Consider the following 57,671-nt stretch of genomic DNA (forward strand, 5'->3'; position numbering starts at 1 on the left):
CTGCAATTCACATAAATCAGCTCGTCCTGCAAAACGATAGCGAGAAAATCATGATACATGGCAAAGTTTCCAACGATCCTGTCGAGAAACTTTCTATAGATTTTGAACAATGGAATCTTGCCAATCTTGATGTTCTGCTTAAAAACACCGACTTTGACATCAGTGGTTTGATCAACGGCAATGTTGATTTGATGGAATTGTATGAGAACCCAAACATGCTTGCTGATCTTATCATTGATGATTTTCATTTGAACCATGAGCGGCTTGGTGATCTTCATCTCAACACCTCATGGGATCCAGCCACAAAATCGGTATGGGTTGACTCTCAAATAAAGTATACCGGCAATGTTGGAACGATCATTCCATTCAGATTACAGGGCTTTTATTACCCCGAGAGTGAAACAGAGAATCTGGATCTTGAGCTGCAATTGTTTAATCTTAAGCTTGAGATTGTGGAACCTTTCCTGGATGGTATTCTTTCAGATATCAGGGGATTGGCCAGCGGCAATGTGTTGATCAAAGGTCTTTTGAAAACTCCGGATGTTAGTGGTAGTGTTTCTTTAATGCGTACCGAGTTCAAGGTTGATTTTTCCAATGTCTATTATTCCATTGCCGATGTTATCACTATCGAAAAAGACAAGATTTGGGCAGATAATGTCAACATCTTCGATCAATACGGGAATTCAGGAACAGCCAAACTGCTATTCACACATAGCAACTTATCCGACTGGCGGATGGATCTTCAGGTACAGGCCAATAATCTTGCCGGCTTGCAAACTTCGGTTTCGGACAATAGCATGTTTTACGGTGATGCTTTTGCATCAGGTACATTTACAATGGCAGGGCCATTTAATGATCTTAAAACCGATGTCAGGGTGCGTACAGGGCCCGAAACTTATATTGCCATCCCCATCAGCTTCGCCGTGGATGTTGCTGAAAACGACTTCATAGTTTTTACAAATCCAGATACCGATACTGTGGATATTGTCATAGAAGAAAGAGCACCTTCTTCTTTCTCGCTTGGCATGGACGTAGAAATCACACGTGATGCTGAAATTCAGATTTTCCTGCCTTACCAGATGGGGAATATCCGCAGCACGGGTAGCGGTAACATGCAAATGTTCTATAACACTGCCGGCGACTTCACTATGTATGGCGATTACTTGACGAATCAGGGAACATTTCTGTTCACCCTTCAAAAAATGATCAACCGCACTTTTTCACTTTTGCCGGGCGGGATCATCCGCTGGAGTGGCGATCCTTACAATGCAGACATCAATATACAGGCAGTTTATCGCACACGGGTGACGCTTAACAGCCTGCCGAACATCAGCCAGGAAGGGCGTTTTCCGGTTGACTGCATAATAACATTAAAGAATAATTTGATGAACCCGGAAATTTCATTTGGTATTCGCTTGCCCAGTGTGGATGAAGAAATTCAACGCCAGGTCTTTAGCGCTATTGATACTACCAATGAAGTGGTCATGAACAGGCAAATGATCTCACTCCTGGTTCTGAACAGTTTTAACTTTAGCACCGATCAAACCAACCTGGCTTCCACGCTAGGCAGTTCTTCTTTCGAATTACTTTCAAATCAGCTCAACAGTTGGCTCTCTCAGATCAGCAAAGACTTTGATATAGGCGTAAATTATCGCCCCGGCGATCAGCTCTCATCCGAGGAACTGGAACTTGCCCTTTCAACACAGTTATTTGACGATAGGGTTTCTATTGATGGAAATCTTGGTATGATGGGCGATCAGCAATCACAGCAAAATGCCAGCAACATCATTGGAGATATCAATGTGGAAGTGAAAATCACACGAGATGGAAGGTTCAGGGTCAGGGCTTTCAATAAATATAACGATATGGAAATTACAAGACGCGATGCACCCTATACGCAGGGTGTCGGCGCTTTTTACCGACGCGAATTCGATCGTTTTATAGATCTGTTTACACCCCGTAAAAAGATTCTCATTGACAAAGATTCTCCTGCTGCCCGCAATGGAGCCTATCTACCACAAACGCCGGCAAATAATTCTTCTGTTGATTAATCATAGCCGAACGTATAATTGTTATTTTTACCAGACCAATACCTACCTCAATGAAAAAAATTCTACCAGTTTTTGCCTTTGCAGCTTTACTTAGTATGTCGCTAAAGGCACAGGTTACCATCACCAGGAATGATATGCCAGATACCGGAGATACAATTCGTACTAGCTTTACAGCAGCTATCGGGGCTATTAATTACGAACAGGCAGGGGCAAACATTTCCTGGGATTTCAGCGATTTGTTGCCCGGCCTTCAAACCGTGGACACTTTCGTCAGTATCAACACCTTACCGTTTACATATCAAATAGTGTTTAATCCACTAGTTGCCTCAATAGCCTCCCCGGTTTCTGGTTTTGACCTCGTACCTGGAGTTGATCTTACTGATGTTTACCAGTTCTTCCGTGAAACAAATGATTTCTTTGGCAATGCCGGGGTTGCGTTTACCTTTAGTGGAATCCCACTACCACTTAAGTACGATAACCCGGATGTATACTTCAACTTCCCGGTAACATACCTGAGTGCTGACAGTTCTGAATCTTCATTTAACCTGTCATTGCCTGATATTGGTTATCTTGAAACTACCCGCAAACGGGTAAATCATGTTGATGCCTGGGGAACCGTGACAACGCCTTATGGAGAATTCCAGGCAATCAGGGTAAAATCGTTCCTTACCACTTACGATAGTATTTATATTGATTCAATTTCCTTCGGGCAGGGTTTAAACCGTTCATTTATTGAATACAAATGGCTGGCCAATAATATGGGAATCCCTGTTATGCAAATTGATGAAGAAGGGCCGCTGCTTACCGCCCGTTATATTGACTCAGTGCGGCTCATTACCAGTGTTGAGAATCTGGTGTTTCAGGTAAATGTAGCGCGCATTTTTCCGAACCCAACACATGATTACTTTTATGCTGAGTTATCACTGGTTCACAGTGGCATGACCAGTATTGAGGTGTATGATCTGGCGGGAAGACTGCAAGGCAAGCCGTATCAGGAATTTCTCAATGCCGGAAAAAATATCCGGAAAATTTCAGTAAACCATTTGCCACCCGGCGTATATTTTGTCAGAACCAGTAACCCAACCCAAACAAGCATCCGTAAATTGCTTGTCAACTGAGATGGCCCAGAGAAAATTCCAGGTTTATAAATCATCTGCAGGTTCAGGAAAAACCTTCACACTTGTGAGGGAGTTTCTTCAATTGGTGATTGTTAATCCGAACCATTACCGGAACATCCTAGCCATAACCTTTACCAATAAGGCGGCGAACGAAATGAAAAGCCGCATTGTGAACAGTCTCGTTGGTCTCGCCAAACCTCCCGGAGAGTGGACAGAAGCCGCGAAAACAATGGTCGCTAAGATTATGGCTGAAACCGGGTTCACAGAAGAAATTATACACCAGCGGGCTGTGTTGGTCATCAGCAATATCCTGCACAACTATTCTGATTTATCTGCTGCCACCATTGACAGTTTCATGCAGCGGGTGATCCGAACATTCTCCCTCGATCTCAGTTTGCCAATGAATTACGAAGTTGAACTGGACGTTGAACAGCTTCGCATGCGTGCCGTTGACCGTTTGATTGATCAGTCAGGATCAGATAAAGAGTTAACGGATTTGCTGGTTCGCTACCTGGAAACAAAAACCGAAGACGATAAAAGCTGGCGTATTGAAAATGACCTGAATGAAGCCGCTGAAGCATTGTTCCGGGAAGATGGCATGCAACAACGCGATGCGCTGAAAGCAATGGATTACAACGATTACCAGGTTTATTATAATAGGATTAACCACTGGTTAAAAGAGCTTGAAACCAAGGTGGGCAAAATTGGGGTCGAAGCGCTGGAATTGATAAATAATCAGGGAATTGGCATTGAAGATTTCGCTTATGGTAAAAACGGGCCGCCATCTTATTTCCTGAAAATGGCCAACAAACAGGTCTCAGACCTGGCTCAACCAAGTTCGCGAATACTTGCTGCAGTGAATGATGGAGCCTGGACTTCTAAAAAACAACAACCGGACATTAAGCAAAAAATAGAGGAAGTTGCACCCCGGCTGATTGATTTTTATCAGCAATCGAGAGAGTTGATTGATAGTTCGGTGCAGCGCTACACGACTTTGAAATTGTTGCTCAGGCATCTTTATCCGATGGCTGTGTTGGGAAGTATTGAAAGCATCCTGGAAGAAATCAGGAACGAAGACAGGATTTTGCCGATAAGCGAGTTCAACCGTATTATTGCCGCTGTTACACAAACCGAAACCATTCCTTATATATATGAGCGCCTCGGTGAGAAATACCATCACCTTATGATAGATGAGTTCCAGGATACTTCGGTGTTGCAATGGCAAAATCTCTTGCCACTTGTTGAAAATGCGCTTTCAGAGGATTATTTGAACCTCGTGGTTGGTGATGCCAAGCAAGCCATTTACCGTTGGCGTGGTGGAGAGGTAGATCAATTTATTGCTTTGCCGAAACTGCCCCCAAACCAATCAATAATCAATGCATTGCGCGAGCAGACTCTTGTAAACAATTACGAAAATCAAGTACTGCCTGTAAACTGGCGTTCGCACAAGGCCATTGTTGAATTTAACAATCAATTTTTTCAGCATCTTGCCAACCGGCTCGCTCCCCAATACAAATCCGTGTATGATTCGCTCAATCAGCAGTATAATCCGTTAAAATCCGGTGGTTTTGTGCAGGTTGATTTTTTCTACCCTAAAGAGGATTGCGAACAATTGATGCTTGATCGTTTACCAGGCTTAATTGCTGAACTAACCGAGGACAATTTCAGCCTTCGCGATATTACAATTTTATGCCGCACCAATAAGCAAGGCTCCACGGTGGCCAATCATTTACTTTTGAATGGGATCAAGGTTATTTCATCTGAATCTTTGCTGCTTGGTTTTGCTGAAAACGTCCGGTTGGTGGTTTGCATGCTCCGCATCATAGCCAATGCCAGCGATCAGCTTGCTTACCCCGAAGCGCTTGCAATCCTTAGCCAGAAAAACGTTTTTGATGGTTCGACCCTGAATGATTTGATTCCGCAGGTTCATCTTGCTGAAACCGAAGGAAAGCGAACCAAATCGTTCAGCCTTCATGCTTTCGAATCATTATTGCAACAAGGTGGGATTCATTTTTCCCGGAAATTCTTAATGCACCTTCCGCTTTACGATCTGGCTGAAGAACTGATCCGTGTACTCAAACTTTCGGCTCAGGACGATATTTACCTGCAATTTTTCCTGAATGGTTTGCACACAGCGGTTTCGAAAAAATCTATAGCTATCAACGAATTACAAAACTGGTGGGATGAAAAAGGCAAAAGTATTTCTGTGATTTTTCCTGAAAGCCTTGATGCCGTAAAAGTGATGACGATCCATAAGGCAAAGGGTTTGGAATTTCCGGTTGTTATTTTCCCTTTTGCAACTGCTTTGCAAAGGTTCACAGTTGACAATGTTTGGGTTGATCTGAATGATCCTATACTTGAAAAGCTGCAAACTGCAAGGTTGCCGGTCAAAAGCCTGGGTGGCACTTTGTTCGAAAATATCAAAGACGAAGAAAACGACAAATCACTTCTTGATCTTGTGAACCTGATTTACGTAGTATTCACAAGAGCCGAAGAACGCCTGTATATCATGACCACTTTGGTTGACGATAAAAAAACAGAAACCAATTGCCTGCCAGTTTTCCTGTTTGATTTCATCCATAGTTTCGATCCGCAATTTGATTTTTCAAAAGGTGAACCCTGGAAGTACTCACAAAAACTTGAACGAAAGTATATTCCGAAACACAAAGACGAAGAAAATCTGTTTTTTCAGATCACGGGTAAACAACCTTTAAAACACTGGCAACAGAAATTGATAACAAGCAGCAGAGATCGAAGCCAGTGGCTTGATGACGAAACTGAAGTGGCCATCAGCTTTGGAACCCATGTGCACGAATTGCTGGCCGCGGTTCGCAAGAAAGAAGATTTGGATCAGGTACTTGGGAATTTTGTTTTAAATGGCAAAATTCCTTCTGCGGATCATGAAAGGGTTCGGAAAACAATGACAGAAATCATAAATCACCCTAAGCTTGAAAAATTCTTTTCCGGAAGCAGCAAGGTATTGTCCGAACCTGAAATCCTTTTGCCTGGCGGGGAAATTTTCCGGCCTGATCGTGTTTTCATTGACGATCAACTGGTACATGTAATTGAGTTTAAAACAGGGCTGCCCCGGACAATCCATAAAGCACAGCTCCAACAGTATATGGAGTTAATTAAAGGCATTTATGATCAGGTTGTTGTAAAAGGATTATTGGTTTATGCGGGTGAAGCTGATTGCACTGTGGAAGAGATTTAGTCAGGGATTTTAGCATTTCATGTTGCAGCCCGATCTTCCGTTAAGCCTGCAATCGCCCTGGCTTTTCAACCATTTTAATATCCAATGCATTTCGCAGGCTGTTGCCAATAATCATAAAACTTAACACCATAACCATGATGGCGAGACCTGGAAGAATAGCCAGATATGCTTTATCGAGAATAATATACGCATAGTTTTCCTTGATCATCGTTCCCCACGACGGCATGGGAGGTTGTACGCCAATGCCCAGAAAACTCAGCCCGGCTTCAATCAAAATTGCAGATGCGAAGTTAGCTGCAGAAATTACAATCACCGGACCAAGGACATTGGGCAGGATATGTTTTGTGATGATGCGCCAATGTCTGAACCCAAGCGCCCTGGCCGCTTCAACATATTCCTTTTCGCGGATTGAAAGAACCTGACCTCTTACGATCCTTGCTACTTCAACCCACATGGTTAATCCTACCGCAACAAATACCTGCCAAAACCCTTTACCCAACGCAAAAGTGATGGCAATAACCAGCAGCAGTGTGGGAATAGACCAAACTACATTGATCAGCCAAACGACAAAAGTGTCAATCCAGCCTTTGAAATAACCACCAATGGCTCCAATAAAAATTCCGATCACCAACGAAATGATGACCGAAATAAAACCCACTGAAAGGCTTACTCGCGTTCCAATCATTAACTGGCTGATCATATCGCGGCCATAGCGGTCGGAACCCAACAGAAATATGTGTTTTACAAGGTGTCTATCCCGTACAAGATTTTGCAAATCAAGGATTTTATAAGTTTGTTGCTGGCCAGCGGCATCAACAAACCGGATCGAATCATTGGAGATTTCTCCGTTTACAAAATCAGGTGGAAGGGCAAAGGCAACATCGGCGAGATGAAATTGATATTCCCTGGGAACCTCAGTAGGGAAGGGGTCAAATTCCGTAATTATGATTTTATCGTTATCGAAATAATAGTCGTTGAACGGGATCAAAGAATAATCACTTCTTTTTCCGTAAAGCATTGTTTTGAACCAGTGCTGACGTTCCGGAACATCGTTGCGTTTTAGCTTCAGCATATTTACCCTGAACCCTGGTGGCTGGGCTGATATTTCGATGTACTGGTTATTGGCAAATGGCGAACCGTCGGGTGTGATCAAATAACCAAGCACTGCAATCAACACTGCAAGCAAAATGCAACACGTGGCTGCAAAGGTGAGCCTGTTGTGGAACAGGAACTTCCAGCTTAAGCGCTGGGGCGACTGCGACGAAGCAAAGGCTTTTTTTCGGAACATCCGGATGGCTTGGCTTAAGAAAGGCAAAACTAAGAATAATTGTGAATGGTTAAAAAATCTGCAATAAACCTTAGTGTGGAAAAGATTTTATACTATTTTTGCACTCCTTAATACGGTGGTTATAGCTCAGTTGGTTAGAGCACCAGATTGTGGTTCTGGGGGTCGTGGGTTCAAATCCCATTAGCCACCCCACCTTACCCCTGAAATATGGGGTTTTTTTGTGCCCGAAATGTTTATTTGAATGATCTATTCAGTCAAAAATCCGAAATAATCCTCTCATAGATTGGCATTTCCTGATATGATCAGGCATAATTTAAAAACTTATTATTAAGTTGAAATTCAATATATTTCATTACATTTGCAGGAACGATAAATAATGATTATTACATCGCCACCAGGATAATTCACCCTCTTATCAAAATATTCCTGATTGCGATATCTTTCCTGTAGCTAATTAAAAGAACATGAAACAAGAAAAAAACCAATGCAATGGCAGCATTAAAGGTAAAATCTCAATTTACCTTCCTGATAAACGCATGTGGGTTTATGCCGATAGCCAAAAAGAGGCTGATGATTATGTTTTGCGACTCAGAGCAAAAGACACAGCCCTGCAGGCATCAAGGCAGGCAATGAATAAGAAAACATCCTGAGTGCTCAAAAACAGGCAGTTTTTAACTGTATGATCGCTCGTACTTTGGCCAGGTAAATGATATTGCAATGATCATCACTGCAGCTATACTTATACCAAAGATATTAGGATCCAGATCAAAAGGAAGCCTGAAATTAGCTATGGTGAGAAAAAGGGTAGTGCCCCCACCGGCAAGCATAGAAATAAATGCAGCTAGGGATGTAGTGCGTTTCCAAAAGAGGCCGGCAAGCACCGGCACAAACAATCCACTCACCATGAAAGCATAGGAATACAGCATCAGTTCCAGCACATTTTCCATAGCAGAAGCCAGTAGAAGAGCCATTATTCCGATTACAAGGGTGAGTATCTGCGAAAACCGCAAAATGGTCTTATGATCATTTGAGATTTTGAAAAACTTTTGAAGGATATCGGTGAGCAGGTTACCGGAAGCAGCCATCAGGCAACTATCAGCCGTTGACATGATGGCTGAAAAATAAGCCGACATCATCAAACCCATTAGCCCAACTGGCAGAATAGACCTTAAAAACAGTGGCAAGCCCATTTCCGCATCTATATCAGAACCTGGAGCAAAACCAAGCTCTGTAAACATACCATTCTCAAATCCAACCCTGGCAAAGAGTCCCAGCAAAACACCCATAAATGCCATAAGAGGCCATTCCAGTAATCCGGCAAAATACCATGCCCGCTGTGCCGTTTTTGCATCTTTTGTGGCATAGATACGCTGGTAAAGGGTCATTCCTACGAACCATATCGGGATGATAGTAACAGCCCAGTTCACAATGGTTTGCCAGCTTACATTATTGAATTTCAAAAACTCACCTGGCAAAGTGGCCACGATAGCTTCATATCCGCCGATGGCATGATATCCTAGCGGAATGCCTATGCCAATCAGACCTGCCATCAGAATAATCCATTGAATAGTGTCGGTGTAAATAACGGCTTTCATACCACCCATAACAGTGTACAGCACTGCAATAACGCCCATGATAATCAAAGCAGTTTGAAGATCCAATGACTCAAATGTAGCCGAAGCAAGTTTTGCCCCAGCCAGCAATTGAGAACTTGTAAATCCAATATACCCGATGGCCGATACTACGCCTGCGAGAATAGCGACTTCCCTTGAAAAAAGATGTTCAAATATTTGCGGAAAAGTAAGCAGTTTGAAACGCTGTGTAAGTTTTGCAACTCTTGGAATAAGTACCACAGCGCTGAGCCAGGCGCCTATCAAACCCGTAAAAAGCATCCATGAACCTGATAAACCCATAATAAATCCCAATCCACCAAGTCCGATAGAAAACCCACCACCTACATCGGTTGCCACAACCGACAAGCCTACGTGAAAGCTGCTCATTTTTCTCCCACCAACATAATAATCGTCGGTAGTTACATTGCGGCGAAGGAAGTAAAATCCAACACCAAGAACCAGGATCATGTAGACAATAAAAATGAGAAGATCTATCCAATGCATACGCAGGGGTTTAAAAGAAAATGAAATAAATTTTTTGGAAAGAGAAGAATCTGACGTCAAGGTACGGCGTATTGCAAAGATATCTTTTTTTGCGAACCATGCGACTAAGTCAGGTAGCCTTTATTGCTGTTTGCGCAAATACATCCATCCAGATGAGCGCTAGTCAGGCGAACTGATGTTCAGTTGGCATTACTGTATCACAGTATCACATTTCTACTGCATCGCAAAAAAACCTAATTTTGCCAACCTAAGCAATCCAACTACATGACAATTCTTATTCTGAACGGCCCCAACCTTAATCTCACCGGACGCAGGGAGCCTGAAGTTTATGGGGTTCGAACCTTTGATGATTTGCTGGTTTCTTTAAAGCAACTTTACGCCAAGGTTAAGTTTGTGTATTTTCAGAGCAATATTGAAGGCGAACTCATTGATAAACTGCATGAATATGGTTTTTCAGCCAGAGGAATTATTTTGAATGCTGGTGCATACACCCATACTTCTGTTGCTATAGGCGATGCAGTAAAAGCCATTGAATCTCCGGTTATTGAAGTACATCTCAGCAATGTATTTACAAGGGAAGAATTCAGGCATCACTCCTTTATTTCCCCTAATGCAAAAGGATATTTGTGTGGCTTTGGTCTTTATGGCTATTTACTGGCCGCCGAAAGCTTGATAAATGATTTTAGACTTCCTGAAACTATTGAGTAAAATCGGCTTGGTTGAGATCGCTGAAGCGCTTCTTTTTCCTAACATAATGATCCACCACCAGGTTTCTTTTGTAAACTCCCGAAACTTCCGACTGTGTTAACTTGCGGCGCTTGCTTAACTGCGATCTTACATTGAAAATAAAAAACCAGTGAGCTCTCAGCACAGCAAGAAAATCAGCTAATCCTCCAGCAGCAAGAAATTTTAATGCGGCCACCCAATCCAGGGCCCAGCGTGTAATAAATGTCTGAAATATTTTTCCGGAAGGAATATTCTTAAAAATCAGCGTGAGGTTGTTCCTGAAATTCAGGTAGGTTTTCAGCGAAGATTTTTTCGGAAGCGTACCGCCACCAACGTGGTAAACAACAGCATCGGGACAATACATGATTTTATAACCGGCATTTTTCAATCGCCAGCAAAGGTCTATTTCCTCCATATGAGCGAAAAAGTCATTGTCGAAGCCTCCAAAACGATGATACAATTCGGCTCTTACAAACAAACATGCACCTGTTGCCCAGAAAACCTCAGCCTCGTTATCATACTGTCCGCGGTCTTCTTCAATTTCCTGAAATATCCTTCCCCGGCAAAAAGGATAGCCAAAGCGATCAATAAATCCACCTGCAGCGCCGGCATATTCAAAATGAGAACGCTTATAAAAGGCCAGCAGTTTGGGCTGACATGCTGCAATCTGCCTGTCTTTTTCCATCAAATCTATCACAGGCTTGATCCAGTTGGCTGTAACTTCAATATCGGAATTAAGCAACACATAATACTCACTGTTTACCTGAGAAAGTGCATCGTTATAGCCTTTTGCGAACCCACCGTTGGTTTCATTCTGAATTATCCTGATTTCCGGAAAGTTGGCTGTAAGAAATTCTACTGAATCATCGCTTGAAGCATTGTCGGCAATGATAATATCTGCGTAGTTTTTGCTGTGTTCAATAACGCCTGGAAGAAATTTTTCCAGGAATTTCTTCCCATTCCAGTTCAGAATAACTACAGATACTTTAACCATTATGTTGAAGATTTTACAGATTCCGGTTTGGGAGCATATTTCCAGCGGCGGTGCGACCACAACCAGTTGTATGGCCGCTCACGGATCGCTTTTTCGAGTAAACGGACGTATTTAAGTGTTATTTCATATTCTCCGGTTTCTGCCGGGCGTTCGGAGATTAATTGAAATTCAACTTCATAATGCCCGCGCCGGGTCCTGTAAACGTTCGCAAACACCACTGCCTGATCAAGCATTTTTGCAATTTTCTCGAAGCCAGTGAAATAGGGTGTCTGGCGGTTCAGGAAATAAGTTTGAAAGCCTATTTCACTTTTATGTGGTGTTTGATCTGCTGCAAACAGGGTCAAAGTAAGCTTATCTTTATTCCTGATCATATAACGTAGCGTTTGTTTGAAAGGGATAATACTATCGTTTGTATGAAGCCTGCGCAGATCGTTGATGTACTTATCAAAAAATGGATTACTTAGCGGCTTTATCACTGCAAAGCCTGTGTACTCGGGGAAATTGAGCTGTATCCCGGGTCCGAGCCATTCCCAGTTGCCAAGATGGGCAGTAAGCAGGATCACACTTTTCCCTTTCTCCTTGATATTGTGCAAAACTTCAGGGTTCAGAAAAGTGAAACGGCTTTTAATCTGATCGGCTGATAAACCTGGTGTTTTTATAACTTCAATGACAAGATCGGCCAGGTGTTGATAATAGGTTCGTGTGATTGCCGATATTTCCCTTTCGGAATACTCCGGAAAACTTTTTCTCAGGTTGTCCTTGATAATCTGCTTGCGATATGCAACTACATTATTGAGAACAAAGCAGGCAAAACCTGATAATGTATAAAGCAGAAAACCCGGCAGGATAGATACGAGCCAGGCAAATCCCGAAAACAACCAATATAGGATGCGCATAATAATTTCTATAGGCTGGGCAAAAGTACTACATTGAAGTTTATAACACATAGTGTATGGCGAAAGGTTCGAAGGTCAAACAAGAGTAACAATACATTGTTAGTTGTTTAAAAGAATGGAAATTATGATAGCGTTGAAAAGATTCGGTATTCCTGCTTTACTATTTATCCTGGCAGGATTTCTTCAATATTACACTGATTTAGTAGGCTTTATACCTGAAAGCCTTGTAGGAACCCTTAAAAAAGCTGGAGAAGTTTTATGGATTATAAGCATAGCATGGGCAATTATCGTTGGCATTCGCATTGCTAAAAATCATTTACTTAGAAAGTATGATCTTAGTGATGCAGATAACCTTAAAAGCCGGAAACTCTATACACAGTATAATATCCTTGAAAGAATAGTTATATTCATAATTATAATTATTGCTACAGCCATCACGCTTATGTTGTTTGATGGGGTTAAAAATATTGGTATCAGCCTGTTTGCCTCGGCTGGTGTAGCAGGATTGATTATTGGACTTTCAGCGCAGAAAGCACTGGGAACGGTTCTTGCCGGACTGCAGATCGCTCTCACACAACCTATCCGTATTGATGACGTAGTTGTGGTTGAAGGGGAGTGGGGTAGGATCGAGGAAATAAATCTTACTTTCGTTGTGATAAAAATCTGGGACAGCCGTCGCCTGATAGTTCCGTCTACCTACTTTCTTGATAAGCCTTTTCAGAACTGGACCCGAACATCAGCCGATATTCTTGGAACCGTTTTCATTTATACCGATTATACCATTCCTTTTGAACCTCTGCGCAAGGAGCTGACGCGCTTGCTTGAATCCAATCCGCTTTGGGATGAACAGGTAAACGTCCTTCAAATCACTGATGCCAAACAAACTACCGTTGAAATAAGGGCGTTGATGAGCGCTGCCAACTCTCCTGATGCCTGGGATTTGAGGGTGTTTGTGAGGGAAAAACTCATTGAGTTCATACAACGCGAATACCCGCAATGCCTGCCGCGGACAAGGATTGAGATCAAGAATGAAGGCATGAAGGAATCCGGAGCTGTTTTCCCCGACTAAAGATCAAAGTACCAAATTCCAAGCTCCAAATTCCAAGACCCAAGTCCAAAATCAAAATTCCAAAATTTCAAATTTTAAATAACTTTCATTTGTAGATTCGCGAATCTTAAATATTGAATTTTGAATTAATCATTCCATCACTCCAGGCCTCGACAAGCTCAGCCACCGCATTACTGCAACACTGCATCACAAAAACTACGGCTTCCTGCTTCTCAGTTTTTTCAGAAAAGCTAAAACATCAGCCTGATCACTAATTACATATCGGGCATTTGTTTGTATCATTCCTACCTTTACGGTCCAGGCATGTTTTGGCAAGGATTGAAACAATAACTCATCGGCCCAGCCAGCGCCAAGGGCAAGCACAAAGTCATACTCTTTCTTTGATAACCAGTGCATTCCCAGCTCACCTTTGTTGATCCCAGAGTTGCTGACTTCTATTACCTTATGACCCTGCAGCACCTGAACGCCGATATTGTTTGTAATACTTAAAAGATGATCCATGACTTCATTTGATAAAAATCCGGCTTGCTCCACATCAGCTTTGTGGTAGAGCCATGATATGGAGTAGTCTCTCTCTTCAATGCTAGCCCCTGGCAGGCGATCGGTGTACATTTCAAGAATGGGAAGGATTACTTCTTTCCACTCCGGCGATAATGGTTTAAAAAGCTTCCATTTTTTGACATTTGCTTCACGAAGCCAGGTACCATTTTCGGCGCTCAGATTCACTGGGATTTCGCCTAGCCATGCATCCAGGTCTTCTTTTCCTCTGCTACTGATAATTACAACATCGGCATGATCAATGATATTCAGATTATTCAAAATTTTAAGCAAGGCCTGATCCGGTTTTGCGTGGGCTGGATTTTTCTGGTAAGGAGCCAGGGTACCATCATAGTTTACAATGATCAGCCTGTTTTCAGCGTGTTGATAATGTTCAACGATCTTATCAATGTCCTCTGTTTCAAAAATCTTTTTCCTGGAATAATAACTTGATATTTTGCTAACGTCTATCAGGCTGTCTACAAAATCTGTAGCCCATTTTGTAACATCGTAACGTTTAAGACGCTTTTGCATGGTGCGGTTATACCTTATCTGATCTTCTTCGGGGACACTCAAGGCATCAAATATTGCATCAGCAATTTCGTCCACATTATTTGGGTTGATAATAATGCTTTCGCTCAACTCTTTAGCTGCGCCTGTGAATTCGCTTAAAATCAACACTCCTTTTTGATCGTTTAAAGAAGCTACATATTCTTTTGCAACAAGGTTCATCCCATCGCGTAAGGGTGTAATCAGGGAAACATCGCTGCGCCTGTATTGGGCTATCAGTTCTTTATGAGGCAATGAGGTGTACTGATATATGATTGGTGTCCAGTCAGGATTGCCATAGTTCCCGTTAATATTGCCCACCAATTCATCCAGTCGTCTTTTAATCTCCTGGTATGATGTGACCCCAGTACGAGAAGGCACAACTATCATATTTAAGAATACTTTGTTATGCCATTCAGGATGATTTTTTAAAAACAGTTCAAAACCCTGCAAACGGTTCACAATACCTTTGGAATAGTCGAGCCTGTCCACAGAGAGTACTATTTTGGGCTGATCCAGACCAGGCTTTTCTGATATGAAAGGAGAAACATCCATTTTATTGAATTTATTGAACTCAATTCCCATAGGAAAAGTCCCCACTCTCACTACCCTGTCAGGAAGGTTAACTATGCCCATGTGATTTTCCTTACCAAGAATTCGCAGGATCGAACGCAAAAAATACTGTGAATAGTCATGTGTATGGAAGCCAATCAGATCAGAACCCAGAAGGCCTTCAAGCAACTCGCTCCTGCTGTCTTTTGGGAACATACGGAACATCTCGTAGCTTGGAAAAGGGATGTGAAGGAAGAACCCGATAGGATTTGTTACTTTTTCACGCAACATCAAAGGCAACAGCATCAAATGGTAATCATGAACCCAGATGATGTCGCCCGGTTTTACGACCTTCAACACTTCGTTGCAGAATATTTTGTTCAATTGCTTGTATTCCGTCCAGAATTCACTGTCGAAGGTTGCATAATTCGGAAAGTAGTGAAACAATGGCCAGATGGTCTTATTGCAGAACCCCAGGTAAACCTTATCCATTAATTTCTGGGATAGAAAAACCGGGGAGGCTTTATAATCCTTCTGTACTGTTGTTTTTACAAAATCCTCGTCTTTTTTGGCTATGGTCATTCCCGGCCATCCCATCCAGATATAATCATTTATGTCTGTTTCGGATTTGCCAAGGCTGTTCAGATAATCGCTCAGGCCGGAAACCAGTCCGCCGGCACTTTTCTCAAATTCAAACTCCCTGTTCTTTTTTGAAACCGAAACAGGCAATCGGTTGGAAACTATAATCAGGCGCATTGTTTTTGGTTTTTGTTAATATTTTGTTCGACGTTTGGTGTAGTGTTCCAGGTTCTAAGTTCGAGGTTCACAAAGTTCGGCACCTCGGTCATTGAGTTGCTTGTCCCGATCCTTCGGGATCGAAGTGATGGGTCATTAGTTCAAAGTTCAAAGTTCAACGTTCAAAGTGCTAGGTTGCTGGTTACTAGTTGCAGGTTACTGGTTGCTGGTTGCTGGTTACCGGTTACTGATCCCTTCGTCCCTCGTCCTTCGACCCCGTCTCTTGTTTCTTGATTCTTGTTTCTTGTCTCTCCATCACTCCATCAAAATAACTAATCAGCTACTGCAACACAGCATCACTATATCACTATATCACAACATAAACTCCTTCCTGTCACTGGTTCTAAAAAAGTGTTTTTCCCCTTTCACTCCAATGGTTACAGGATTTGCCCAGCCTTTGTCGAACTCAATGGTTAATTTTTCATGGTTCATATTTACTTTAATCCAGTGGCTCCGGTACCGGAGGCTGAAACGGATTGTTTTAATATCTTCAGGTAGCTGTGGATTGAACCAAAGTACATTGTCGCCGATTTCAAGTCCGGAATAACAGCGTTGCATAATATCCAGGGTTCCTGCCATGGCGCCCAGGTGTATGCCTTCGTGGGTGGTGCCACCCTGAACATCTTCAAAATCACTCATCAAAGCCACCTTAAAACTTCTCCACGACTCTTCGCGATGTGAACGCGCATAAACCCATGAATGAATCACCTGACTCAGTGTTGATCCATGTGCGGTTCTTTTCTGATAATATTCAATATTTTTAGGAATAGTTTCTGTATCGAACTTATATCCGAGCCTCTTGAACATTCGTTCTAACTCATCGGCTGAGAAAAGATAGAATAGCATGAGCATATCAGCTTGTTTGCTGGCTTTGTAGTAATTGCATGAATCGCCTTCACTCTCAAGGATGCGATCGAGGCGTAATGCTTTTCCGTATTTTTCGTGGTAGTGATCCCAATCAAGTTCTTTCAAATTTTCATAACCCTCAAACTGCATAATGATTCCATCTTCGTGGAAAGGCATATACATTTTCTCAGTGATGTCTTTCCATCTTTCCAAATCTTTTTCAGTGAATCCCAGTTTGTCTGACAGGTTTATACAGCAGGAAGGATCAAAATTTTCAAGCAATCCAAGGGCATGTTGTAACACCCACACAGCCATTACATTGGTATATGCATTATTGTTTAGACCTGGCTCTTCGGCATCGGGATAGTGGGTGTGATATTCATCAGGTCCCATCACCTTATGGATCTCATAGCGTCCGCGTTCGGAGTTAAAATGAGCGATATCAGACCAGAATAATGCGGATGCCACAATGATTTCAGCGCCATGAGATAGCATGAAATCCATATCACCGGTGCTCTGATAATAATGCCACACATTGTAAGGAATGGCAGCATTGACGTGATACTGCAGATGCGAAACATCTGGCAGCCAGCGTCCCGATTTTGGATTCAGATGAATTTTTTGCGTTTCTTCGCGGCCGTTGCTACTGCTTTGCCAGGGAAACAATGCTCCACGAAGTCCTTCCTGTTTTGCAGCATGGATGGCTTCGGGTAAACGGCGGTAACGATACATGAGCAGCGAGCGCGATAGCTGCGGCATATGCAGGTTGATAAATGGAAGAATGTAAAGTTCGTCCCAGAAAATATGTCCGCGGTAAGCCTCACCATGCCAGCCACGGGCTGGAACACCAATATCATAATCAATGCTGTTTTGCGAAACCGACTGATAAAGGTGGAAAATATGAAGGCGTATAACTAGCTGGTCATTGCTGCCGTTTGATTCGAACTCTATGTCATTGGAGTCCCAGATTTGCTGCCAGGCAATCTGTTGCTGTTCTTCCAGTTCAGAAAATTCACCAACACGTTCAATATTGGTTTTGGCCTCGGTAAGGGGATCGCTGATGGCAAAATCGCGGGAAGTATACATAGCAGCCAGTTTTTCGACAGTCACAGGTGTGCCCTTAATACATTCAAAGCTGAAATCCCCGGCAAGGAATCCTTCTTCCTGGAAAAGCTCAGGTGTTATATCCGGTGATTTGCCATTAATATAAACATTTGTTCTCACAGCTTGTGCCATGCGAATCTGCGACTGCTTTGTCTGGCTCAGCATATAATGGCTGGTTTTATTAAAGCTTCCCTTCTCAAGTACTTGAATGTGGTTCTGATTCAATTGCCGGTATCTTGCTACATTATTATTGATAATGTTACCATCAATTCCGGATCGGACAGTAATCTGACCCGACCAGTTCTGAGGTGTAAGTATCCATTGAATTCCAGCCAGATGGTAATTGTACATGCTCACAATCCTGCGGCTTTTGATAAAGGTGATCCGGCCCTCTTTATCACGAAATTGCATCCTACGCTCCAATAATCCTTGCTTAAGGTGTAATTGGGTTTCGTATTCCAGGATTTCCATTTCTTCAAGTGTGAACCATTTTCCTTCGCCGATTTTAAATGTGAGGTAGAGCCAGTTGGGCCAGTTTGCCAGATCTTCATTTTCAATAATCTTTCCTTCAATTTCGGATTTCATTCGGTTGTAACCACCAGCCAGATAGGTTCCCGGATAATTGTACTCATTATCCTTCGCCATTTCCAGCGCACCCCTCGTTACAAAATAACCATTGCCGAGTGCGCATAAAGCTTCATGCAAAGGGTGTTCTTTTTCATCGAAGCCTTTGTAGATCACTGTCCAGTTGTTATCCATAATTCATTATTTGATTATCTCTTAAGGTTTTTTTTACCACTAAGTCACTAAGTACACTAAGTTTCACAAAGAGATTTGGTTCTTGTTTGGGGTTTTTATTTTGATATTTGACTTTATTTTGAATTTGTTTTTTATGATTTGGATTTTAAATAAATTCAACCAGTAATCCAGGATAAATTGCATGATTATAGCTCATACATCCCAATCAGCTTCTTAAAAAATTCCTTCACCTGAAAAACATTCTTTAGGGCATAAGTAGCAGCGGTTTTCTTTCCATGCCCGCCAACCAGGATTCCGATCCCCTTTTCCTGAAGCGTATTGAAAGCATCTTCATCAGTCATATCATCTCCAATGAATATGGGAATGATATCCTTTTGACCGGATAGCTTTAAGGCTTTCAAAATCCAATCCACGGCTTTACCTTTATGCCAGTCGAGGTCGGGTTTGATCTCAAGGATCTTTTTACCAGCTCCGATTTTAAAACCCTTATGCCTGCTGATCATTGTATTTGCAATTTCATGAACAACAGCCTCATCTTCCTCCCGCGCATTGCGGTAATGAATCCCAATGGCATAGCGCTTACGATCGAGCTGGGTGCCCTGGGTTCTCTCATTCAGCTCTTTTTTAATTTCCTTTTCAATCTCATCAAGCCTTGGGATTATGTTCTTTGAGTCCTCATGTTCCATAAAAAGCCCGTTTGGACCGCTGATGATATAGCCATGGCTGCCGGCATAAACAAGTCCGTTGAGGCCAACGAGGTTTTCCACATCTTCTTTGTTGCGCCCTGTTACGATTGCCACTGTGAATAAGTGGGCAAGTTGCTGCAAGGTTTCCTTCATCTCATTTGAAATAATGGCGTCTTCAGGACGGGGAACTATAGGCGAAAGAGTTCCGTCGTAATCGAGGAAAATGGCTGGTTTTTTTTTGGTCAGAATTTCGAAGACTTCATCATTGCCCGGAAAAATGGGTTTTCCCTGACGGGAGAAATATGCTTCCTGAATTTCCGGATCTGAAAGGTTCAGATCAGAAAAATTATCAATGGTGATATCAGCACCGTTATCAAGCAAAGCTTGTTTGTTGTTAAAACGATTAACACCAACCACGAGTCCAAAATAGCCTTGCTGGCCGGCTTGTACTCCCGAAATAGCATCTTCAAAAACAACAGAATTTTCGGGTCTGACCCCTAGTCTTCGGGCAGCTTCTGTGAAAATATCCGGATTGGGTTTGCCTTTAAGGCCAATTTCTACTGAGACCACTCCGTCAACACGGGTATCGAACAAATCTTCAATCCCGGCCACCTTGATGATATTGCGGCAGTTTTTGCTGGAAGATACAATAGCGGTTTTTATTCCCTGTTTTTTCCAATCCCTGAGTTTAGCAATGGCATCGTGATAAATCTCCACACCTTCCAGCTCAACCAGTTCATTAAACAGCATGTTCTTTAGGTTCCCAAGCGCACAAATGGTTGCAAAACCAGGGTCATCATCGGGGTTTCCAAGCGGGAGCTTGATGCTGCGGGATTCGAGGAAGCTTTGTACGCCAATATAACGGGGTTTGCCGTCAACATAATTCTGATAATCGTCTTCGGTCATTGAGTCCTGCTTTAGGAACTCTTTTTCGCGTTCAGCGAAGAATTTATCAAATGTCTCTTTCCATGCTTTTTTATGGGTTTTGCGGGTTTGGGTGATGACCCCGTCAAGATCAAATATGAGTGCTTCAATCTTGTGAGTGTGCGGCCTTATATTTTCGGATAAATTAGCGTCTTTGTTCGAATTCATAATCTGTATTTTTAATTATCACAACATCAATCCATTATACATGCGATGAATGTGATTCTTGCAAATTTAACGAATTTCAGGGCAACAATCAAGCCGAAGTGACTTGAAGTTACTGAAAGCCATCACTGTTGTTGCAGTGGTAACTACATGTCGAGTATAAATGCTGACTTTAAAAAGTCTACATCATAGATTTGCAACCAAACTCTTAGAAGCGTCAAAAAAAAGTCAGCTTTTCAGCTTGATTCTGTTTCTGATCCTTTGCAGTGCATTTACTGGAATAGCCACAAGTTCAGGTTGATTTTCGGAAAAATGTCTTAATTCCTGGATTGATTTTTCCAGCATAAAAAGATTAATCAGATCGTTTGTATGATTGATGTTTTTCGGGATCAATCCGGAGTTTGCCATAGCATCAATGTAGGATTGAATAAACAAGGAAGATATTTTCTCGTACCAATTGTCCATCATTGGTTGCAAATAATTCTCGTTTACAGGAACAAATTCACGACGTTTGAGATATCCCATATAGATGGATAAATGAAATGAATTGAGCATTGATGCCACGTCCTTTAAGGGACAATGCTTCAGTTTGCGAATACTAAATGCTTCGTTTTTATCTCCTTCAAAATCAGTAACTATAAAGTCTTTTCCGGTAAATAATAACTTATCGAGCTTATAACTTCCATGAATCCTTATTTTACGCGTATTAAGCTTTTCAGCTTCCAGGGTAGTGTGCAAAAATGAAAAGAAATCAGACTGGCTATCAAGAATATCCTGTATTTTGGCTTTATCTCCAACGCCTGGTTCCTTTTGTTTTTCATTGATAACAGAAAATGCCCTTTTAATAAAGGTTCTTAAAGATTGATTTAAAGATTTTTGATACAAAAGCGAAAAGTCTTCGGGTTCGAACCCTTTTACAGCCTTCAGTGAAGCTAGTGCCAGATGCATCTCAGCCGTCCGACGACCCAGCAGGGCGATCATTTCGAGGAAGAAAGGCTCTATAAATTCTTCAACATTTAGCTGTTGAGCGGCTTGCTTGCCGACCTCAAACTTTTGGGTCAGAACCCTGTCAAAGAATGATTCAATAGCTGTTTGGGTCATCTTCCAGGCGTCTCCAACATTGGGAATCAAATCAACAAGTATAGCCAGTGAGGTGTTTTCGAACCCTGGTTTGTTATAATCAAGCCGACCTGCATACAGCGGAATATTATCAAAACCCGAATACCGGCTGAGATTTTTTATAATTTCAACATCGGGATTTTCACCTTGCTGCGGATTGCGATAAATCTTAAAAAAGTATTTGTCGCCAAAGCTAACTGATGTGTTAGTGTGTTTTGAAACAATTACATGGGGTTTTAAATATGTTTCTCCCAGTAGCCGCAACCTGCCGCCTGATGAACCTTCAATCTCGCCAAACACGCCTTTCACTTTGGTGCGCCTTCTGATAATGCCGAAAAGTTCTTCCTGTAAAATATTATCATGTACCCCATCATATAAAATGCCCGCCTCACCATCAATCAGAATATTTTTGATAACCGATTCAGGGTAGCTGGTTCTAATTTCGATAGCTTTGTTATTTAAGGCAATTGAAACTGGCATGAGGAAGATATCTTCACTGGCTTCAATCAAATCCATTTTCACAATAAACAAATATGAATTACACTCCTTATGTGGAAGTGCAATCACAGCAATTATATTGATTTCCCTGAGCTTGCGCACATTTCCTTTGAACCACCGGCTTTTAATTATATAATCATATAAAAGCTCCCTAATGGTTCGCTGCATAGGTGAAGCCATCTTAGCCCATTGATGATTGGTGATTTTTAATGGTTCCTGATCCAATCCCTCAACTTCTGTTTCTTTTTCCTGCCTCCGAAGCAGAAACCAGAAATAGTTTTTAAACTGCATTGAAAACTCCCAGGGTTGATCGGAAATAACCCGGAAATCGTTTCGGCTGAATATTTCCATGGGAACCGAACCGGCATAATCCTGTAGGTCAATTTCCACATGTTGTGAATAACGTGAAAGATTTACCACAATCAATATGGTTTCGTCTTTATATTCCCTTACAAAGGCAAGTACCTTAGGATTGCTGGTATTTATAAATTTTAAACTACCCCGGCCAAATGCTTTGTACTTATTACGTTTGGCAATAACCCTGCGTTGCCACCATAGGAAAGAAGAAGGATTCCGCTCCTGATTTTCAACATTTACTGAGGTGTAATGGTAATTGTTGTCAATGATAACAGGTAAGAATAATTTTTGAGGGTCAGTTGAAGAAAAGCCTGCATTTTTATCGGGGCTCCATTGCATGGGTGTTCTTACACCATCCCTGTCGCCAAGGTAATAATTATCGCCCATGCCTATTTCATCTCCGTAATAAATTATAGGTGTGCCGGGCATTGACAAAAGGAGGAAGTTCAGCAATTCAATAGTTCTGAGATCGCCACCAAAAAGCGGAAAGAGCCGACGGCGGATTCCGACATTCACCCGTTTTCGCGGATCATCAGCAAAAGATTTATACATATAATCTCTTTCCTCGTCTGAAACCATTTCAAGGGTTAACTCATCATGATTGCGTAGAAAGATAGCCCACTGGCAATTGTCAGGTATCTGCGGAGTTTGTTCTATGATGTCAACAATAGGAAAGCGGTCTTCCATGCGCAGGGCCATGTACATCCTTGGCATTAGTGGAAAGTGGAAAGCCATATGGCATTCATCGCCGCTGCCAAAATAATCTGATGCATCGTTGGGCCATTGGTTAGCTTCGGCCAGCAACAATTTATCCTGGTAATTATCGTCAACATACTTGCGCAGTTCTTTCAGGTATTTATGTGTTTCGGGTAGATTTTCACAGTTTGTGCCTTCGGCCTCAAATAGATAAGGTACCGCATCGAGCCGGAATCCATCTACCCCTATTTGAAACCAGAAATCAAGCGCTTTTAATATCTCTTTTTTGACTTTAGGGTTTTCAAAATTAAGATCCGGCTGGTGGGAGTAGAACCTGTGCCAGTAGTAGGCCTTGGCTTCATGATCATAAGTCCAGTTTGAGACCTCAAAATCCTGGAAAATAATACGGGCATCCTGGTACTTTTCAGGCGTATCGCTCCATACGTAAAAGTCGCGGTAAGTGCTTCCCGGTTTTGATTTCCGGGCACGCTGAAACCATTTGTGTTCGGTTGATGTATGATTAAGCACCAGTTCCGTAATGATCCGCAAGCCGCGCCGATGAGCTTCTTTTACAAAACGTTTAAAGTCGGCCAGTGTGCCGTAGGATGGATGAACGCCATTAAAATCAGCAATATCATACCCACCATCTTTTAGTGGTGATGGATAAAACGGAAGCAGCCACAATGTATTCACGCCAAGGTTCTGAACATAATCAAGTTTTTGAATTAAGCCTTTGAAATCACCAATTCCATCACTATTGCTGTCGTAAAAAGATCGCACATGTAACTGGTAAATTACAGCATCTTTATACCATAAAGGATTATTATTTTCTAGCATACCATTGAAGTTGTTTTAAAATACGCTGTGTTAAAACAGCCGGCTTTCCACACACCGGCAATTCTTAAATGCAATATATGCAAATGCAAATATATTTAATAAAAATAACACTGGTTTTCAAGGGCAGGCGAGGAAGCCATAGCCGGATGAAGTTAAAAAATCGTGTTAAGCTCTAAATGCTGATTTACAGGCCGGTGATGTTTGGTTCGAACTAAGAGTGAATGAAACTGAGGTGACAGAACCATAGGAAGCGTTACTACCTGGGTTCATTGTAATAATCCTCAATTTTACTTCCCCAAACGCGGTTTCGAGACCTTGATGTATCTTCATAATCAACGCCCCATCCTTCATTGCGGGAATTGATCTTCGACATCCACCTGGGGTTGCTAAGCTCACCAATCATTTCCGAATGGAGAAGTTCAAAGTTATTAGTTGCAATATCATGGGTGTAAAACACAAAACGCTTGTTGCGTTGACCATTGATAACATAATAATGCCAGATTTCGTAAGGATAGCTTGCCGGTTCATCATAACTGCTGTTAATGGAGTTGGGTGGGCCGTATTGTAAATATACTCTGCCCCTGTCGGTTTCATAACCTCTTTGCACCATTGTTTTAAAGTTGGCATCGGCGCGGCACATTTCTATATAATAATTCTTCCAGGATTCTTCAGGTGATGATTGATCACGTTGCAGCCAGAAGTTATAAAAATACTGCTGCATGTTTCTTAAGTTGCCTGAAGTTGCTAGATTGTAGGCAAATTGACGCTCAGAAAAATCTGATATTGGTGACAGTGCTTTTATAAAATATGCAAGACTGTCAACATCAACTATTTGCTCGGCAAAAGAATTGGTAACATCAACGTGTTCAAAATCCTCTGGCCTTATCTCCAGTTCGGGGTTGCTGCGCTGAAAGAACACACGGTTAGATGCAAGGGTTTCATTGTGCCGATCCTTTACACTTACTACAAGGAAGTAATTCCCGGAAGGAAGTTTAGATATATCAAAACTATTTAGAAAAACATTCACCGGCTTGGCACTCTCCCGCTTGAAACGATTATAATCAGACAGTACCCGTCTGCTTTCAAAAGTTTCAATAGAGCTGACAATCAAAAATTCTTCACCTTCGCCAAGTGCATTGGAAGCATTGTAAACTTCCGAATAAAACGAAATGTTTTTCATGTGAGAAGGATAAAAGAAGTCAACATAAGGATAAATGTTAAAGCCGCTTTTAGTCAGCGGGCCAGGCTCATTGGTCTGTTCAATACGTTCAGCAAGCTGAACCGATGACACAAATAATTCTGCTTGATTAAAATTAATAGCTATTAGCTCAGAATGATTGAGCGGCTCAAGTGCTTTGGTAGGATCAGAAAGGGAAATATCAAGTACATACTCTCCGCTGGGAAGTAAGAACCGTTGCTGGTCAATAAAGCTAAATCCAGTTTCGGTAAGTTCATTGATAACCGGGCTTTTTAATTCATATTTTTTGAAATCCTTAATTTGTTCGTCCTGTTTTAGAACAAGAAGAACCTCAAGGGTAGCCTGGTATTCGTCATTTGCGGTTCCTACAAAGTTAAGGCTGCTGGCATCAACTTGCAGATATGTTTCAATATACGGCCCATCAATAGGCGACAGAAATGTACTATAGGCAAAATACACCCTGGGATTGTCGGCAACCAAAAGCTTGCTGATAATGATGGCCAACAGCAGCAGATTTAATTTTAATGGAGTTTTCATTGTTGCTTGGTTTTACGAACCCAGAATCATCTTTTTTATTGCCATACAGCTTATTAAAATGAAAATGGGTTGGTGGTTATTACCCACAAAAGTACTGATTTTTAAAAAGAAAATCAATTTCTCTTGCCGATGATTTGTTATTTGAACACGAATATTATTGCCGGAGGTTTCGGAATCAACATAATTTTTTAATTTTGCAGCGGAGAGATGGCAGAGCGGTCGATTGCGGCGGTCTTGAAAACCGTTGAGGGTAATACCTCCGGGGGTTCGAATCCCTCTCTCTCCGCAAGTACAAAGGTAAAGGCTGTTTCTAACACGGAAACAGCCTTTGTTTGTTATAATTATTTCCTGATTTTGTGAAGCCTGCAACTCACTTTTCTGTTACAAGGAACCTGGCGGCCTTATACTTTATTAAGATCGCCAAATGGATGAATTTTGTCATGCCTGTTATCGTATTGTTCTATCAATCGAACGACATGAGCATGCAGGATATTTTTACCCTGAAAGCCATTTATTCATTCACCTTAATGTTTTTTGAGATCCCAACGGGTTATCTTGCAGATAAACTTGGCCGGCGCACAAGTATTCTTATTGGATCAGTATTGGGTGTTGCCGGCTTCCTGATTTACAGCTTCTCTTTTGGATTCTTTGAGTTTGTGGTGGCAGAAATTGCCCTTGGCATAAGCCTGAGCCTGGTTTCGGGTGCAGACTCCGCGATGCTTTACGACACACTCAAAGCGGGTAATCAATCTGATAAATACACCCGGATAGAAGGCAAGATTTCATCGGCCGGGAATTTTGCAGAAGCACTTGCCGGAATCATAGGAGGATTGATTGCCGTTGTTTCTTTGCGAACCCCTTTTTACGTTCAAACATTTGTAGCCGCTTTAGCGATTCCAGCGGCACTAATACTTCGGGAACCGGAAGTAGTTTCACAACGATTGCAAACCGGGTTCATGCAGATTCCGAAAATTATTAAAGATTCCCTTCATATCAACAAAAAGTTGAAATGGACAATACTGCTGTCGGCGGCTATTGGTGCCAGCACCCTGACTATGGCCTGGTTCGTTCAGCCGTACTTTATTATGAGTGGGATGGCAGTGGCATGGTTTGGGGTTGGCTGGGCTGTTTTAAACGTTGCTGCCGGCATAGGGGCTTATCATGCCTGGCGGGTTGAACTAAAAGTCGGTTCAAAATCCATGGTTACACTCATGGTGATCATGCTGGCATCAGGTTTTATAGCAATATCTGTTGTTCCATTTATACCTGGCTTTATCATTCTCCTTGTTTTTTATATTTTTCGCGGACTGGCAACACCAACCCTACGTAATTATATCAATCAGCATACAGAATCAGAAGTCAGGGCAACAGTAATGTCGTTGAGAAATTTTATCATCAGGTTGATTTTTGCTATAGTTGGACCTTTTTTTGGTTGGCTTACCGATGTATATAGCCTTCAAACTGCTTTTATGATAGCAGGTATATTTTTCGGCGTGATAAGCAGTATCACGTTGTTTTATTTTCTTAAACACTCCGCTTTCGATGCAGGGAAGTGATTTTATAATTGAGTCAGGAGCAGGAAATATTGCAACTGCTAAAATAGTTCTTACTTTTGCAGTCCTTTTTTATTCGGAGAGATGCCAGAGCGGTCGAATGGGGCGGTCTCGAAAACCGTTGTCCGCGTAGGTGGACCCAGGGTTCGAATCCCTGTCTCTCCGCTAAAAAATTCATTATCAATGTGTTACAGCATTGAATTAAGATTTGGTTCAAGATCAAAATAGAATCTAAAATGCACTTTAAAATCAAAAAACCCTGCATTGTAAGGTGCAGGGTTTTTACTTTATTGAATCCGTCCCGAAATAGTATGTCTTGGGTTATGCTTTTAACAGATCTTCAACCTTGTTCAGCAGTTGTGCCGCATTAACAGGTTTTTGGAAATAGGCAATATCATCGTAGGACATCATTTCTATATCTTCGTCTTCTTCCAGAGGATTTGCTGAGTGGAATATCACGGGAATACTCTGGCGCTGTTCCTTGATAAGCCGGGTTGCCTCAACACCATTTAATTTGGGCATCATATAATCCATTATTACCAGGTCAATATGATCGGTGTTAAGAAAACTTTCAACAGCAGCCTCACCATCCTGAGCCCAGATTACAGTAGCTTTTGTCCTCTCAAAAATGGCTTTGAGTAAAACAAAGTTTATCTTTTGATCTTCAGCAATCAGAATTACCTTATTGCCCCAGTCGTAAGATCTGTATGTTGTATTATCTTGCATAACTGGTGTTTTTTAAGTACATATTCATTTTAGGTTTTCAAAGATTGTGCCACCTGATTAAGGGGCTGTATTTCAATTGATCATAAATTTCTAGGTAAAGCTATTGGTTTCATAATGGGACAAGTTTGTATTTTAAGGACATTTCAATTGCGGGTAAATACCCATGTGTTGCCTTTTGTTAAACCGTCATTAAAATAATATCCGTCATCACTGAAAAGCTTTAATTTCTCTGGGTTTGTTATGCCATTCCTGATGATGTACCCACTCATCAATCCCCGGGCTTTTTTCGCAAAAAACGAAATAACCTTATACTGTCCGTTTTTGAAATCCTTAAAAACCGGGGTTATAATCTGAACCTCTGATTCTTTGCTATCAACTACTTTGGAGTATTCTTCAGAGGCAAGATTCACTAATGTTTTTGCATTGGTTTCGTTAATCACATGCTCAAGATGTGCAGTCACCTTGCTGGTCCAGAATGCATACAGATTTTTCGACTTGCCAACTTTTAACGGCGTGGCCATCTCAATGCGATAGGGCAATATGCGATCGAGCGGACGTAAAACCCCATAAAGGCCTGAAATTATCCTCAGGTGCTTTTGCGCAAATTCCAGCTCGGAGTCTGAAAAGTTTTCAGCCTGCAAGCCCTGGTAAACATCTCCTTTGTAAGAGAGTACAGCCGGTTTCCCTTCAGTACTATGTGCATCTGTGTTCCATACAGAATAGCGGTTCGCATTCAAATCAGCCAATTTTGGACTAACATTCAGAAACCTGGCGAGTTGTTTAGGATTATACCGCCTTAGCTCAGCGGCTACAAGTGAAGCTTCCTCAAGATAGAGTGGTAGAGTTGACGAAACATCATTCCTGATGCGATTGAAATCAAGTGTCTTTGAGGGAGAAAGAATAACGAGCATAGTGGCTAATGGTTGATCTTGAATGTAAAATGATGTCTGGACGGATGTGAATTTCTTTGCTTAAATAACAATGCCTTAGGCATAATGTTTTTTACCATTTCTTAAATCCTTGCGGATACTTCTCATTCAACGGAAATTCCAGGTTTGGATCCCTGAGCTTATAATAACAGCCGTTTTCGGTGAGAATTTGCTCAACAATATCAAGGGCAATCAGGTTTGCCAGGGTTTTCTCAGCCTTGTATTTGCTGAGGTTCGCCATACGACAAAACTTTGACAGGGTCACACTGAAATTTTCATCCAGGTAATGCAGCAGGGTTTTTTCTTTTTCTGTGTAAGCCAGGAAAACACCTTTTATTGCCTTTTTTCTTCGACGTGCCTGCAGGTAGATGCTGTTGGCCAGCAAATTATGATCATCAACCCTGATGTAGACTTTCCAGTTACCATCTTTGTCGGGTGCATAATGAAGTGTTTCAGAATCGGGCAAGATGGTGATTTCCAGCACTTTTCTGCCTTCTACAGTCCATTCATGCGTTTGGAAACTGATGGAAGGCCTGCAGTACAGGTTTGCAGCGGCATCAACCATATAGTATTCTTCTTCTGAACGCACACCAGCAACCACACCATTATCTTTCACGCCTATCAGCAATGTACCGCCTTCGCTGTTTGTAAAGGCAACGAGTGAACGCGCAATCTTACGGGAATCGCTGATTTCAAACTTAAAATCAAGATGTTGGCCTTCGCCGCGTTCAATCAGTTTTTTTATGTAGCTGCTCACTTCAACCCGCTTTTGGTTTTAAACGGGAATAATCAGAATTTGTTTTTAATGGTTGACTACAGAAAAGTCACATTGTCTTTTGCCGTGATTTTTTCACAGTAATGACATTGCAGGCGAAGATCGGCCTTGTCAATCACATTGAAGCGGGTAATTATCTTCTCGTGATTGGTGATGCAGTTTGGATTAAAACATTTAACAATCTTTACAACTTCATCCGGTATTTCAACATTGCGTTTTTCAACGATCTGAAAGTCCCTGATAACAATCATTGTTGCTGTTGGCGCTACCAGTGCAATTTTGTTAATTTCATCACTTTTGAAGAATTTGTTGCTTAGTTTCAGTATACCCTTCTGACCATATTTCTGACTGTCGAGGTTCATACCAATCAGTATCTGGCTCTCATATTTTTCGAGGTTCAGGATGCGAACCACCTGGAAAAGGTTGTGAGCGGGTATGTGGTCAATCACGGTGCCATTTTCAATGGCTGACACTTTCAGTTCTTTTCTTTGATCCTTATTCATTTTAAATGCCTTTTTTTTGTTTTAAACCAAAGTTATACTCCCAGAATACTTGCAAGCAACGCCTGGCGGACATAAACTCCATTGAGGGCCTGCTCAAAATAATATGCTTGTGGCATATCATCAACATCTTCGCTAATTTCGTTTACGCGAGGCAAAGGATGCAGCACTTTCATATTTTCCCTGGCTGTTACCAGCATCTTGCTCGAGAGGACATAGGAGTTTTTCACTTTTTCGTATTCAATGGGATCAGAAAATCTTTCTTTCTGTATGCGGGTCATGTAAATGATGTCAGCATGGGGAACAGCTTCGCTCAAATCAGTGTATTGATGATAGTTGAGCTGCTTTTCTTTTATATGCATTTTCACTGAGCTTGGCAGTTTCAACTCCTGCGGGGAAACAAGATGAAAGGTTGTATTGAAATTGCACAATGCAATAACAAGGGAGTGCACGGTTCGGCCATATTTCAGATCGCCAACAAAAGCTACGTGGAGGTTATCAAGATGCCCCTGTGTTTTTCTGATTGAATAAAGATCCAACAGGCATTGCGTTGGATGCTGGTTCGCACCATCGCCGGCGTTGATAATGGGCACCGATGCGACTTCAGATGCAAAGCGTGCGCTGCCTTCGCGCGGATGGCGCATTACAATCAGATCGCTGTAGTTGCATACCGTTTTTATGGTGTCTTTTAAGGATTCACCTTTCTGAACACTCGATGAAGCTGAGTCAGTAAATCCGATCACCTTGCCGCCGAGACGGTTCACTGCACTTTCAAAGCTTAGCCTGGTGCGTGTTGAAGGTTCGAAAAACAGTGTGGCCACTACAAAATTTTCGAGAATTTTCTGCGTGGGATTTTTCTCGAACTCCATCGCCCGATCCAGTATCCGGATGCTCTCTTCTTTGCTGAAATCATTGATTGAAACTAAACTCCTTTTTTTCATCTTGTAAATTATTTGTTGATATTCATTGGATTATAGCTGACATAATCCGGTTTTAAAAGTATAGACTCCTGTCAAAATGGGAGGGTATTGTTAATATTTCTTGATAAAAAAAGCGGCCCGAATGAGCCGCTTTTTTTAATTATTTCAAATTGTGTTTATTAACAAAATCTGCAAGGACTTCTTTCAGATCGGGTTTGCCGATTTCCTGCAAATCGTAATAAACACGTGTGTTAGGTTTGTCAATCTTGATGATGCGGTTAAGATCAATCGGAGTACCGATGATCACTGAATCACATTCTGTATTGGCGATAGTTGCTTCGAGATCCCTGGTTTGTTGTTCTCCATATCCCATGGCTGGCAGAAGCGAACCAATGTTTGGATAAGTTTTGAAAGTATCAGCCAACCGGCCAACAACGTAAGGGCGTGGATCAACAATCTCTGCTGCGCCAAATTTCTGTGCTGCCACAATACCGGCGCCTATTTTCATTTCGCCGTGCGTGAGCGTTGGGCCGTCTTCTACAACGAGTACACGTTTGCCGCGGATCAAAGAGGTATCGTCAACCATGATAGGTGAAGCGCCGTCAATTACAATTGCATTGGGATTAACACTTGCAATACTCTGGCGAACCGTCTGAATGTCTTCTGGGGCTGAAGTATCAATCTTATTTATAACCACAACATCGGCGATTCTTAATACAACCTCGCCCGGATAATAACTTAGCTCGTGGCCTGCGCGATGTGGATCGGTAACTGTAACCATCAGGTCGGGTTTGTAGAATGGAAAATCGTTATTTCCGCCGTCCCAAAGCACAACATCACAACCATCCGGATCCTTTTCGGCGGCACGCAGTATTGCTTCATAATCAACACCTGCATAAATAACGTTACCGCGAACCACATGTGGTTCATACTCTTCCATTTCTTCAATGGTGCATTCGTGCAGTTTTAAGTCTTCAACAGTTGCGAACCGTTGCACTTTTTGTTTCACCAAATCGCCGTATGGCATAGGATGGCGAACTGCAACTACTTTTAAACCCTGCTCCATGAGTATCTCGATGATACGGCGCGAGGTTTGGCTTTTGCCACACCCAGTTCGGATTGCGCCAACGGCAATTACAGGTTTGGTGCTTTTTACATAAGTATCACGAGGACCCAGCAAAACGAAATTGGCTCCGGCTGCGTTTACAATAGCGCTGATTCCCATTACTTTATTGTAGGAAACATCGCTGTAAGAAAACACACAGTCGTCAATATTATGTTTTTTAATCAGGTCAACAAGTTCATCCTGGGCGTAGATTGGAATACCGTCGGGATAAAGATCTTTTCCGGCCAGTTCGGCAGGGTATTTACGCCCGTCAATGTCGGGAATCTGGGCAGCTGTGAAGGCTACCACTTTGTAGGCAGAGTTACCCCGGAAGTACATGTTGAAATTGTGAAAATCCCTTCCTGCAGCTCCGATGATGATTACTTTCTTCTTCATATAGATAAGTTTAATTAAAGATTAGTATATCAGATAATTATATATGCTTTCCAGATTCGAGAGACATGCAAAGATACTTCTTTAAGTGTGCGGCACAAGTACCTGTTTTTGAAAATTTTACTAACAGTTTGTTAATCGCTTGATTTTCAGATGAAAAATAATTTCATAATAAGTTGATTATAAACGCTTTGTAATTGTATTTTTACATGTAGTAAAAAGAGTAATTTTGCCGGATACAATCAATCACTATGATATACGACACTTTACTCAAGGCCGCTACCGAAGCAATCGAGGATATTTATGGAAGCAGGATTTCTGCTGAAAGCATGCAGGTTCAGAAAACTAAAAAGGAATTTGAAGGCGATTTTACAATCGTACTTTTTGGCGCTTCAAAATTGCTTAAAACATCTCCTGAGAAGTTGGGTCAGGAAATTGGAGAAAATCTGTTGAAAAGCCATCACGAATTAATTAGCGGGTTCAATATTATTAAAGGCTTTTTGAACCTGACCTTGTGTGATAGTTTCTGGTTAGAATTTTTCATGACCGCTATTTCAGATCCTAAATTTGGGTTCGGAAAACAAACCGATAAAGAGCCTGTACTGATTGAGTTCTCATCACCAAATACAAACAAACCTTTACATCTAGGGCATATCCGCAACAATTTGCTGGGCCATTCCATTGCTGAAATTTTAAAAGCGAATGGTAAGAAAGTTGTTAAACTGAACCTTGTAAACGACCGGGGAATTCACATTTGCAAATCCATGCTGGCCTGGAAACAATGGGGCAATGGTGAAACCCCTGCCAACGCCCGCTTAAAGGGCGATCATCTGGTAGGCAAATATTATGTGTTGTTCGACCGCCATTATAAAACCGAACTGGCTAAATTAACGGATCAGGGACTTTCATCTGATGAAGCGGAGCAGCGTTCAACCTTGATGGCACAGGCCAGGGAAATGCTGCGAAAATGGGAAAATGGCGAAGCTGAGGTTCGGGAACTTTGGGAGAAAATGAACAATTGGGTTTATGAAGGTTTTACACAAACCTACCATCGTCTGGGCATTAATTTCGATACAATAGATTACGAATCTGAAACGTATCTTCTTGGAAAGGATATTGTTGCCAAGGGTGTTGAAGAGGGAAAACTTCGGGTAAAGGATGACGGATCGGTTTGGGCAGATTTAAGTGCTTTTAACCTGGATGAAAAAGCATTGTTGCGATCGGACGGCACCTCGGTTTACATGACGCAAGATCTTGGCACAGCCTGCGCAAGGTTTGAGAAATATCATCCGCAGCAGATGATTTACGTGGTGGGCAATGAGCAAAACCATCATTTTGATGTGCTGAAGAAAGTTCTTGTGTTGCTGGGTTATTCCTGGGCTGAGAAAATGTTGCATTTATCGTATGGCATGGTTGAATTGCCTCAGGGTAAAATGAAATCGCGCGAGGGTACGGTGGTTGATGCTGACGACCTGATGCAGGAAATGTATAATACAGCGCGGGAAACTACCACAGAACTTGGAAAAACCGAAGGATTCAGTGAAACGGAACTCGATACATTGTTTAACATGCTTGGCCTTGGCGCCCTTAAATATTTTATCCTGAAAGTTGATCCACGCAAAACAATGCTGTTTAATCCCCAGGATTCAATAGATTTCAACGGAAATACCGGGCCTTTTATCCAATATACACATGCCAGGATACAATCAGTGTATCGTAAGGCCGTTGATGCCGGTTGGGATGTTGAAAGCTTAAACTGGCATGTTGGCGTTCCTGAAATACTTCCCCAAAAGGAAAAAGCTTTGTTGCGTATTTTATTTGAATACCCCATTGCAGTGAAGGAAGCCGGCGATCAGTTAAGCCCGGCAGCAATCGCAAATTACGTGTACGAACTTGCACGGGAGTACAACCAATTTTATCATGAGTTTCCAATTCTGCGTGAAGAAAACACCGATCTGGCAACATTCCGTTTGGCCTTATCTATTTTTACGGGGCAAATAATTAAACAGTCAATGAGATTATTAGGTATTGATGTGCCGGACAGAATGTGATTTATTTTAGATGAACTACTCAATTCTCTAAACTTCCTAAACTATCAACACTCTAAACTTCTAAACTTTCTTAGCGTCTTAGAGAAATTCACTGAATAAACCAGTTTTAGGATCAATGCCAGAACTTTACTTCAAATCCTGTATTCGTTAAAGCCCCGCCACAACCATCTTGCGGATCAGAGTCAATTTATCACTTTTTAGATTCACGTAATAAACTCCTGGCGGAAGCTTATGTTTTGAAGCATCGAAAGTAACACGATAACTACCTCTTGCTTTAAAAGTGTTGTGTTCCAATGTTGCTAAGTTTCTTCCAAACTGATCATATACGGCAAGCTGAATGATGCCAGGCTCGGAAAGCTTATAAGAAAATGTCGTAGTTTGAAGAAAGGGGTTCGGATAATTTTGTTCCAGACTGAATGGACGAAGTTCCTTTTCCGGTATGCCGACATTGATATCAACAATTGCCGTCCAGATGCTGTTATTGCTGTTATCCATGCGTGTCCAGACGGGCCTTACCATGTTATTGTAGACCGCAATGTTATTGTAGTCTCCAAAAAATACGTTTGGTGTCGGGGAAAACGGCGATTCGCTGATCAGGATGTTTTCGAAAGTTTCACCACCATCATGAGAAATAGCCAGGTACACATCAGTCTTGTTATCCACATAATTCCGGCGGTCGTAGAAAACAAAATACAGATGGCCGGTAACCTGGTCAACATCCATCCAGGTAAAAAACTGGTGCTTTCCGGGGGGGTCATCATTCACGCGTTTGGGTTCAGTCCAGGTTTCGCCACCATCGGTTGATTTTACGAGCCAAACGTCTGTGTCGTCCGAACCATTGCTTTGATCCGCGTAATTGATATAAATTGTTCCGTGGTTTGGCCCTCCACTCAGGTCGCATTTGGTTATCGGCATCCCGTTTGACCGGAAGATTCCGGGTATAGAAATATCCCACCCACCAGGTTGTGCTGTAACGAAAATGTCTTCCTCAAGCCAGGTTTCGCCCTGATCCAGAGAGCGGTCGAATACAATTCCTGCCGGTCCTGACCATGAAACGTAAATCTCGCCATTGGGTCCTACTGCGGGCACAGCGCCTTCGGTGGTATCGTCGCTATCAATGCAGTTGCCTGCAACTTCGTTGATACGAAACGCGGGGCTCCATGTTTGTCCTGTATCTGTTGACTTGCTGAACATGATATTGCTTTCACAAAGCGGGTTGCTGCTGCCATAGTCGTCAAACTGAGTCCAGGTAACGTAGATGTTATTATTTGTGCGATCAACCACGCCCCATTCCTTGTCCTGGGCCTTGGCTCCATTCAGACCCATAAAAGTTCCGGCACCCCAGGTGCGGCCTATTTTATCGAATTTCTGGCAAACGATGCGGTCAATCCAGTTTCCTGAAACCGGGTTCGAAAGATGAAAGAAATAGAAATCACCAAGTGTATCGGCAATGATTACCGGGTCGCCCCATACACCATAATCAGGTTCGGTAAGGATGCCATGCTCCCAGCTGAGGCCGCCATCTTCCGAGTAGAAATAATTGTTGAGGTTGGTTCCGGCCATGATTTCCAAGGTATTCTTTGGATTGATGTAAATACTTGGTTCATTGAATCCTCCATAATCGCTCATTCTTACATTGAGGTACTGGGCGTTCAAAATAATAGAGCAGGTTGAAAGAGAAATCAATAGAAATAAATTTTTCATAGCCTTCCGGAATTAAGATGAAACCTTTGCGACAATTACAAAAACGTTGCTTACAAAAGTAGGGATAATATTTCAAGCTTTATTGGGTGGTGCGATCACCAAAAAATGACTGCCTCAAGAAGTTAATTCTTGTCATCCTGAACGAAGTGATGGATCTGAACTATCTTGATATTCTTCGATGCGTTCAGGATGACAAAAAAAAGTAAAACCACTAGTTTTAAGGCAGCCTTTTTTGAAAATACTTTCTCAGTTTATCGCACCATTACCTTTTGGTTTGAAGTCCCTGCTTCGGATTCAATTTGCAGATGATACATGCCAGGTGTAAGTCCATTTGTGTTGATGTTGATAGTTTTATCATTAACCAATGTGGAAATTACAAGTTGCCCGGTACTATTGAAAACCTTAATCTCCCTGATGTTGCGATTGGCCTGAACGTGCAGGAAACCGGTCGCAGGATTCGGGTACACCATTACCGCATTGGGTTCGCCAAGTGCGTTGATTCCGATATAATAATCAAACGTTACCGGAACTTCAATGATGAAGTTATCCGGATCGTTGCTTTCAATTAACAAATATGCGTAATAGGCTTTTATTTCCAGACCTGCCGAATTGAAAGTCACTGTAACAATATCCTCTGCCATCGGCTCAACTATGCCTGATTCCGGGCTTACAGAAAGCCAGCTTAGAGCTTGGTAAGTAATAACATTTTCTTCTGGACTTGTGCTTTCTACGTATTCAATATTTATATAATAGGACAACGGGCCTTCACCTATATTACCTATAGTCATTTCCTGTGTCTCAATCTGGTTTGGTACGATTTGTTGCATCAATTCGCCAGGGTTAACTACAATTGTAGGTGGCAGGAAATAAGAAACAATAAGTGTCGCTGGAACACTGACTGTTGGATTGCCGGGATCATTGCTTGTTATCTGAAGAACAGCTTCGTAATCGCCATAATCCAGGCCTGTTGCATCAAAAGTAACCATTACATCCAGGGTTTGTCCGGCACCAACGGTTCCGGTAGAAATAGCTGTATAGAGCCAATCATCGGGTGGAGGAGTGATCGCAATGATTTCATATCCGAAAATTTTGTTAGGTTCTCCTTGTGTACAACCACCAAGGGTTATTGTACCTTCAAAAAGGTCGGGATAAATCCATAAACCACCTGCAAGATGTTGCGCTCCATGTTCGCCACTAATACTGTGTGATACGCCGGTGAGCGTTCCATCAGGCATGGTCATCTGCTCAACCTGGCAGCCCAGATCCGTAATTGTTCCAGTAAAGAGCCACATATAAGGGCCGCCTGGTGATAGCTCATCATATGCAATGCCGTAACAACTTGGAGTTGTTGGTCCTACCAGAAGAATAGTACCTGTACGGCTTACCAGCGTTAAAGCTGTTGACCAGTTATTGACCCAAAATCCATCTGCTGCCTCATCGTACGCAATTGCCCTTACTGCACCGGTATAGGGAATAGTGCTTACAAGTACTTCGTTCACGAAATCCATCTTCCATATGCCTGTATTAGCTACTGCATTGCTGCCATAGAAAAACTCACCATCAAAAGCCAGGTCCCTGATACCAGTAACTCCAGGGATTGTGAATGTTTCAATAAAAGTTCCATCAAGGGCGAATTTATTTATTGACGGGCCAATCCAAACTGCTGTATAGATATATTCGCCATCGGTTTCACTACCGGCGTGGTTTGACATAGCTGAAGATGTTTGCACATCATACACAAATTGCAGGTCCCACATCGCAAGTGTGTTTTCCACTTCACGAGGTGTTGCTGAAGGATCGGTTTCTGCATTGGCAGTGTTGCCGTATGCAAAGTCAAGTTCGAGGAAATGGTATTGTTGTTTCTGTCCTCTTTTGCCAATAAAGTCAATCTCGATAGTAAAATTAAGATCATCTTCGCCAATGTTGCTGATTGACAAAACCTGAACTGATGCGGCGTTTGGCTCGAGCACTTCCGAGAGGGCAGTGGGGTTTACAGAAATTTCGGGGTCAAGACGATCGTAGGCAGCTGCACAAGCAAGATTGTCATCAACCATAAGCACGTGATTCAATTCATGTGAAGACGCTGTGATCCCGGTAGCTTGTGCGAGCCATTGCGCAACTGATTGCAAACTAATAGCAATTATTGCGCTAAACAGAAGTACTTTCTTTATCATTAGGTTTATTTTGCCACACCTGAGTACTAACACAAAGCAAATGTAATAATAATTGGTTGGGTTAGTTTTGATCGATGATAAAATTAATGATTATCAAGCAATTCTAAGTCAATATTATCGAATCCTATAGATCTCTTCAATATTGGCCTTCTAAGCTCTTTGCACCACATGAAAAATCAAAAGGCTGCCTGAGAGGCAGCCTTTTGATTTAAAATTATTGCATTTTACTTTAATCAATCATTACCTTGCGGTTTGATATACCCGCTTCAGTTTCAATTTGAAGTAAATAAATGCCAGGAGCCAGAGATCTGGTTTCAAGATTGGTTGACTTGCCATCAATTCGTTTGCTGAGCACTAGTTGCCCTGTATTGGTAAACAACCTTGCTTCATTCATCTGGTGGTTGGCCTGTATGCGCAGATAATCCGAGGTAGGATTTGGGTAAACCATTACAGAATTAGGTTCTCCCAATTCATTTACTCCCAGAATTACATCAAGCGTTACTGGTACGATCACAACTGGATTAGCAATGTCATTGCTTTTTACTTTTAAGATTCCTTCATAATCTCCAACAGTAAGCAGGGTGGCATCGAATGTGACAGTGTGGTTTGCATCTTCTGCAGGGTCGAGCAGGCCGATGGCGGGCGCAACAGATAACCATTGTGCCATGCCGTCGCCTGTGAGGGTACCGCGAATATTCCAATTGTAATCCAGGCTTGAAACTGTCCAGCCTACACCAGGTTTAATAAAATGGCCGTTAGGATTTGCTGGTCCTGCATCAGCACCGATAGGAAATATGCCACCAACTGCTTGAGCAACCCAATAACCAATCCAGATATCTTCGCCGGTAATTGTAATAGGTGTATTCAGGGTGAGTGTGAACCATCCCGGGAATGTAGCAGCAAAAGCCTGCTCTAAGAGCAGTGGTCCTGGTTCATACGATTCACCTTCTCCGTAAATTCTGATCTTGAAGGCGCAATTTTCAGTATGATAAATGTAGAAATCGACCTGGGTGAGCTCCATGCCGGCATAAGGCAATGTCATACTATGTGGAAATCTTGCTGCTACTTCATAAACGGTTGGATCAGGATATCCAACTCCAGTATCATTAGGTCCATCATAGTTCAGTAAAACATCTTCCGTATTGGATGGAGCGTTTCCGCCGGGTTTGTGATTAGGATCAGCAACCAAATCCATGCCAGTGGTTTTGAATTCATTGTAATAACCGGTGGATTCAGCAATAGCCTGATTTTTTTTATCAGGGAAAGCATAATTTATCTCAATGCTATAATCTAATGGTGCATTTCCAATATTGGCAACGTTAATCATATCTGTGGATGATTCTCCGGTTGAGAGATCAACCATGAATTCTTCAGGAGTAACTTCAACCTGTGGTACAGTTCCTGAGGCAAGCTCAGTAAAGGTGACATCATCAAAGTAGAATTTAGGCGTTTGGCCGGTTGGTGCACCGGCAAAAACGTTCATTCCACCAAGTTGAACAATGCCTTGAACTCCCTGTGAGCTAAGACTCCACTGCCATTCATGAATCAGATTATTATTAATGTAGAGTTCTGCCCAGTCTTCATCAAGGTCAATAATGTTATGGATGAGCACCCATTGATTTTGGGGATAATTAAAAGTAGCGGCATTTTGACCACCGGCATGAACTAATCCTGTGCCATCATTATTAAAATAAACTTCCAACACCCATTCAATACCTGGCGACTGATAGCGCTGAAAATTATAGTAGCCTGCAAAACCTGTTGGAACAAAGTAATACATATCAAGCTGATATTTCCCACTTATCTTGTTTCCAAATCCTAAAACAAGGTCAGAAACACCTTCCACAAGAACCGATTTTGTTGGGCTGTTAGATTGATCATTAACGATAAAAGCATCCTCGGTCGTTCCGGGAGTATTGCTCCATGTGGTCCAGGCATCACTTTGCACTGCAAGGTAACCCCCAACAGTATAGGACTCAAAATCATCTTCATAGATGATCGTTTGTGCGGTGATTTGCATTGTGAATGCAATCAGGGCAAGGGAAAGAAGTAGTTTTTTCATCATAATAATTAATTAGGTTAAACGAAAAGGTTATAGTTGGGCAAATATAACTATTATTGATGCAACTGCGCTATATTATTGCTTAGAAATTTGTTAAAAAACTTTTAATTCCAGATTAAGATGAACTAATTTGCCATTAAATCTTCTGCCTTTTGCGGGCTTATGATGAACCTATAGGGTAGCTGAGCATCTTCTTCAGCATAGGCAATACCAATGCGGGGAGTGCACATTATCTTATGATGATCAATGCTTAAGCCTGTATCTTCAAGCCAAATCAACTCGCCTGCCAGGTCAGTTCCAGTATGGTTTTTATTTATTCTCAGGGCTTTTGAAACCCTTCCCGGTCCACATATGAACCCATTATTAAATGGGGTATCAGCCAGTCGCTGTCTAATGCTTTCTAATCCATGAGTTGCCAAAATGCCACGTATAAGAACCGCATCAGGTACTTCCACGGGGCCGGTAACAATATTAAATAGTGAGTGGATGCCATAACATAAGTAAACATAGGCTACCCCGCCACTTTGATACATTACCCTTGTACGTAGCGTACGTTTCCCGGCATAGGCATGCGAAGCTTTGTCACGAATGCCGGCATATGCTTCCGTTTCAATGATGATACCCCCACAAACCGCACCTTCAAAATTTGTAAACAGGGCCTTACCTATCAAATCCCTGGCGATTTTTGTAACATCTGCTTCCAGGTAGTACGACTGCCTGAGTTTCATGAATGATCAGTTCTTTTGTGTTAATACCATTTTGCCAGCCAAAATTACAAAAGATATGCAAGGTTGCCATAAATCATGGAATTGCCTTGCAAAACCCTGTTATATTATTTTACCTTTGCCATTATAAAAAGTAAGAAACCATATTTTTTATGCCTGCTATTTTTTAACCTTCATTAATCACCATTTAAAAGTAAATGATTAAAACAATGAAAAAGTATCTAATTAGAACACTGTTGTTTGCCTTGATATCCTTTATTGGTGTTCAAACATTGCATGCCCAGGGATCACTGATCCGGAAAGCTAAGGGTCGTGTCGAAGATAAGATCATTGACAAGATCTTCAATGACACAGATGAGAGCAAAGAAACAGAAACAGAAGTAGCTGAACCTGAATCCGCTGAAACTACCAGAAACCGAAAGGGAAGCGGCCTCTCACAGGATGTTCCTGATGTGAATCAGTACATTGCCGATGCTGATGAAGCTTATGCCAATAAGAGCTACTCCGAAGCAAAAGCTGCTGCAAGGCAAGCGATATGGGGTGTTGAAATTGAGATCGGAAATAATATCCTGAAATCGCTTCCCGATAATGTTGAAGGATTGAAAGCTGTTCCCGAAGAAGACCGTGTAACAAGCACAGGTGTTGGCTTTGTAGGCCTTGTGATTGAACGTGTTTACCAGGGAAAGGATGACATGGAGTTAAGGGTCAACATCGGGAATGATGCTGCTTTACTCGGAATGGCCGGTATGTACATGGTTAGTGGAATGTACCAGTCTACCGACGAAACCAACCAGAAGCAGATTCGCTTTAAAGACCATAACGCCACCATCAGCTACGACGATTACGATGGTTACTCGCTGGGAGTTCCATTTGGGCAATCATCTATTTTTGTAGTTAAAGGAGCCAACTTCGAAACCGAAGCCCAGTTTATGGCGGCCGCCAACCATTTTGATATTGACAGAATTAAAAAAGATCTAGGAGAATAATGAAAAATTTAATTTTTACTTTAGTATTTGCCTGCACCCTGGCTGCAGGCCTGAACGCCCAGGATGTAAACGCTCAGCTTAGCGAGGCCAAATCTTCCTATAATTCAGGCGATCTTCAAAGCACACGTTTTGCGCTGCAACAGGCAATCAATGAGATTGATAAAGCTATTGGCGCTGAAATCATGAAAATCCTGCCAACCTCAATGGGGGACTTAAGTTTTATTGAATCAAGCGATAATATTACAGCAACTTCTTCAGGCTTCGCGGGTGTTTTTGTAAGCCGCAGTTATGGTGCAGAAGATGAAACCAATGCATCCTTGCAGGTTATCAGCGATTCACCAATGCTTGCCGGTGTAAACGCACTTCTTGCAATGCCAATGTTTGTAAGCGATCCCAGCCAGAAAAAAATCAAGGTTGGAAGTTACAGGGCATTGCTGCAAAAAACCGAAGACGAAAACGGGGTATCATGGGATGTTCAAATTCCTGTACGATCCACTTTGATCACTTTGCATACTACCGGAATTGACACTGAGAAAGCAGTTACTGAAATGGCCGGCACCATTCCTGTAGACCAGATCGCGAAATTTGCCCAGTAAATGTAAAATACATTTCTAACTCACAGAAGAAAGCCCGGATTGCATCGCAATTTGGGCTTTCTTTCTTATTTTCATAGCTTTGCAAATCACCAATAGATTTAATTAATTCAACTACTATGGAAAACCTGAATTTAAATGAAATCAATTTTGACATGTTTAGGATTTTGTTGGTCGAATACGGCGCCAGGGTGCTTGGGGCTATCCTGGTACTTATCGTTGGTTGGCGGATAATCGCAATGATCAGGCGGGCAATGACCAGGGTAATGGACAAACGGGAAATCGACCCCTCTCTCAAATCCTTTTTACGGGGTTTGTTTGTGAACCTGCTCAGGATCATGCTTATCATCAGCATACTTGGCATGGTAGGCATTGAGATGACTTCTTTCATTGCAGTAATCGGCGCCGCAGGTCTTGCCATTGGATTAGCTCTTTCTGGCACACTGCAAAACTTCGCCGGTGGAGTGATCATTCTTTTATTAAAGCCATTTAAAGTTGGAGATTTTGTGGAAGCACAGGGATATGCAGGTACAGTGAAAGAAATTCAGATTTTTAACACCATCCTGAAAACAATTGATAATAAAACAGTCATCATCCCTAATGGGGTACTTGCCACGGGATCAATGATCAATTTTTCTACCGAACCAATGCGGCGGGTTGACTGGACATTTGGTATTGCTTATGGCGACAACGCAAGCAAGGCCAGGGATTTGCTTTTGGATCTGATGAAATCTGATGAACGCATTGTCGCAGAACCTGAACCTTTTGTCGCAATTTCAGCGCTTGCCGATAGCTCTGTTAATTTCACCGTGAGGGCATGGGTCAAATCCGCTGATTATTGGACTGTATTTTTTGAGATGAACCAAAAGGTGTATGAAGCCTTCCCGCAGAATGGGCTGAACATTCCGTTCCCGCAAATGGATGTTCACTTATCTCAGCAGAAATAATATTGGGAATATCAGTTTATTAATAAAAATGCTGATAAGGTTCGCATAAATACCGAACCTTATCAGCACTTTTAAGTTGTGGGTTTGTATGTTTGGCTCTAATTGACTACTGTTATTTTTTGTGTCAATGTTTGATCGCCGATTAAACCCCTGATGAGATACATCCCTGGTTTCAAGGCGCTCGCATCAACAATTAGCTGATGCATTCCTGCGTCAAATTTCCCTTTGGCTAATTGCGATTGCAATTGTCCCATAAGGTTGTAAACAGCTACCTCAATCTCAGTATTTGTTGCAAGGCTGAACTCAAGAATGCCGAAGTCATGTACAGGGTTTGGGAAAAATACAACCTGTCCTGCTTTATCCGGTTCATTTATACTCAATGTATTGCCTACATCAAATTGCGCTTTAGCCATGCTGCCAAAGGTTGTGCCAAGCAAAATCTGGGTATTCGTACCATAATACAAAAGGAAAAATCCCGGCGGCTGAAGTCCGTTTCCGGCAGCATCGTTAATTGTGAATTCATAGCATCCCAGGTTGTCGAAAGGCAAAGCGATTTCATGGATTTCACCAGGGACTGTATAAGAACCGCCGCTGAAAACAACTTCTCCACTCATATCTTTCACGTCCCATGTAATATCCTGGGGGCTGTTATCAAGGCGAAGTCTTAACTTCACCTCGTTCGGGGTGGCAATAGAACGGTCGAAAGAATAAGTTGCAATATTGTTGTTTTCAAAACCATCTGTTGTGCCGTTTACATTTTCAAGGATAATTTCGAGTTCGTTTTCCGGCAGCACCACATAGGCTAATGCGGGAAGCTCTACCTGTTCTGTTTCCAGGAAGTCCAGATTACCGGTCCAGTTGTATATCATTGGTTCTTCACCATTCGTTGAATAAACGATATCCATCGAGATTAATGGATCGGAGCCATAATTGGCAACAGTCACAATGGGTGCAAGGTTTCCTGAACAGTCGGTTGGAGCAAGGTTCGAAATTTTTAGCAAAGCTGCATCTGTGTCGAAGTACGCCAGGAAAAGTTCATTGTCGCTATTGGCAGCCTGTTGAACACTTTTTGATACATTTTGCTGCACAAAACCAACAACACCCAACTGGCTCATATTATAAATATTTGCCAGTTTCCATGATTCTTTAATGATAATGTAGTCGCCTTCCTGCCAGGCAGTTGCCAGGTCAGTTCCATTTTGGTTTGGAAGCATCTTTTTCATTACATCATGAAATACCATTTCACCGTTGCTACCGGGAGGTGATGTGAAAGTGATTGTTTTCTCAATCACAACCATATGGGCTTTAAAAGTGCCTGTGATATCCTGCGCTGCCCTTATTCGCATAATCACATGAATTGAGTCCTGTGCAGTCGAAAGGTAATGATGCATGTCAATCTCAAAAGGTGATGGCAGCGCGTAATACTGATCTATCAGGGCCTGTGTGAACCCATGAGGTCCTCCGGGATAACTAAATCCTGCGCCGGAAGGTTTGTATCCGTCGATCACTGCAGTTGGAACCCCATTAATGTTATAATAGGAAACCCGTGCATTGTTTTCAGCAACATTATGATTGTGCATGGGATCGTAACCTGGAAAATACCAGTGATACTTTATAGCGGTAAGTTTATGCCTGTTTGCATTCAACAGGGCATCAAATGCAGGGTTCTGAGAGGCGCAAGGGCCGCAGGAAGCGTTGGTTGCTTCTTCAATAAGAACGAGGCGTTGTGTTTGGGCAGAGATTCCCAGAGAAAGGCTTGCGAAAAATAAAAGAAGTAAAATGTGTTTCATGGCTCTGATATTGAAATGAATATAAATGTGAGGACAAAACTTTTTTGTCTCTTGATCAATCGTTTATCATTTGCAAAGTTGACTGCAAATATAAGCCATGTAAAGCATAAAGGCCGCTATCTTCAACCTGAATCTTTGATTTTTTTGTTATAAACAGGATTGTAGATATGATTTTTCATGAAAAGAACTATCTTTGTACATTCAAATAAAATCCTGCACGATTATTGCTTTAGCTATTTGCTCTTAAATTTCACACAATATGAAAAAAATAGTTTTACTCCTTCCGATCCTTTTGTTGACCTTTTTTGTAGCATTTTCGCAAAGCTTTACGCTTTCCGACGCCAATGGCCCGTTAACACACGATACAATTATTGAGATACTCGCACCACCCAGTCAGGATGTTGTGGAAGTTCATGTTTACATGACCAATACTTCCTCACAGGAAATAAACCTGCTAGTAAAAAAACAAGAGTTAGAAATTCTTGAGGGTTCGATGAATACTTTTTGTTTTAATCAATTATGCTTCCCGCCTCATGTCATGGTGGCGCCTTATCCCCTTTTAGTGCCGCCGGGAGTGACTACGGGAGACATTGATTTTTACGGAGATTATTATCCTTTCGGGATTTCAGGGCATTCTTTAATCAGGTATACTTTTTTTATAGAGCAAAACCCCAATGATTCTCTAAGTGTTGTGATCAAATATATAACAGGAAATGTAGGGATCAGCGAACATTTTGCCAGCAAATCTAAAATTTCCAAACCTTACCCAAACCCTGCTTCTTCCTCGGTTTCATTTGATCTGGACTTGCCCTTGCAAGTTGGTGATGCAGGAATAGTTATCAGAAACCTACTCGGCGCCGAAGTGATGAGATTCCCAGTGAACAACCGGACAGGAAGGATAACTTTACCCGTGGAACAGCTTACAGAAGGCTTGTATTTTTACACACTTACAATCCAGGGCGATTACCCGGTACAAACTGGTAGAATCGTGATCCAGAAATAGGTTTATACCCTATCTCTGAAGTTCATGGTTTCAAAATTTTTATAAATAATTATTCAGGATCGCAGGCAGTTCATTCCATTTGGCTAGGATGTGATCAGCCTGTGGATAATTTCCTTCGATCCTTTTTTCATGGAACCAAATAGTGGTCAGTCCGGCTTCTTTTGCCGGGGCAATATCTTTTTCATAAAGATTGCCGATGGAAATGCAGTTCCCTGAAACGTTATTAACCGCCTTTGCGATCCGAATAAAAAACTCCGGATCGGGCTTTGCGCACCCGAGTTCGGAAGAAGAAAAGAAGTGATCAAAGTATTGATCAGCGCCCACTCGTTTCAGCGCAGCAATCATGTCGGTTGTATCAGAATGTTTTGCGCTGGTGGCTATGCAACAAACGAAATTCCTGCTTACTTCTTCCAGCATTTTTTCTGCGCCGGGCACCCATTCCACCCTTTCCCAATCTTTCATTGCGCCGCCAAGATCCAGGTCCCTCATGATGGTATCACCCCAGTCAAAAATCAATGTGTTTTTTCTCACGACATTTCAGTGTTTATCAGGTTATTGATCTTTCCATCCTCGTAGAATGGGATCGCATTGGAAATGTTGAGTCTTGTGCATTGGACTATGTCCTTTTCATAACCCAGCGCTTTTAACCTGCGTGCATGGTTGCAAGTTGATAGCACTTGCGCCAGATCCTTTTTGTTGGCCTTCCACAAATTCGAGGCAACAACTGCAGCATCGGAAGTGATTATGAAAAGTTTGCTTTGCGAGATTTCTTCAACGAATGCCCCTGCGCAAATCGTATCTTCGAGACTGAATTGGTTTTTCCAACCGGCGCATAATATCAATACATGAGTTTGCTGCTTAATAAGATGTTTGCTCAATGCTTCAAGGTTCGAGAAAGCACCCAGATACAGGCGGTTTTCCTTTGCTGCAAGTTGGATGGCTTTGGTTCCGTTGGTTGTGAGATAAACAATGTTTTTCCCGGCAATGGCTCTGTTATCAAAATCGAAAGGGGAGTTGCCTAAATCAGCGTAAGCATGTTTGATCCCATCCTTTTCGCCGGCAATCAAACATCCTTTTTTCTTCCCTTCGAGTGCTTCTTTTTTACTGGCAACCGGAATGATGCTTTCCGCACCATAATCGAAGGCAGCAATCATGGAAGTGGTGGCTCGGAAAACATCCACAACCACCACTATTTGATTTCTTTTTTTATCCGTGAAAGGAAAAAGCGCCGGAGACAAACAAATCTCTATGGATAATGCCTGCATTGCCTTTGCATTGAAATTTAGCCTTTGTAAAACGGAAACTTAACCACTTTGGCTTTGAGGGGTTTGTTGCGAACCATGATACTGATCTGGGTATCAAGTGCGCTGAAGGCTGTTTTCACATAACCCATTCCAACACCGATTTTTAGCGAAGGCGACATGGTTCCGGAAGTTACTTCGCCAATAATATTACCGTCATCATCGGCTATTTCGTAATGCTGGCGTGGAATTCCCTTGTCAATCATTTCGAAGCCGACAAGTTTCTGTGTAACTCCTTCCTGCTTTTGTTTTAAGAGGGAAGTTTTATTAATAAAATCCTTATGATCCGCAAATTTTGTGATCCAACCCAGGCCGGCTTCTATTGGAGAGGTTGTATCGTTTATATCGTTTCCGTAAAGGCAAAAACCCATTTCAAGGCGAAGCGTATCGCGGGCAGCCAAACCAATTGGTTTGATACCAAAGAACTTTCCGGCTTCAAAAACTGCGTTCCATATTGTTTCAGCATCTTCGTTGGCCATATAAATTTCGCAACCGCCTGATCCGGTGTAACCGGTAATTGAGAAAATCACTTCTTTCACTCCTGCAAATTCAATTTTCTTAAAAGTGTAATATTCCATGTCCATGATAGGATCCGGAGTGAGTTTCTGCATAGCTTCCAGCGCCTTTGGTCCCTGCACAGCAAGTTGGGATATTTCGTCCGAAGCATTATAAAGTGAAGCGCCGAACTTGTTTTGGGAATTTATCCAGTTCCAGTCTTTTTCGATGTTCGATGCATTGACAACAAGTAAATAGGTTTCGGCATCAACACGGTAAACAAGCAAGTCGTCAACAATTCCGCCGTTTTCATTCGGGAAGCAGGAGTATTGAATTTTACCGTCATAAAGTTTGGATACATCATTTGAAGTTACCCATTGCAGAAAGTCAAGAGCTTTGGGTCCTTTTACCCAAATCTCGCCCATGTGTGAAACATCAAATACTCCAATGCCTTTCCTCACAGTTTCGTGTTCAATATTAATACCTTCAAATTGAACCGGCATAATATACCCGGCAAAAGGAATCATTTTTGCGCCCATGGCTTCATGAAATTTGCGGAAAGCTGTGCTCTTCATAATCGTGTAGTTTTAATATTAGAGGGTCGTGTTAAAGTAAGGCAAAAGTACTAAATTGTTTAAGCTGAAATAATTTTCTGGCAGATAATAGCATCTCCTGATTCTATCTTTTTAAATGTGCACGTTTCTTTTTTACCTTGGTGAAGGACTATATTTAGTTCATGAAAAAATAAATATTTGTTAATCAGATTTTAGTTTTATCTTTGCATCATCATTTTCATCTCTGACTCTATTTGATTCTTCCTGAATTTTCAGTTAAGACCTTTTCTTATAAACAATTAACCAGCACGATTTTCTAATGCTGGCATTCCAAACACTCATTATTATTTTATGTACGACATAGTTGAATTAAACGGCAAATTAGTAGCTGATTTAAAAGAGATTGCCCAGAATCTTAAAATTCCGCGGTATGAAAAACTCACAAAGCAAGACCTGATTTACAAGATCCTCGATCATCAGGCTTTGAATCCCCCCCAGGATATTCTTGATAAAGAACGAAAAGCCGATAGTCAACCACGCGGCAGACGAAAACGGATAATCAAAGAGGACAAAAGAAGCGATAACAAACCGCGACAGGAGAGGGATGACAATAAGCCCCGTAACGATCGCCCCGAGATCAAACCTATGCAGGAAAGAACCGGCGGTAAACTTCTGCATGAAAGTGCTGGTGAAAAACCTCGTCAAGAAAGAACTGAACACAAACCACAGCAGGCAACTAGGCCAGAACCGACACCACAGCCTGAGACTGTACAACCGGAAGCAAAACCACCCGTTGCTGAAAACCAGCCCAATCTGCCTGAAAAGGATGGAGCCCGTCATGATGACCGCAACAGAAAACCTGGAAAAGGTAACTTTCACCAGGATGATCGCAGAAAACCAGGCAGAAAACCGCATTCCTCTCAAGATAAGCAATCGGTAATTGAAGAACTTAAAACTTTTGAAGTTGATAATGGCGAACTAATCATTGATCCTGTTATTGAAAACCCTGTTGCTGAAAACGTTGAAACAAACATTTCAGAGATTCCTGAGGTAACACAAAATGAATCAGAAAGCCAGGCCGAAGTTGCAGCAACCGAATTGCAACAAGAACCCGATCGCCAGCAACGGGATCGCCATCAGGGTCAGAAAGATAATTTCAAGCCACGCTATCCTGAGAAGCGTAGAGATAACCAGGATTCATTTGCTGATTTTGAAGGCATCGTGATCAGCGAAGGCGTACTCGAAATAATGCCGGATGGGTATGGATTTTTGAGATCATCCGATTACAATTACCTGAATTCTCCCGACGATATTTACGTTTCGCAATCACAGATAAAGCTTTTTGGATTGAAAACCGGAGATACCGTTCGCGGTACTATCAGGCCTCCAAAAGACGGTGAAAAATATTTTCCGCTCATTAAGATTGAGCTTATAAATGGTCGCACAACCGATGAGGTTCGCGATCGTATTCCTTTTGACTTTCTCACACCTTTATTCCCTGAACAGAGATTCAAGATTACAGGGCACAAGAGCGAAACCCTGTCAACACGCATCATTGACTTGTTCACTCCGATCGGTAAGGGCCAGCGTGGTCTCATCGTAGCACAGCCTAAAACAGGTAAAACAGTTTTGCTTCAGGAAATAGCGAACGCAATAGCCGCCAACCATCCGGAAGCTTACATGATTGTTTTACTGATTGATGAAAGACCTGAAGAAGTAACAGATATGGCTCGTAATGTTAAAGCCGAAGTAATTTCTTCAACTTTTGATGAGCCAGCCGAAAAACATGTACGCATTGCGAACATTGTGCTCGAAAAGGCAAAACGACTGGTTGAATGTGGCCATGATGTTGTAATTCTGCTCGATTCAATTACACGTTTGGCCAGAGCTTACAACACTGTTTCCCCTGCATCGGGCAAGGTATTGTCGGGTGGGGTAGAGGCCAATGCCCTTCAGAAACCCAAAAGGTTTTTTGGCGCAGCCAGACAAATTGAGAACGGTGGTTCACTTACAATTCTTGCCACGGCACTTATTGATACCGGTTCGAAAATGGATGAGGTTATTTTTGAAGAGTTCAAAGGCACCGGTAATATGGAACTGCAACTCGATCGGAAACTCGCCAACAAACGCATCTGGCCTGCCATTGATATTGTAGCTTCTAGTACGCGCCGTGAGGAACTACTGGTTCAGAAAGATTTGTTGCAGCGCTTGTGGATACTCAGGAACCATCTTGCTGATATGAACGCAATTGAAGCTATGGAATTTCTTAAAGACAGGATCAAGTTTACACAAAACAACGAAGAATTCCTGATCTCGATGAATAGCTAGAAACTAAATGCAGATATAACGGGTTACTTGAATGCATGGCAGGAGAGTAACCTTTTTTTATTTTACTTGTTTCAGAAACCTGTCATTATTGCTCAATCAATACTGTGGTGATGCGAACCAGGAATAATATCAGAATTTTTTTCAGGATACTCGGACCGGGGCTTATGTATGCCGGGGCTGCAGTGGGAGTATCGCACCTGGTGCAATCAACAAGGGCGGGCGCTGCTTATGGTTTTGATCTTCTGCTCATTGTTGTCATTGTCAATGTAATAAAGTATCCTTTTTTTGAAGCTGCACCCCGATATGTTCTCGGCACCGGAAAAAACCTTATTGAAGGTTATCACAGACTTGGCAAATACGCCGTCATTATCCTTGCGGTTCTTACGCTGATCACCATGTTTCCGATTCTGGCGGCTGTTTCTATTGTCACCACGGGAATATTCAGCCATGTATTTTCAATTGGCATGGATATCAATCATCTAAACACCATACTGCTTCTTGTGCTTATGCTGATTGTTTTGCTGGGTCAGTACAAAACCCTTGATAAAATAATCAAATGGGTTATTATTGCATTGGCTGTTTCAACTTTATTGGCTGTGGCGTTTTCCGCACGAAGCGGTTTTGAAACCGGAAATTTTACCAATCACTTTGACTGGTTCAAGCGGGTTGATATCCTTTTTCTGATTGCCCTGATTGGTTGGATGCCAGCTCCTATAGATGTTTCGGTGTGGAGTTCAATGTGGTCCGAAGCCAAACTGAAAAACATGGGCAACAAACTTAAGCTGCGCGGAGCTTTACTTGACTTTAAAATCGGTTATTGGGGAACCACATTTCTTGCAGTAGCGTTTGTGTTGCTCGGAGCTTTTGTTATGCAGGGCAGCGGCGAAACCCTTGCAGCAGACGGAACCGGGTTCGCAAGGCAACTCATCAGTATGTACACTAGCAGCCTTGGATCATGGACCTATCCTGTAATTGTGATTGCAGCGCTGTCAACCATGCTCAGCACAACGATTACCGTACTGGATGCGTATCCACGCATTTTGCGTCCTATTACCGAAATCCTTGTTCCAAGGTTCAAAGATGAAAAAGAAGGTCAGAATAAAATTTATCGTTTCTGGATGTTTACTTTGGTTGCCGGAACGATAATTTTGGTGAATTATTTATCCCAACCCATGCGGTTTATGGTTGATCTGGCCACTACACTTTCTTTTGTGACCGCGCCTATTTTCGCGGTTCTTAATTATAAGGTTCTAACACACAGCAATCTGCCGCTGCACGCAAGGCCTGCAAAGTGGATGCGGGTTTTTAGTATTTTTGGAATTGTATTTTTATCGCTTTTCAGCATTGTATTTATCATCTGGAGATTTTTTATCTAACACCTTGGCAAATGAAAAAACTATTTACACTCATCTTGATATCCCTTTTTGCATTGGGATGCCAGCAATCAAACAAAAGCGGGAAACCAGTTATTTCTGTGAGTATTTTACCTCAGAAATATTTTATCGAACGCATAGCCGGAGATCATTTTGAAATTCATGTGATCACACCACCCGGTTCAAGTCCTGAAACCTATGAACCTGTTCCACAGCAGATGAAAACCCTGTCTCAGTCGGTTTTGTATTTCGCGAATGGTTATCTGATGTTTGAAGATTACCTGGTTAAAAAATTGGGAGATGAACTCAGTGCAAAGATGGTTGATCTGAGCCAGGGAATTGATTTGATTGCCAGCGATATTGTTGAGCATGGCGATCATGTACACATCCACGGTGTTGATCCGCATTACTGGTTAGCAACCAACGAAGTTAGAATTCAGGCTGAAACAATCCTGAAAACACTTTCAGCTTATGATCCTGAAAATGCTGAAACCTATGAAGCGAACTTTTCGGAGTTTGTCAAAGACATTGATGCATTGGATACACATATAAGAGAATTGCTTGCCGGTAGCAAAACAAAAGTCTTTCTAATTTACCATCCGGCCTTTGGATATCTGGCTCGGGAATACGGGCTTGAACAGGTAGCGATAGAAATGGATGGTAAAGAACCAACTGCTTCGCACATCAAAAGTGTTGTTGATCTTGTAACTGCAGAAGGTATCAATATGGTGCTTATACAAAGCCAGTTTAATATGGCGGCTGCGGAGGTGGTTGCAAAAGAAATTGGTGGAACTGTTGAAATTCTCAATCCCTTGCCGGAAGATTGGCTGGAAAATATGTATGCCATTGCGCATTCTTTTCAGAAAGCGTTGAATCCTTAGTGTGTAAATCTCGTGCCTGCAATTTTCGTTTAGCCAACGGAAATAGAAAAATAACAAAATTCGGGCTTTAGCCACATTCAGATGAGTCTGATCTAAATTTTGGATCGGATCAATCATGAAAGCTGAATAAAATTAACTTTGCACTACAACCAATCCAGTTCAATCTGGTCATGCAAAAAATCATAGAGTTAATTGATGTTACTGCCGGATATGGCCAGGAGTTCGCATTAAAGGATGTGAACCTCGAGGTGTATGACAACGACTTTATTGGTGTTATTGGCCCCAACGGCGGCGGGAAAACCACCCTTGTCAAATTAATTGTAGGCTTGCTCAAACCAACAAAAGGAAGGATAGTCCTGAACCAACAGCGAACTGATGGGCTTCAGAATATTATTGGTTACCTTCCGCAGGTAAACAGGTTCGATACCCGTTTTCCGATTTCTGTGATTGATGTTGTGCTCTCAGGGCTCATTTCAGAAAAAAGTATTTTGTTCAGGTTCGGAAAAAAGGACAAGGAGAAAGCCCAGGCTTTGCTTGAACAGATGGGAGTAAGCCATTTAAGGAACAGACCTATTGGAGAACTATCAGGCGGGCAGATGCAGCGCGTTTTTTTGTGCCGCGCCATCATAACTTCGCCAAAACTGCTCATTCTTGATGAACCAAACACCTTCGTTGATAACCAGTTTGAGGCTGATCTTTATGAAACCCTGAAACAACTAAACACGCAAATGGCTATAATGATTGTGTCGCATGATGTTGGAACCATCAGTTATTACGTAAAAACCATTGCCTGTGTGAACCGCTTCCTGCATTATCATCCTTCAAATATTATTTCGGAGCAACAACTTGCTGCGTATGGTTGCCCTATCCAGATTATTACCCATGGCGATATTCCCCATACTGTATTGAAGAAACATAACCACTGATATGCTGGCTGAATTTATTGAACTGCTCTCTTACTCGTTTTTTTATAATGCATTGCTGGCGGCTTTGCTGGCAAGTATTTCATGTGGAATTGCCGGAACCTATATTGTTGCCAGGCGGAAGGTTTTTATTGCCGGGGGCATAACGCATGCTTCATTTGGTGGGATCGGAATGGGGTATTTTTTAGGGGTCAGTCCTGTGCTGGGAGGTTCAGTCTTTGGGTTGTTATCAGCCTTGGGTATAGAATTTATCGCAAAAAAAACTGAAATACGGGAAGATTCAGCCATTGGGATTATTTGGTCTTTGGGAATGGCGTTGGGTATAATTTTCATCTTTCTCACTCCAGGCTATGCACCCAACCTGATGACCTACCTTTTTGGTAATATTTTAACAGTAAGCAGCGCTGACATTCTATATATGGCCGTCCTTTGCCTATTGCTAATTTTATTTTTCCTGATTTTTTACCGCATCATCCTCTTTATTGCATTCGACGAAGAATATGCCCGCAGCCATAAACTACCCGTACAAACGTTTAATTATCTTTTGATTACCCTCGTAGCCTTAGTGATTGTTCTCAATATAAGGATCGTAGGAATAATCCTGGTTATCTCCTTCTTTACCATTCCTCAATCCACGGCAAATCTGTTCACCCGTAATTTTAAGTGGATTATTTTCTACTCAATAATATTTGGAATGTTGGGTTCCTTCCTGGGGTTATACATATCCTTCAAGGCAAACCTTCCTTCAGGCGCTACCATCATTTGTGTATTTGTGCTTATTTATACGGTGGCATGGATATATCGTACCATTCAAAAAAGAAGGCTAATACACCGGCAACTAAGGATATCCTGAGATCATACTACACTTCAGATGGATCTTGTCTGCTTTTCTATATACGGCTGAGTTTAGCCCTCACTTCTCTATATCCTTCCCAATCAAAACAATCCAAGAATTCGAGGCCTTCTTTGGCTCCATGCAGGAACATCCTGACTTGCTCTGACCTGCTGATTTCAAAATCCAGCCAATTGAATTCCTTATCAGCATCAATATGGCATATCAGTTTGTTATAGTCCGGGTTGCGTTTCAAAAAGTCATAGTCATGAATCTGGCGCATTGAACTTATCATTGACCCAAAGAAATTTGTCAAACTATTGAGTTTTGAATAGGATTCCCGGTAAGTACTGAGTTTTGCACCAAATGTAGGCCAGCGAGGTACCCCGCCATCACTGCGGTGAAACACGTTAATCGGGAAGTTTGAGAGCATACCGCCATCCACAAAAGTAACTTTTGATGGAACTTCACCTGCATACCTGCAATGCGTCATCCAGTTGGCATCATTTTTAGTCCCACTGTTTGGAATGGAATCAAAGGTTACCGGCTCAAAGAACAAGGGGATCGACATGGAAGTGCGAACCATTTTTGCCGGGCTTACCTTTTCGGGATCTTTAAAAAACAGTTCAGTCATCTCTGGGAATTCGATCTTGCTGTGTGTGGTAACGTCTGCTGCAATGATGGCGAGTTTTGGTACAAGCTTATCTATGTTACCATCACGCACATTTTTCATTTTAGCGGGCAGCTTGCCCATCAATTTCTTAATGTCGGCCATTGTTTTAACACCCGCTTTGGCCAACTCTTCTGTGATCCAGGTCTCAAAATTACTGCCGGGGTTCAAGCCGAATTTATCCATGATTGTTTTATACAATGTCCGGGCATTAAAGAGAACCCGCAGTCCGATTCCTTTTTCTCCCCTGACCGCTTTCTGGATGATGCTTCGTACAGCTTTATCTCCATCCACCAGGTCGAAGAGGCTTTTCCGGCTCAGGATGTCGAGGATTTTCTCCGACTTGGCTTCCTGCATAGGACCAAGACCGGCAATCATCATTGTGTTGATTGCTCCGGCAGAAGTTCCGGCAAGACTGAAAAACCGGATGCCGGCAGCTTCAAGCACATAGGTGTAGCCAACGAGGGCAATCCCGAGTACGCCGCCGCCTTCCTGCACTAAATCAACATATTGGTTTCCCTGCCCGTCTTCAATATCAGAAAATCTTTTTCCGCTTTTTTTTAAGGCTTCAGCCTGTGCAAGGATTTTAAGAAAATCCTGGTTTTCGATAAAATCTTTCATGGTTGTAAAGGTTTGGAAGTGATTGTTTAAACAAGCACAAAGTTAAGTGATCAAATCATGTTTTATGTGAATGAAATGTTAATTTAATGCCAGCCCCTTTTCATTATCATTTTTTTAATTCGGACAACGATTCAAGGCAATGAGAAATAGAAAATCAGCAGCTTATGAAGTTTTAGCCGGTTTGATATTATAATTCCTGTTTGATTTGTTTATTGATCTGAGCCTGATAGACTTTTTATGTGCAAACCCTGGAATATATTTTATCTCCTGACTACAATTGCAAAAATTAAATTATTGTAATAACGTTATCTCTCAGCACAAAATCCAACTTTATGCGATTTACAATACTCCTTGCAGTTTCATTGTTGTCTTTTTTAATTACCATCATCGGCAGTTCCCATGCACAAACCAACCGTTATAGCCTGAGTGGATTTGTTTATGAAGCAGGCAGTCGCGAATCCCTGCCGGGTGTTAATATTTACTTCCCGGAACAACGAACCGGTACAAGCAGCAACAATTATGGATTTTACTCCATTACACTTCCCGAAGGAAATTACCAGGTAGTTTATTCCTCGGTAGGGTATAATCCACAGGCTTTTGAAATTGAACTGAACAAACATATAACCTTTGATGCATTTCTCGATCCTTCCATCGAGCTTTCGGGTGTTGAAATTGTTGGCGAAAGGGTTCCTGCCATTACTGAAACCCCTATGATGAGCACAATAGATTTGCCGGTAAAACAAATTCAGCGCATCCCGGCATTGCTTGGCGAAAAGGATGTGCTAAAAATCATTCAGCTCATGCCCGGGGTCAAAAAAGGAACTGAAGGAAGCAGCGGTTTTTATGTGCGTGGGGGTGGCGCTGATCAAAATCTGATTATCCTCGACGATGCTACGGTTTACAATGCTTTTCACCTTTTTGGTTTCTTCTCACTGTTCAATGGCGATGCACTCAAAAGTGTTCAGTTGACTAAAGGTGGGTTTCCTGCCCGTTTTGGCGGACGTTTGTCATCGGTGCTGGAAATGACCATGAAGGATGGAAATCAGGAACGGATCAGCGGTGAAGCCGGGATTGGAATCATTTCCTCACGGCTACTTCTCGAAGGGCCGATTATCAAAAATAAGG

Annotated in this window: 42 protein-coding genes and 3 tRNA genes (1 of these 45 running past the window's edge); 21 read left to right on the plus strand and 24 right to left on the minus strand. The window is 42.0% G+C overall.

All coding sequences use genetic code 11. The features are described from left to right. The 3 genes from IH597_10720 to IH597_10730 form a co-directional block, all read left to right on the plus strand. The coding region (locus IH597_10720) for a translocation/assembly module TamB domain-containing protein (protein MBE0662927.1) at positions 1–2,051 on the plus strand (2,051 nt) is incomplete at its 5' end. Positions 2,052–2,101: 50 nt separating this feature from the next. Beyond that, positions 2,102–3,169: a T9SS type A sorting domain-containing protein gene (locus IH597_10725; GenBank protein ID MBE0662928.1), complete on the plus strand. Its 1,068-nt coding sequence runs from the start codon at positions 2,102–2,104 to the stop codon at positions 3,167–3,169. Between the two features lies 1 nt (position 3,170). Next, positions 3,171–6,383 carry a UvrD-helicase domain-containing protein gene (locus IH597_10730; protein MBE0662929.1) on the plus strand — a complete coding sequence of 1,071 codons (3,213 nt, stop codon included), beginning with the start codon at positions 3,171–3,173 and terminating at the stop codon, positions 6,381–6,383. A gap of 40 nt (positions 6,384–6,423) precedes the next feature. Here IH597_10730 and IH597_10735 read toward each other — a convergent pair whose 3' ends face one another. Continuing rightward, the gene (locus IH597_10735; protein ID MBE0662930.1) at positions 6,424–7,671 is read right to left on the minus strand and encodes an ABC transporter permease; all 1,248 of its coding nucleotides are present in this window, start codon (positions 7,669–7,671) and stop codon (positions 6,424–6,426) included. 115 nt (positions 7,672–7,786) lie between these two features. Between IH597_10735 and IH597_10740 the strand changes: the two genes are divergently transcribed. Beyond that, a tRNA-His gene (locus tag IH597_10740) sits at positions 7,787–7,863 on the plus strand. 272 nt (positions 7,864–8,135) lie between these two features. Next, positions 8,136–8,321, plus strand: a complete 186-nt coding sequence (locus tag IH597_10745) for a hypothetical protein (GenBank protein MBE0662931.1) — start codon at positions 8,136–8,138, stop codon at positions 8,319–8,321. A 21-nt stretch (positions 8,322–8,342) separates the two neighbouring features. Here the strand turns inward: IH597_10745 and IH597_10750 are convergent, their stop codons facing one another. After that, entirely contained in the window at positions 8,343–9,788 is a 1,446-nt protein-coding gene (locus tag IH597_10750; GenBank protein MBE0662932.1) for a sodium:solute symporter family protein, read from the minus strand. 264 nt (positions 9,789–10,052) lie between these two features. On the opposite strand from IH597_10750, the gene aroQ reads away from it, so the two are divergent. Next, entirely contained in the window at positions 10,053–10,496 is a 444-nt protein-coding gene (gene aroQ, locus IH597_10755; GenBank protein ID MBE0662933.1) for a type II 3-dehydroquinate dehydratase, read from the plus strand. On the opposite strand, the gene IH597_10760 is transcribed toward aroQ, so the two are convergent. After that, positions 10,486–11,508, minus strand: a complete 1,023-nt coding sequence (locus IH597_10760) for a glycosyltransferase family 2 protein (protein MBE0662934.1) — start codon at positions 11,506–11,508, stop codon at positions 10,486–10,488. The genes aroQ and IH597_10760 overlap by 11 nt on opposite strands. Then, positions 11,508–12,404, minus strand: a complete 897-nt coding sequence (locus IH597_10765) for a lysophospholipid acyltransferase family protein (GenBank protein ID MBE0662935.1) — start codon at positions 12,402–12,404, stop codon at positions 11,508–11,510. Before IH597_10765 ends, IH597_10760 begins: the two co-directional genes overlap by 1 nt. A 124-nt stretch (positions 12,405–12,528) precedes the next feature. On the opposite strand from IH597_10765, the gene IH597_10770 reads away from it, so the two are divergent. After that, on the plus strand, positions 12,529–13,473 hold the full coding sequence (locus IH597_10770; GenBank protein ID MBE0662936.1) for a mechanosensitive ion channel: 945 nt from the start codon (positions 12,529–12,531) through the stop codon (positions 13,471–13,473). 195 nt (positions 13,474–13,668) lie between these two features. On the opposite strand, the gene IH597_10775 is transcribed toward IH597_10770, so the two are convergent. The 5 genes from IH597_10775 to IH597_10795 all read right to left on the minus strand — a co-directional run bounded on the left by IH597_10775 (position 13,669) and on the right by IH597_10795 (position 25,632). Further along, on the minus strand, positions 13,669–15,867 hold the full coding sequence (locus IH597_10775) for a bifunctional alpha,alpha-trehalose-phosphate synthase (UDP-forming)/trehalose-phosphatase (GenBank protein ID MBE0662937.1): 2,199 nt from the start codon (positions 15,865–15,867) through the stop codon (positions 13,669–13,671). A gap of 351 nt (positions 15,868–16,218) precedes the next feature. Further along, on the minus strand, positions 16,219–18,615 hold the full coding sequence (locus IH597_10780) for a glycoside hydrolase family 65 protein (GenBank protein MBE0662938.1): 2,397 nt from the start codon (positions 18,613–18,615) through the stop codon (positions 16,219–16,221). A 185-nt stretch (positions 18,616–18,800) separates the two neighbouring features. Then, positions 18,801–20,393 (minus strand): trehalose-phosphatase, encoded by a 1,593-nt coding sequence (gene otsB / locus IH597_10785; protein ID MBE0662939.1) that lies wholly within the window; start codon positions 20,391–20,393, stop codon positions 18,801–18,803. A gap of 225 nt (positions 20,394–20,618) precedes the next feature. Continuing rightward, positions 20,619–23,897, minus strand: coding sequence for a maltose alpha-D-glucosyltransferase (treS, locus tag IH597_10790; protein MBE0662940.1), 3,279 nt, complete (start codon positions 23,895–23,897; stop codon positions 20,619–20,621). Positions 23,898–24,153: 256 nt separating this feature from the next. Continuing rightward, entirely contained in the window at positions 24,154–25,632 is a 1,479-nt protein-coding gene (locus IH597_10795) for a GWxTD domain-containing protein (protein MBE0662941.1), read from the minus strand. A gap of 201 nt (positions 25,633–25,833) precedes the next feature. Between IH597_10795 and IH597_10800 the strand changes: the two genes are divergently transcribed. From IH597_10800 to IH597_10810, 3 genes are all read left to right on the plus strand, one after another. Beyond that, a tRNA-Ser gene (locus IH597_10800) sits at positions 25,834–25,918 on the plus strand. A 154-nt stretch (positions 25,919–26,072) separates the two neighbouring features. After that, positions 26,073–27,188 carry an MFS transporter gene (locus IH597_10805; GenBank protein MBE0662942.1) on the plus strand — a complete coding sequence of 372 codons (1,116 nt, stop codon included), beginning with the start codon at positions 26,073–26,075 and terminating at the stop codon, positions 27,186–27,188. A gap of 75 nt (positions 27,189–27,263) precedes the next feature. Next, positions 27,264–27,350, plus strand: a tRNA-Ser gene (locus IH597_10810). A gap of 156 nt (positions 27,351–27,506) precedes the next feature. Here the strand turns inward: IH597_10810 and IH597_10815 are convergent. The 6 genes from IH597_10815 to IH597_10840 form a co-directional block, all read right to left on the minus strand. After that, positions 27,507–27,911 (minus strand): response regulator, encoded by a 405-nt coding sequence (locus IH597_10815; GenBank protein ID MBE0662943.1) that lies wholly within the window; start codon positions 27,909–27,911, stop codon positions 27,507–27,509. Between the two features lie 143 nt (positions 27,912–28,054). Further along, positions 28,055–28,822 (minus strand): peroxide stress protein YaaA, encoded by a 768-nt coding sequence (gene yaaA / locus IH597_10820; GenBank protein ID MBE0662944.1) that lies wholly within the window; start codon positions 28,820–28,822, stop codon positions 28,055–28,057. A 91-nt stretch (positions 28,823–28,913) separates the two neighbouring features. After that, on the minus strand, positions 28,914–29,585 hold the full coding sequence (locus IH597_10825; protein MBE0662945.1) for a putative DNA binding domain-containing protein: 672 nt from the start codon (positions 29,583–29,585) through the stop codon (positions 28,914–28,916). A gap of 68 nt (positions 29,586–29,653) precedes the next feature. Beyond that, positions 29,654–30,118 (minus strand): aspartate carbamoyltransferase regulatory subunit, encoded by a 465-nt coding sequence (locus IH597_10830; GenBank protein MBE0662946.1) that lies wholly within the window; start codon positions 30,116–30,118, stop codon positions 29,654–29,656. A 32-nt stretch (positions 30,119–30,150) separates the two neighbouring features. Further along, positions 30,151–31,056, minus strand: a complete 906-nt coding sequence (gene pyrB, locus IH597_10835) for an aspartate carbamoyltransferase (protein MBE0662947.1) — start codon at positions 31,054–31,056, stop codon at positions 30,151–30,153. Positions 31,057–31,195: 139 nt separating this feature from the next. After that, a complete protein-coding gene (locus tag IH597_10840; protein MBE0662948.1) occupies positions 31,196–32,536 on the minus strand; it encodes a GTPase in 1,341 nt (446 codons plus the stop codon). Positions 32,537–32,784: 248 nt separating this feature from the next. Between IH597_10840 and IH597_10845 the strand changes: the two genes are divergently transcribed. Next, positions 32,785–34,584: an arginine--tRNA ligase gene (locus IH597_10845; GenBank protein ID MBE0662949.1), complete on the plus strand. Its 1,800-nt coding sequence runs from the start codon at positions 32,785–32,787 to the stop codon at positions 34,582–34,584. A 147-nt stretch (positions 34,585–34,731) separates the two neighbouring features. Here IH597_10845 and IH597_10850 read toward each other — a convergent pair whose 3' ends face one another. The 4 genes from IH597_10850 to IH597_10865 form a co-directional block, all read right to left on the minus strand. Beyond that, positions 34,732–36,288, minus strand: coding sequence for a T9SS type A sorting domain-containing protein (locus IH597_10850; GenBank protein ID MBE0662950.1), 1,557 nt, complete (start codon positions 36,286–36,288; stop codon positions 34,732–34,734). A 251-nt stretch (positions 36,289–36,539) separates the two neighbouring features. Next, positions 36,540–38,462, minus strand: a complete 1,923-nt coding sequence (locus IH597_10855; protein MBE0662951.1) for a T9SS type A sorting domain-containing protein — start codon at positions 38,460–38,462, stop codon at positions 36,540–36,542. A gap of 229 nt (positions 38,463–38,691) precedes the next feature. Continuing rightward, complete coding sequence (locus IH597_10860) at positions 38,692–40,527, minus strand: T9SS type A sorting domain-containing protein (GenBank protein ID MBE0662952.1); 1,836 nt, start codon at positions 40,525–40,527, stop codon at positions 38,692–38,694. Between the two features lie 122 nt (positions 40,528–40,649). Further along, on the minus strand, positions 40,650–41,252 hold the full coding sequence (locus IH597_10865; GenBank protein MBE0662953.1) for a DNA-3-methyladenine glycosylase: 603 nt from the start codon (positions 41,250–41,252) through the stop codon (positions 40,650–40,652). 206 nt (positions 41,253–41,458) lie between these two features. Here IH597_10865 and IH597_10870 point away from each other — a divergent pair, with 206 nt between their 5' ends. From IH597_10870 to IH597_10880, 3 genes are all read left to right on the plus strand, one after another. Beyond that, positions 41,459–42,235 carry a hypothetical protein gene (locus IH597_10870; protein MBE0662954.1) on the plus strand — a complete coding sequence of 259 codons (777 nt, stop codon included), beginning with the start codon at positions 41,459–41,461 and terminating at the stop codon, positions 42,233–42,235. Then, positions 42,235–42,831: a hypothetical protein gene (locus tag IH597_10875; GenBank protein MBE0662955.1), complete on the plus strand. Its 597-nt coding sequence runs from the start codon at positions 42,235–42,237 to the stop codon at positions 42,829–42,831. The genes IH597_10870 and IH597_10875 overlap by 1 nt, the downstream gene beginning before the upstream one ends. Before the next feature lie 116 nt (positions 42,832–42,947). Next, positions 42,948–43,775, plus strand: a complete 828-nt coding sequence (locus tag IH597_10880; protein ID MBE0662956.1) for a mechanosensitive ion channel — start codon at positions 42,948–42,950, stop codon at positions 43,773–43,775. 98 nt (positions 43,776–43,873) lie between these two features. On the opposite strand, the gene IH597_10885 is transcribed toward IH597_10880, so the two are convergent. Further along, a complete protein-coding gene (locus IH597_10885; protein MBE0662957.1) occupies positions 43,874–45,565 on the minus strand; it encodes a T9SS type A sorting domain-containing protein in 1,692 nt (563 codons plus the stop codon). Between the two features lie 259 nt (positions 45,566–45,824). Between IH597_10885 and IH597_10890 the strand changes: the two genes are divergently transcribed. Next, a complete protein-coding gene (locus tag IH597_10890) occupies positions 45,825–46,568 on the plus strand; it encodes a T9SS type A sorting domain-containing protein (protein ID MBE0662958.1) in 744 nt (247 codons plus the stop codon). Between the two features lie 39 nt (positions 46,569–46,607). Here IH597_10890 and IH597_10895 read toward each other — a convergent pair whose 3' ends face one another. Genes IH597_10895 through gcvT form a run of 3 tightly spaced genes read right to left on the minus strand, consistent with a single transcriptional unit; the run spans position 46,608 to position 48,939 of the window. Next, complete coding sequence (locus tag IH597_10895; GenBank protein MBE0662959.1) at positions 46,608–47,099, minus strand: HAD family hydrolase; 492 nt, start codon at positions 47,097–47,099, stop codon at positions 46,608–46,610. Continuing rightward, positions 47,096–47,833, minus strand: coding sequence for a 2-phosphosulfolactate phosphatase (locus IH597_10900; GenBank protein MBE0662960.1), 738 nt, complete (start codon positions 47,831–47,833; stop codon positions 47,096–47,098). The genes IH597_10895 and IH597_10900 overlap by 4 nt, the downstream gene beginning before the upstream one ends. Before the next feature lie 17 nt (positions 47,834–47,850). Next, a complete protein-coding gene (gene gcvT, locus IH597_10905; GenBank protein MBE0662961.1) occupies positions 47,851–48,939 on the minus strand; it encodes a glycine cleavage system aminomethyltransferase GcvT in 1,089 nt (362 codons plus the stop codon). A 330-nt stretch (positions 48,940–49,269) separates the two neighbouring features. Here gcvT and rho point away from each other — a divergent pair, with 330 nt between their 5' ends. From rho to IH597_10930, 5 genes are all read left to right on the plus strand, one after another. Further along, complete coding sequence (gene rho, locus IH597_10910; protein ID MBE0662962.1) at positions 49,270–51,246, plus strand: transcription termination factor Rho; 1,977 nt, start codon at positions 49,270–49,272, stop codon at positions 51,244–51,246. Between the two features lie 110 nt (positions 51,247–51,356). Continuing rightward, positions 51,357–52,622 carry an Nramp family divalent metal transporter gene (locus IH597_10915; protein ID MBE0662963.1) on the plus strand — a complete coding sequence of 422 codons (1,266 nt, stop codon included), beginning with the start codon at positions 51,357–51,359 and terminating at the stop codon, positions 52,620–52,622. A gap of 11 nt (positions 52,623–52,633) precedes the next feature. Beyond that, positions 52,634–53,500: a zinc ABC transporter substrate-binding protein gene (locus IH597_10920; GenBank protein MBE0662964.1), complete on the plus strand. Its 867-nt coding sequence runs from the start codon at positions 52,634–52,636 to the stop codon at positions 53,498–53,500. Between the two features lie 170 nt (positions 53,501–53,670). After that, on the plus strand, positions 53,671–54,426 hold the full coding sequence (locus IH597_10925; GenBank protein MBE0662965.1) for an ABC transporter ATP-binding protein: 756 nt from the start codon (positions 53,671–53,673) through the stop codon (positions 54,424–54,426). Positions 54,427–54,442: 16 nt separating this feature from the next. Then, positions 54,443–55,276, plus strand: coding sequence for a metal ABC transporter permease (locus IH597_10930; protein ID MBE0662966.1), 834 nt, complete (start codon positions 54,443–54,445; stop codon positions 55,274–55,276). A gap of 37 nt (positions 55,277–55,313) precedes the next feature. Here IH597_10930 and IH597_10935 read toward each other — a convergent pair whose 3' ends face one another. Next, entirely contained in the window at positions 55,314–56,546 is a 1,233-nt protein-coding gene (locus IH597_10935; protein MBE0662967.1) for a patatin-like phospholipase family protein, read from the minus strand. A gap of 332 nt (positions 56,547–56,878) precedes the next feature. On the opposite strand from IH597_10935, the gene IH597_10940 reads away from it, so the two are divergent. Next, on the plus strand, positions 56,879–57,671 hold the start of the coding sequence (locus IH597_10940) for a TonB-dependent receptor (protein MBE0662968.1). 1,559 nt of this gene lie beyond the right edge of the window; only the first 793 of its 2,352 coding nucleotides appear in the window; the start codon lies at positions 56,879–56,881; the stop codon falls past the right edge of the window.

The organism is Bacteroidales bacterium, from assembly GCA_014860575.1.
GTDB lineage: Bacteria > Bacteroidota > Bacteroidia > Bacteroidales > JAAYJT01 > JAAYJT01.

What these genes read in the sequence shown, in the direction of transcription:
- IH597_10725 (MBE0662928.1), top strand. Translation starts at nt 2,102, where the DNA reads ATGAAAAAAATTCTACCAGTTTTTGCCTTTGCAGCTTTACTTAGTATG.
- IH597_10730 (MBE0662929.1), top strand. Translation starts at nt 3,171, where the DNA reads ATGGCCCAGAGAAAATTCCAGGTTTATAAATCATCTGCAGGTTCAGGA.
- IH597_10735 (MBE0662930.1), bottom strand. Translation starts at nt 7,671, where the DNA reads ATGTTCCGAAAAAAAGCCTTTGCTTCGTCGCAGTCGCCCCAGCGCTTA.
- IH597_10745 (MBE0662931.1), top strand. Translation starts at nt 8,136, where the DNA reads ATGAAACAAGAAAAAAACCAATGCAATGGCAGCATTAAAGGTAAAATC.
- IH597_10750 (MBE0662932.1), bottom strand. Translation starts at nt 9,788, where the DNA reads ATGCATTGGATAGATCTTCTCATTTTTATTGTCTACATGATCCTGGTT.
- aroQ (MBE0662933.1), top strand. Translation starts at nt 10,053, where the DNA reads ATGACAATTCTTATTCTGAACGGCCCCAACCTTAATCTCACCGGACGC.
- IH597_10760 (MBE0662934.1), bottom strand. Translation starts at nt 11,508, where the DNA reads ATGGTTAAAGTATCTGTAGTTATTCTGAACTGGAATGGGAAGAAATTC.
- IH597_10765 (MBE0662935.1), bottom strand. Translation starts at nt 12,404, where the DNA reads ATGCGCATCCTATATTGGTTGTTTTCGGGATTTGCCTGGCTCGTATCT.
- IH597_10770 (MBE0662936.1), top strand. Translation starts at nt 12,529, where the DNA reads ATGATAGCGTTGAAAAGATTCGGTATTCCTGCTTTACTATTTATCCTG.
- IH597_10775 (MBE0662937.1), bottom strand. Translation starts at nt 15,867, where the DNA reads ATGCGCCTGATTATAGTTTCCAACCGATTGCCTGTTTCGGTTTCAAAA.
- IH597_10780 (MBE0662938.1), bottom strand. Translation starts at nt 18,615, where the DNA reads ATGGATAACAACTGGACAGTGATCTACAAAGGCTTCGATGAAAAAGAA.
- otsB (MBE0662939.1), bottom strand. Translation starts at nt 20,393, where the DNA reads ATGAATTCGAACAAAGACGCTAATTTATCCGAAAATATAAGGCCGCAC.
- treS (MBE0662940.1), bottom strand. Translation starts at nt 23,897, where the DNA reads ATGCTAGAAAATAATAATCCTTTATGGTATAAAGATGCTGTAATTTAC.
- IH597_10795 (MBE0662941.1), bottom strand. Translation starts at nt 25,632, where the DNA reads ATGAAAACTCCATTAAAATTAAATCTGCTGCTGTTGGCCATCATTATC.
- IH597_10805 (MBE0662942.1), top strand. Translation starts at nt 26,073, where the DNA reads ATGCCTGTTATCGTATTGTTCTATCAATCGAACGACATGAGCATGCAG.
- IH597_10815 (MBE0662943.1), bottom strand. Translation starts at nt 27,911, where the DNA reads ATGCAAGATAATACAACATACAGATCTTACGACTGGGGCAATAAGGTA.
- yaaA (MBE0662944.1), bottom strand. Translation starts at nt 28,822, where the DNA reads ATGCTCGTTATTCTTTCTCCCTCAAAGACACTTGATTTCAATCGCATC.
- IH597_10830 (MBE0662946.1), bottom strand. Translation starts at nt 30,118, where the DNA reads ATGAATAAGGATCAAAGAAAAGAACTGAAAGTGTCAGCCATTGAAAAT.
- pyrB (MBE0662947.1), bottom strand. Translation starts at nt 31,056, where the DNA reads ATGAAAAAAAGGAGTTTAGTTTCAATCAATGATTTCAGCAAAGAAGAG.
- IH597_10840 (MBE0662948.1), bottom strand. Translation starts at nt 32,536, where the DNA reads ATGAAGAAGAAAGTAATCATCATCGGAGCTGCAGGAAGGGATTTTCAC.
- IH597_10845 (MBE0662949.1), top strand. Translation starts at nt 32,785, where the DNA reads ATGATATACGACACTTTACTCAAGGCCGCTACCGAAGCAATCGAGGAT.
- IH597_10850 (MBE0662950.1), bottom strand. Translation starts at nt 36,288, where the DNA reads ATGAAAAATTTATTTCTATTGATTTCTCTTTCAACCTGCTCTATTATT.
- IH597_10855 (MBE0662951.1), bottom strand. Translation starts at nt 38,462, where the DNA reads ATGATAAAGAAAGTACTTCTGTTTAGCGCAATAATTGCTATTAGTTTG.
- IH597_10860 (MBE0662952.1), bottom strand. Translation starts at nt 40,527, where the DNA reads ATGATGAAAAAACTACTTCTTTCCCTTGCCCTGATTGCATTCACAATG.
- IH597_10865 (MBE0662953.1), bottom strand. Translation starts at nt 41,252, where the DNA reads ATGAAACTCAGGCAGTCGTACTACCTGGAAGCAGATGTTACAAAAATC.
- IH597_10870 (MBE0662954.1), top strand. Translation starts at nt 41,459, where the DNA reads ATGAAAAAGTATCTAATTAGAACACTGTTGTTTGCCTTGATATCCTTT.
- IH597_10875 (MBE0662955.1), top strand. Translation starts at nt 42,235, where the DNA reads ATGAAAAATTTAATTTTTACTTTAGTATTTGCCTGCACCCTGGCTGCA.
- IH597_10880 (MBE0662956.1), top strand. Translation starts at nt 42,948, where the DNA reads ATGGAAAACCTGAATTTAAATGAAATCAATTTTGACATGTTTAGGATT.
- IH597_10885 (MBE0662957.1), bottom strand. Translation starts at nt 45,565, where the DNA reads ATGAAACACATTTTACTTCTTTTATTTTTCGCAAGCCTTTCTCTGGGA.
- IH597_10890 (MBE0662958.1), top strand. Translation starts at nt 45,825, where the DNA reads ATGAAAAAAATAGTTTTACTCCTTCCGATCCTTTTGTTGACCTTTTTT.
- IH597_10900 (MBE0662960.1), bottom strand. Translation starts at nt 47,833, where the DNA reads ATGCAGGCATTATCCATAGAGATTTGTTTGTCTCCGGCGCTTTTTCCT.
- gcvT (MBE0662961.1), bottom strand. Translation starts at nt 48,939, where the DNA reads ATGAAGAGCACAGCTTTCCGCAAATTTCATGAAGCCATGGGCGCAAAA.
- rho (MBE0662962.1), top strand. Translation starts at nt 49,270, where the DNA reads ATGTACGACATAGTTGAATTAAACGGCAAATTAGTAGCTGATTTAAAA.
- IH597_10915 (MBE0662963.1), top strand. Translation starts at nt 51,357, where the DNA reads ATGCGAACCAGGAATAATATCAGAATTTTTTTCAGGATACTCGGACCG.
- IH597_10920 (MBE0662964.1), top strand. Translation starts at nt 52,634, where the DNA reads ATGAAAAAACTATTTACACTCATCTTGATATCCCTTTTTGCATTGGGA.
- IH597_10925 (MBE0662965.1), top strand. Translation starts at nt 53,671, where the DNA reads ATGCAAAAAATCATAGAGTTAATTGATGTTACTGCCGGATATGGCCAG.
- IH597_10935 (MBE0662967.1), bottom strand. Translation starts at nt 56,546, where the DNA reads ATGAAAGATTTTATCGAAAACCAGGATTTTCTTAAAATCCTTGCACAG.